Genomic DNA, 54,789 nt, shown 5'->3' with positions numbered 1-54,789 from the left:
AGAAGATGTAGAAAAGCGGGTTGTCCGGGAAAGTGCGCTCGAGATTCGACTCGAGCAGCTTCTTGCCGAGCATCGCGATCATGACGATCGTCGTCGCGCCTGCCAGATAGGCTGGCCAGCGGCGCTTCAGCGTCTCGATCGGCTCAAGCCCCGCGAGATCGGGAGTGAGGGGAACCGGGGCTTCGATGGTGCCGGCGTTTGTCGCCCCGGAGGGAAATTTGTCCACCTTGGGATATGTCCTAACCGCTCGATCCGGTCGAGCACGAGCCGCCGCTTAGCCCGATATCGTGCGCGCGGCAAACCGGATCAAGACGGCGCGCCACGGCGCGAACGCACGCTCAGGCAAAATGTTTCGGTGCGGTAACATCGTATCGGCGGCCTGAGAAACTTTTGCGACATTTGGGGCGTACTCACTGCCGCCATGCTCAGTCCCCGACCGCCTGCAGCACATATTCTCGCTTACGCACAGACACTTGACGGCGGCGGCGTGGAGCGCGCGCTGATGCGGCTGATGGCCGGGTGGAGCGATCTCGGTCGGCGCGTGACGCTCGTGCTGGGCGACAATAGAGGGCCGCTGGCGGGCGAATTGCCCGCGGGCGTCGATACCGTATTGCTGGGGAATGCGTCGATGCGCGGGCTGCTGGCGCTGCCGGCGCTGGTCGAGGAGATCGGACCCGATCTCGTTTTTTGCGCAGGCAATCACTATTCGGGCATCGCGGCGTGGACCAGGCTGCGGCTCGGGCGGCGCTGCCCGCCGATCGTCGCCAAGGTCTCGAACGCGCTGGAACGGCGCGATCAGGCGGCGGCGGTGGCGATGGTGTATCGCGCATGGTTGCGGCTGCATCCGCTGTTTCTCGATCGTCTCGTCGCGATGACGCCGGGCATGCGATCCGAAACGGTCCGCGCGATGGGCGTCGATGCCGATATCCTGAGCGTCATTCCCAACCCGCCGGTGCGCCTCACGCGCGGCGGTGACGGCGATTGTCCCGAGGGCCGCTATCTCCTCGGTGTCGGCCGGCTCGCGCCGCAGAAGCGTTGGGACCGGCTGATCCGCGCCTTCGCGCGCGTGCGCGATCCGGGCGTGACGCTCGTGATCCTGGGCGAGGGCGAGGAGCGGCCGGCGCTCGAGGCGCTGGTGGCGGATCTCGGCCTTTCGGGTCGCGTGCTGATGCCCGGCTATGCGGCGGATCCGCTGCCGATGATCGAGCGCGCGACTGCCTTGGCGCTGGTGTCGGAGTTCGAAGGCGTGCCGGGCGTGCTGCGTGAGGCGCTGGCGGTGGGAACGCCGGTGATCTCGACCGAATCGAGCGTCGCGGTGCGCGAGATCGTGGCCGGGCCGCGGCTCGGCACGGTCGTCGCGCAGGAGGATCACGAGGGGCTGGTGCGTGCGCTCCACCACTGGCTGGGCCCGCGCCGCCGCCGCCCGGCACCGGTCGCCCAGCCGGGGGAGGATGCCGCCGCCGCCTATCTCGACGTGTTCGACGAGGTTGTCCTCGACCGGCGTTTCAATGCGTCTCGGGCTCGTCCTCGATCTCGCGAATCGCACGCTCGGAATTTCGCTCCAGCGCGACCTTGATCATCGCCGTCATCGGGTCCGCGAGCGCCAGCCCGAGGATACCGAAGAGCGTCCCCGCGAGAATCTGCGTCGACAGCGTGAGCGCGGGCGGCAGGTCGACCGTCTTTCGCGCCACCATCGGGATGACGACATAGCCGTCGAAAGTTTGGATTACAAAATAGATGATGATCGCCCACACGCCGGTATGCACCCCCGCGCTGAAGCCGACCGCCACCATCATCAGCCCGCTGATGATGGCGCCGATATTGGGGATGAAGGCGAGCACGCCGACGACGATGCCCAGCACCAGCGCCATCGGCACCCCGGCGAAGGCGAGCGCGATGCCGGTCATCACGCCCTCCAGCGCCATGCCGAGCAGTCGCCCGGCGAGCAGGCTGCGCATCGTCTTGCCCATCCGCTCGATCGTGATCGCGAATTCGCGCCGTGAATCGGACGGGATCATCCATTGCAGCCCGGCCTCGTAAAGCCGCGGTTCCATCGCCACGAACAGGCCGATCACCATGATCATCACGAAGCTGGTGATCGCGCCGATCGCGGTGCCGACCCAGGAGGTGAGCTTGCCGAACGACCCCATCGCCTGTTCGGCGATGGTGTTGAAATCGACATGATCTGGCAGCAGGCCGAGGCCCGATGCCCAGCCGAGCAGACGCGTCGCCTGCACCATCAGCGTGACGCGCAATTGCTCGAACTGCGCGGCGACCTGGACGCCCATCAGATAGCCGGTGCCGACGATGAAGGCGATCGTCAGGATCACGACGATCACCAGCCGCCACGCGCGCGGGATCGGCAGCACCTTGCCGAGCAGGCGGACGCCGCCGTCGAGCATCGCCGCGAACACGAGCCCGGCGAAGATGATCAGCAGCGGCTGGATCAGCAGCACGACCAGCGCGATCGCGCCGCCCATGCCGAACCACACGCCCGCGCGCTTCATCTCCTTGCGCACGAACGGATCGCGCATCTCGTTGGGGCCCGGCTCCGTAGAGACGAGCGGCGCGGTCTGTTCCTCGCTCACTTAGCCGGCACCGGCTGCGGGTCGCGCGCCGGGTGAAGCGACGTGCCCGCACGGCCGCCGCGGAACGATTCGCCCCAGGTCAGCGGATTCCAGGTGCCGCCGCCGGTCTTGGAGAAAGTGATGATCTCGGCGCGGCCGCCGAGATATTCCCACGGCACCGGCCCGCCGAGCCCGAGCGCGGACAGCGGGAAGCGGCTGTCGGAGCTGCGATCGCGATTGTCGCCCATCAGGAAGACATGGTCCTTGGGAATCTTCACCGGCCCGTAATTGTCGCCCTCGCTGTCGCCGAGTTCGACCGTCTCGTAATGGCGGCCATTGGGCATCGTCTCGGTGACGAGCGGCAGCTTGCAAAGGAGCCTGCCGTCCGCGCCCGTGGTCAGCGCGCCGGGATAGGTCGTGCTGTCACAGCGCGTGTTGTTGTCGACCGGGATGAGGGCATCGTGGATCGGCCCGCGCTTCAATGGCACGCCGTCGATAAAGACAGTGCCCTGCCGCACCTCGATTGTCTCGCCCGGCAGGCCGACCACGCGCTTGATGTAATCGGTTTCGGTGCCCGGCGGCGTCACGATGACGACATCGCCGCGCTCGGGCATGCGGCCGAACAGGCGGCCGTGGATGAAGGGTAGTACATGGAAGGTCGGCGAGATGAACGACCAGCCATAGGGATATTTGCTCACCACGAGCTGATCGCCGACCTCGAGCCCCGGCAGCATCGATTCGGACGGAATGTAGAAGGGCTTGGCGATGAAGGTGTGGAAGCCCAGCACCGCGAGTACCAGCCAAAATATGCCGCGCAGTTCGCCCCACCAGTCGGTGCGCTTGGCCTTGGCCGGCGGTGCCTCGACGGTCACGGGATCGTCGGCGGGATGATCGTTCGGAGTCAGGGCGAGGTCCTCGCTCATTGCTTACTCTGTTCCCGGCGCGGGCAGCGCCTCGATAATGACAAAGGCCTGCGCCCAGGGGTGATCGTCCGTCAGCGTCAGATGCACCTTCGCGACGTGGCCTTCGGGGACTAACGCGTCAAGCCTTGCGGCGGCTCCGCCGGTCAGCGCGAGCGTCGGCGCGCCCGATGGCGCGTTGACCACGCCGATGTCCTTCATGAACACGCCGGCCTTGAATCCGGTGCCGACCGCCTTGGAGAATGCCTCCTTCGCGGCGAAACGCTTGGCGAGCGTCCCGGCCTTGGTGAGCGGTCGCCGCGCGGCCTTGCGCTGCTCCAGCTCGGTGAAGACGCGCTGCTCGAAACGGGTACCGAAGCGATCCAGCGACGCCTGGATGCGCTCGATGTTGCAAAGGTCGGAGCCGAGACCGATGATCATGCGGCACTCCCGCGTGGAAGAAGATCGATGCACGCGGAGGCGCGGAGGCGCGAAGAGGAAGAAGAGAGAAAAAGGCGCTCCGCGCGGTCTCCCGGCGCGAAGCGCCTCACATTCTTCTCTTCTCCGCGTCTCCGCGCCTCCGCGTGAACAAAATCTCTGCCGGCGCTATCCACGCGCCGCATCCATCGCCTCGCGCATGCGCTTCACGCTTTCGGCGAGCCCGAGGAAGATCGCCTCGCCGATCAGGAAATGGCCGATGTTGAGCTCGCGCACCTGCGAGATCGCGGCAATGGGCGCGACATTGTCGTAGGTGAGGCCGTGGCCGGCATGGACCTCGATGCCGTTCTTCGCGGCGAGCGCGGCAGCGTCGGCGATGCGGCGCAACTCCTCCGTCTGCGCTTCCCCCGACAGCTCGCAATAGCGGCCGGTGTGGAGTTCCACCACCGGCGCGCCGAGCCGCAGCGCGGCCTCGATCTGCGCCGCCGCCGGCTCGATGAACAGCGACACACGGATGCCCGCATCGCCAAGCGTACGCACCATCGGCGCGAGATGGTCGAACTGCCCCGCCGCGTCGAGCCCGCCCTCGGTGGTGCGCTCCTCGCGCTTTTCGGGGACGATGCAGGCTGCATGCGGGCGGTGCTTCAGCGCGATCGCCAGCATCTCGTCCGTTGCCGCCATCTCCAGGTTGAGCGGGATGGTGAGGCCGGTCGACAACCGCGCGATATCGTTGTCGGTGATGTGGCGCCGGTCCTCGCGCAGATGGGCGGTGATGCCGTCCGCCCCGGCCTCCGCCGCCAGCAGCGCCGCGCGCACCGGATCGGGATAGCCCGCGCCGCGCGCGTTCCGCACCGTCGCGACATGGTCGATATTGACCCCGAGGCGTAAGGGGTGCGTCACGCGACGGCGCGGCTTCCCGGCTTGATCGCGGGAATCACTTCCAACTCTGGCGGAAGCGCGTCGGCGGCGTAGGTCGGCACGTCGATACGGATCAGCGGATAGAAGGGCACGCCAAGATCGGCCGTGCCGTTGGAGCGATCGACCAGCGACGCCGCCGCCACCGTCTCGCCGCCCGCGCGCGCGATCGCGGCGATCGCCTCGCGGCTGGAGAGGCCGGTCGTGACGACATCCTCCATCATCAGCACTTTCGCGCCCGGCGTCAGGCGGAAGCCACGGCGCAGTTCGAACACGCCCTCGGGCCGTTCGAGGAACATCGCCTCGACCCCGAGCGCCCGCGCCATCTCGTGCCCGGCGATCACGCCGCCCATCGCGGGCGAGACGACGGCGGAGATCTGCGCGCGCAGATCTGCCGGGATCTTGGCGGCCAATGCCTCGGACAGGCGCGCGCCGCGCCGCGGGTCCATCAGCACCCGCGCACATTGCAGGTAACGCGGACTGCGCAGGCCCGAGGACAGGATGAAATGCCCCTCGAGCAGCGCATCGGCGGCGCGGAATTCGGCGAGGACGTCGTCGTCGGTCATCAGGTCGGCCTTATCGCGGGCTGGATGAACGCCTGATTAGGGACGCCGGCAGGGCTAGACAATGACGCAATTGGGCCACTCTTGCGAACCGTTCGCAGCTGCACCAAAAAAGCGCGGCTACATGCTTGAGGCCGGGGGGGTGCCCGCGTATAGGCCCGGAGTCAGAGGGGCGTATTGTCGCCCTGCGCCATTGATTTAGGCGCGTTCGCAGGGGTGATGATACGGATGCGTATGACGGGGTTGAAAGGGATCGTGCTGGCGGCCAGCCTGGCGATCACCGGCCTGGGGGCCGGTTCGGGTCTGGCGGCGACACCGGCGCCTGCCGCATCCCCCGCCGCTGCGGCGCCTGCCGCTGCCGCTGCCGCACCGATCGATCCGATGCTGGTCCGTGACGGCGCGCCCGAACTCGCGCCGACCGTCGGCATCGGCCAGCCCGGCCCGCACAACGAGATCACGATCCAGCCGCAGGTGACCGCGAACGGCCGCTATGCCGAGTGGTTCCACGACTGGATTCTGTTCCCGCTGATCGTCGCCATCTCGATCTTCGTGCTGATCCTGCTCGCCTGGGTGGTGATCCGCTATCGCAAGGCGGCGAACCCGGTTCCTTCCAAGACCTCGCACCACGTCGGCCTCGAAGTGGCCTGGACGCTCGTGCCGGTGCTGATCCTGGTGGCGATCGCGCTGCCGTCGATCGGCCTCCTGCAGGCGCAGTTCAAGCCGGCGCCGGCCAATGCCGTCACGCTGAAGGCGATCGGCAACCAATGGTATTGGTCGTATCAATATCCCGACAACGGCGGGTTCGAGATCACCTCGAACATGCTGAAGGACAAGAACGACCCCAATTTCGCCAAGGGTGACCGCGCCCGCGTCGACGCCGACGGGCCCCGCCTGCTGGCGACCGACAACCGCGTCGTCCTGCCGGTCGGTGTGCCGATCCGCCTCATCACCACCTCGAACGACGTGATCCACAGCTGGGCGATCCCGGCGTTCTGGATCAAGCTCGACGCAGTGCCCGGCCGTCTCAACGAGACGAGCTTCACGATCGAGAAGGAAGGCCTCTATTTCGGCGTCTGTTCGGAACTGTGCGGCGCGCGCCATGGCTATATGCCGATCACCGTCCAGGCGGTGAGCCCGGCGGTGTTCGCGCAGTGGGTGAAGGCGAAGGGCGGCACGATGCCCGCGCCCAAGTCCGCCAGCCAGCCCGCTCCGGCGCTCGTCGAGACCGGCGATCCGCAGGCCGTCGCCAACGCGATGGGCCCCGTCGACAATGCGGCCGAAGAAGCCGCTCCCACGACCAACCAGGGCGCCACGGCCAATCCCGGCGCCAGCATCACCGGAAAGTAAGCCATGACCGACACCGCCCTTTCCGGCCACGCTTTCGAAGCGCACGATCACGAGCATCACCACCATGATGCCGATCACAAGCCCGGCTTCTTCGCCCGCTGGTTCATGTCGACGAACCACAAGGACATCGGCACGCTCTACCTGATCTTCGCGATCTTCGCGGGCATCATCGGCGGCGCGATCTCCGGCGTGATGCGTGCCGAGCTCGCGCACCCCGGCATCCAGTATCTGACGGTGCTGGCCGAATACCTGCCGGGCGACAAGAATTTCGACCATGCGCTTCACCTGTGGAACGTGCTGATCACCGCGCACGGCCTGATCATGGTGTTCTTCATGGTGATGCCGGCGATGATCGGCGGCTTCGGCAACTGGTTCGTGCCGATCATGATCGGTGCGCCGGACATGGCCTTCCCGCGCATGAACAACATCTCGTTCTGGCTGCTGATCCCGTCGTTCACGCTGCTGCTGCTGTCGCCGTTCTTCGGGGGTGCTGGCACCGGCTGGACGGTCTATGCGCCGCTCTCGACGTACGGCGAGCCTGGGCCTTCGGTCGATATGGCGATCCTGTCGCTGCACCTTGCCGGTGCGTCGTCGATCCTCGGTGCGATCAACTTCATCACGACGATCTTCAACATGCGCGCTCCGGGCATGACGCTGCACAAGATGCCGCTTTTCGTGTGGTCGGTGCTGGTCACCGCGTTCCTGCTGCTGCTGTCGCTGCCGGTGCTGGCGGCCGCCATCACCATGCTGCTGACCGATCGTAACTTCGGCACGACCTTCTTCGATCCGGCCGGCGGCGGCGATCCGATCCTGTACCAGCATCTGTTCTGGTTCTTCGGCCACCCCGAAGTCTACATCATGATCCTGCCGGGCTTCGGCATCGTCAGCCAGATCCTGTCGACCTTCTCGAAGAAGCCGATCTTCGGCTATCTCGGCATGGCCTATGCGATGGTCGCGATCGGTGTGGTCGGCTTCGTCGTGTGGGCACACCACATGTTCACGACCGGCCTGTCGGTGAACACCAAGATGTACTTCACCGCCGCGACGATGGTGATCGCGGTGCCGACCGGCATCAAGATCTTCTCGTGGATCGCGACGATGTGGGGCGGCTCGCTCTCGTTCAAGACGCCGATGGTCTGGGCGATCGGCTTCATCTTCATGTTCACCGTCGGCGGCGTGACCGGCGTCGTGCTCGCCAACGGCGGCATCGACGACTACATGCAGGACAGCTACTACGTGGTGGCGCACTTCCACTACGTGCTGTCGCTCGGCGCGGTGTTCTCGCTGTTCGCGGGCTTCACATACTGGTTCCCGAAGATGTCGGGCCGGATGCTCAGCGAACTGCTCGGCCAGATCCATTTCTGGATCTTCTTCGCCGGCGTGAACATGCTGTTCTTCCCGATGCACTTCCTGGGCCTGCAGAACATGCAGCGCCGCGTGCCGGACTATGCCGACAACCTCGAATACTGGAACCACTTCGCCACGATCGGCTACATGATCATGGCGGGTTCGATGATCGTGTTCTTCGTGAACGTGATCTACTCGCTGTTCGCCGGCAAGAAGGCGGGCGACAATCCGTGGGGCGAAGGCGCGACGACGCTCGAATGGACGCTGTCGAGCCCGCCGCCGTACCACCAGTTCGAGACGCTTCCGGTCATCGACGGCGGCGATCACCACTGATCCTTGCTCCAACAGGCAGGAAACGAAGCGCCCCGGCGAGAGCCGGGGCGTTTTCGTTGATCCTCTTTCGCCCGCGACTTCAGGAGCCTATAGGCCGCACATAATGTCCACCACGACTCTCCCGATGCCCGCCGACTGGCGCGACTTTCTGGCGCTGACCAAGCCGCGCGTGATGACGTTGGTGGTGTTCACCGGCCTGTGCGGGATGCTCGCGGCACCGACGCATATCGACCCCGTGCTGGGCTTCACCGCGATCCTGTGCATCGCGCTCGGCGCGGGGGCGGCGGGGGCGCTCAACCAATGGTACGAGGCCGATCTCGACGCGAAGATGCGCCGCACCGAGCGCCGCCCGCTCCCCGCCGGCCGCATGGACCGCGAGACCGCGTTGCAATTCGGCGTGGGGCTCAGCGCCTTTTCGGTGATCCTGATGGGGCTGGCGGTGAACCTCGCCGCCGCCGCGATCCTGACCGCGTCGATCCTGTTCTATGTTCTCATCTACACCGTCTGGCTGAAGCGCCGCACGCCGCAGAACATCGTCATCGGCGGCGCAGCCGGTGCCTTCCCGCCGCTGATCGGCTGGGCGGCGGCGACCGGCGATGTCGCGCTGCTGCCCGTCCTGCTGTTCGCGCTCGTCTTCCTGTGGACGCCGCCGCACTTCTGGGCGCTCGCGCTGTTTGTGAAGACCGATTACGCGGCGGCCGGCGTGCCGATGCTGCCGGTGGTGGCGGGCGAGCGCACGACGCGCAACCAGATCGGCCTCTACACGATCCCGATGGGCGTGGTCGCGCTGCTGCCGTGGGTGCTGCACCTGACCGGCGCGATCTACGGCGTCGTCACGCTCGTCTCGACGCTCGTCTTCGCGGTCCTCGCGCTGCAGGTCGCGACGCGTACCACCGGGTCGGACGACACGATGAAGCCCGAAAAGCGGTTGTTCGCATGGTCGATCCTGTATCTTTTCATCGTCTTCGGCGCGCTCGTCGCCGACAAGTGGATTGCCTGATGGCCCAGCATGACGACGAAATCCGCAAGCGCCAGCGCGCGCGCGCGACGGTGCTGGGGCTCATCCTCGGCGCGTTCGTGATCCTCGTGTTCGCGATCACCATCGCCAAGATCAAGGCGGGGATGGCGCATTGAGCCGCAAGCTGCGCACCGCGATGCTCGCCGTGCTCGGCGTCTGCTTCATGACCGGGCTCGCGGCGGCAAGCGTCCCGCTCTACCGCATGTTCTGCCAGGCGACCGGCCTCAACGGCACGACGCAGCGCGGGTCGGCCGCGCCGGGCGCGACCGATCGCCAGATCCGCATCGATTTCGACACCAACGTCGCGCCGCACATGCCGTGGAAGTTCGCGCCCGAGAATCGCACCGACACGGTCGCGGTCGGTGCGCGCGACATGGCGTTCTTCACCGCCACCAACACCTCGGACAAACCCGTCACCGGCACCGCGACCTACAACGTGACGCCGGCGCAGGCGGGCAAGTATTTCACCAAGATCCAGTGCTTCTGCTTCACCCAGCAGACGCTCAAGCCCGGCGAGACGGCGCGGATGCCGGTGATCTTCTTCGTCGACCCGAAGATCCTCTCCGATCCCGATGCGGCCGACGTGCAGACGATAACGCTGAGCTATACATTTTACCCGGTGGATTCCGCGAAAGCGAAAAGCTAGAGCGGGATAAAGACCGAACGACGAAACGGGGAACGACGAGACCATGAGCGGCGCCAAGAACCACGCATACCATATCCTCCCGCCCGATATCGCGCCGATCATGGGCGCGCTGGCCGGCGGCGTGCTGGCGGCGGGCGGCATCATGTGGATGCACTCGGCGGCATATGGCGGCGCGGTGTTCTTCCTCGGCGTGGCACTCGTCCTCGCCACGATGTTCCTGTGGTGGGGCAAGGTGCTGACCGAGGCCAAGGCTGGCGATCACACGCCCGTCGTGCAGCTTCACCTGCGCTACGGCATGGTGCTCTTCATCGCCTCCGAAGTGATGTTCTTCGTCGGCTGGTTCTGGGCGTTCTTCGATTATTCGCTGTTCCCCCGCCCGCTGCTCTACGATGCGGCGACGCATACCGTCAGCCTCGTGACCGATGCCGGCGCAGCGGCAGCCTCGACCTGGCCGCCCAAGGGCATGGAAGTGATCGACGCCTTCCGCTTCCCGCTGCTCAACACCCTGATCCTGCTGCTCTCGGGCACGACCATCACCTGGTCGCACCATGCGCTGATCCACAACCAGCGCGGTGGCGCGCTGAAGGGCCTGTGGGGCCTGATCGGCGTCGGCGAGAATGACGGCGTGAAGAAGGGCCTGTGGCTGACGATCATCCTCGGCCTGATCTTCTCGTCGATCCAGGCGTATGAATATTCGGAAGCGCCGTTCCCGTTCAAGGGCATCAACTACACCTCGGCCTTCTTCATGGCGACCGGCTTCCACGGCTTCCACGTGATGATCGGTACGATCTTCCTGATCGTGAACCTGATGCGCGTGTACCGGGGGGACTTCACGCCGCGCCAGCATTTCGGCTTCGAAGCGGCGGCGTGGTACTGGCACTTCGTCGATGTGGTATGGATCTTCCTGTTCGCGACCGTCTACGTCTGGGGTGGCTGGGGCGCGCCGGTCCACGCGGGCTGATTTGGCGGACTGGCACCTCGCGCAGGTCAATATCGGGCGGCTGATTGCGCCGCCCAGAGACCCGCGCGTCCAGCCGTTCTTCGATGCGCTCGACCGTATCAACGCGCTGGCGGAAGCAAGTCCGGGCTTCGTCTGGCGGCTGAAGGGCGAGGGCAACAACGCCACCGACATTCAGGCGACGCCCGATCCGCTGCTGATTCCGAACATGTCGGTCTGGGCCGATGCCGAGGCGCTGTTCGATTTCGTCTACCGCAGTGCGCATACCCCGGTGATGGCGAGGCGTCGCGACTATTTCGAGCGGTTCGAGGGCGCGTATCAGGCGCTCTGGTGGATCCCGGCGGGCGAGACCCCGACCGTGTCAGACGCGCTCGCGCGGCTTTGGATGCTCGAACGCTTCGGCCCGAGCCCCCACGCCTTCACCTTCAAGACGCGCTTTCCCGCGCCCGGCCTCGGCGGAGCGCCGGTCGATCAAGCTTCTTCTCTTTGGCCCGATCCCTGGTGTGTCGGAAACGCCTGAACCCGCCCCCGAAGCAGGCAAGCCGGAACCCGCGATCGCAGACGTCGCGCTGAAGGGCCTGTGCCCGCGCTGCGGCGCGCCGACCCTGTTCAAGGACATCTTCGGCGCCTTCGCCCCGACATGCCGCGCCTGCGGCCTCGATCTGTCGAAGTTCAACGTCGGCGACGGACCGGCGGCGTTCCTGATCCTGATCCTCGGCGCGGTGATCGTCGCGGCGGCGATCGTCATCCAGCTCAAGTTCGCGCCACCGATCTGGCTGCAGATCGTGCTGTGGATCCCGGTGACGGCCGCCGCCGTGGTGTGGTCGTTGCGCATCGCCAAGGCGGCGCTGCTCGCATCCGAATATCGCAACAAGGCGCGCGAAGGGCGGATCGCGCCGTCCGACCGCCCATGAAACGTATCCCCGTCTTCGCCACGATCCTCGTCGCGCTGGCGGTGGCGGCGATGATCGCGCTCGGCGTGTGGCAGCTCCAGCGCCGGCACGAGAAGGAAGCGCTGATCGTGCGCCTCGCGCAGAACCGCGATCTGCCGGCCGTCGCCTTCCCGCGCCTGAAAACGGACGACACATTGCTGTTCCGCCGCGCCACCGCCTTCTGCCTGCAGCCTGTAAGCTGGAGCAACGAGGGCGGGCACGATGCGAAGGGCGGCCCCGGCTGGCGTCAGATCGCCCAGTGCCGCACCGGCGCGGAAGGTCCGGGCTTCGCGGTGCAGATCGGCATCGGCCACAGCCCGACCGCCAAGCCGGACTGGAAGGGCGGGGTGGTGCGCGGCTACCTCGCGTACGCGCCCGATCACCAGCCGATCATCGCGGCGGCGTTCGGGGGCGCGCCGAAAACGCTGATGCTCGTCGCCGATCCGCCGCTCGCGGGGCTGGGCGCGAATCCGCCCGCCGATCTGTCGTCGGTGCCGAACAATCACCTCGCCTATGCGGTGCAATGGTTCGTGTTCGCCGCCATCGCCGCGATCATCTACGCGGTGGCGTTGCGGCGGCGTCGAACACCCTAGACCCCGTTCGCCCTGAGCTTGTCGAAGGGCTGTCCTTCTTCGCACGAAGTAAGCGCAGGGCTTCGACAGGCTCAGCCCGAACGGGGAGCGCGGGTGTACGCTAGAAGCCGCACCATTGCGGAGCCGCACGCGCGCCGCTAACCGCCTGCCATGAAGTATGTCAGCACGCGCGGGAATGCGCCCGTCCTCGATTTCGAACAGGTCACGCTCGCGGGGCTCGCCAGCGACGGCGGGCTCTATCTGCCGGAAAGCTGGCCCAGCTTCACGACCGAGCAGATCGCGGCGCTGAAAGGTGCGTCCTACGTCGACACCGCCGTCGCGGTGATGACGCCCTTCGTCGGCGACAGCCTGACCGCCGAAGACCTGCGCGCGCTCTGCACCCAGGCCTACGGGCGGTTCGCGCACGGCGCGGTGACGCCGCTCGTCCAGCTCGATCACCAGCACTGGCTGCTCGAGCTGTTCCACGGCCCGACGCTCGCCTTCAAGGACGTCGCGCTGCAATTGCTCGGGCTGCTGTTCGAACGCTTCCTCAGCGGATCGGAGCGCCACATCATCGTCGTCGGCGCGACGTCGGGCGATACCGGCTCGGCGGCGATCGATGCGCTGGCGGGGCGCGCGGGCGTCGATATCTTCATGCTCCACCCCAAGGGCCGCGTGTCCGACGTGCAGCGGCGGCAGATGACGACGGTGCTCGCGCCCAACGTCCACAACATCGCGCTCGAGGATGCGAGCTTCGACGACGCGCAGGCGCTGGTGAAGGCGATGTTCAACGACCCCAGCTTTTCGTCGCGGTTCGCGCTGTCGGCGGTCAATTCGATCAACTGGGCGCGACTGATGGCGCAGGTGGTCTATTATTTCTACGCCGCCGTGCGCCTCGGCGCGCCGGAGCGGCCGGTCGCCTTCGCGGTGCCGACCGGTAATTTCGGCGACGTGTTCGCAGGCTATGTGGCCGCGAAGATGGGCCTGCCGGTCGCCAAGCTGATCGTCGCGACCAACGTCAACGACATCCTGCACCGCGCGCTTTCCGAAGGCGATTATTCGCAAGGGGTCGTGGTGCCGACGCCGAGCCCGTCGATGGACATTCAGGTGTCGAGCAATTTCGAACGCCTGCTGTTCGATCTCGGCGGGCGCGATGGGGCTGCGCTGTCGGGCCAGATGCTCGGCTTCGAGGCGACGCGGGCGATGCGGCTGACCAATGCGCAGCGCGACGGCGCGAGCGCGCTGTTCACGAGCGACCGGATCGACCTCGACGAGATGTCGCTGGCGATGCGCTGGGCATGCGAGCACGCAGGCGAGGTAATCGATCCGCACACCGCGATCGGCCTCGCCGCCGCGCGCCGCGCGTCGCTGCCGGCCGACGTGCCGGTGGTGACGCTGGCGACCGCGCACCCCGCCAAGTTCCGCGAGCCGGTCGAGCGCGCGACGGGCGTGCGGCCGACATTGCCCGCGCGTATCGGCGACCTGTTCGATCGCGAAGAGCGCTACGCGAGTCTGCCCGGCACCTTCGAGGCGGTGACGGCGTACATCGCCGAGCGGGCGGTGGCGAAATGATCACCCTCACCCTTCCCACCCGGCTGCGCCGGGCGGGCCCCTTCCCTCTCCCACTGGGAGAGGGAGGGAGGAGCGAAGCGACGGAAGGGTGAGGGTGATGAACCTGACGACTCTCATCGCCGAGCCCTGGGCCGATTACGGGTTGGTCGACAGCGGGCACGGCCGCAAGCTCGAGCGCTACGGCCGCTTCCGCTTCATCCGGCCGGAACCGCAGGCAATGTGGGCACCGGCTTCCGAAAGCTGGGAAGCGGACGGCGATTTCATCGGCGCGTCGGACGAGGAGGGCGGCGGCAAGTGGCACCTCTCGCGCGACGTGCCGCGCGGCGGCTGGCATGTGCGTTGGGAGGAATTGCTGTTCCTCGCGCAGAACACGCCGTTCCGTCACCTCGCCTTCTTCCCCGACATGGCGCCGCAATGGGCATGGATGCGCGAGCAGGTGGCGGAGGGCGATTCCGTGCTCAACCTGTTCGGCTATACCGGCGTCGGCACGCTGGCGCTGGCCGCCAGGGGCGCCGCAATGACGCATGTCGATGCGTCGAAGAAGTCGGTCGAGGCGGGCAAGGCTAACGCCTTCCTCTCCGATCTCGCCGATCGCCCGATACGCTGGATGGTGGACGATGCCGCCAAGTTCGCTGCGCGCGAGGTGCGGCGCGAGAAGCGCTACGACGGCATCTTCCTCGATCCGCCCAAGTTCGGGCGCGGTCCCGACGGTGAGGTCTGGCGGCTGGAGGAAGGGCTGCCCGGCCTGATCGCCGATTGCCGCAAGCTGCTCGACGCCGACAGCAAGTTCCTCGTCCTCACCGTCTATGCCGTGCGCATGTCGGCGCTGGCGATCGGCGAGGTGGTGCGGCAGGCGCTCGGCGATCTCGGCGGCACGGTCGAGGTCGGCGAGATGGCGGTGCGCGAGGAAGCGCGCGGGCTGCTGCTGCCGACCGCCATCTTCGCGCGCTGGAAGCGCTGAACCTTCCTCAAGTCGTTTCCATACTATCCCAAATAGCGGCATCAGATATTTCTATCCCGGGGAGCGCGTGTTAAGTCGCGCGCGTCCTTCGCGCGACGGATCAAGACATGCTGCAACTCACCACAGAAACGACCGACAAGTTCGCCGAAGTCGAAGATCGCCGCTTCATCGCGAAGATCAGCGATTTCCTGCGCCAGGCCGTTCCGGGCCTTGCCAAGGAACCGGAACCGGAGATGCACGCCACCATCCGCCAGTTGCGCGAGGAAGCGCGCGGCTATGGCATGACGAGCGAACAGGCGGTGGCGGCCTTCGCGTTGACGGCAGGGCATCTCGGCACCAATTTCGTCGAGCGCTATCGCGGCGCGCGCCAGATCCTGTTCGCGGACACGACACAGAAACAGAAGGCCGAGCTGCTCAAGCATTTCACGATCACGCTGTTGCGCGAACTCGGAAAGCGCTGAAATGGCCTGGGGGGACACGCTCAACGACGCCTGGAACGCCGCGACGGACACCGCGCAACGCGCCGCCAACCTGATCGCAGACACTGCGCAGGCCGCCTATGATGCTGCCGCCGCAGCGGGAATGAAGGTGCTCGATGCGGCCAACCGCTACATCGACAAGGCGCTCGAGGCGATCATCGGCGTGATCGAATGGGCGTGGGATCTCATCTCCAGCGTGTTCAGTCCGCATCCTGGCGGCGGTGTTGTGGTGCCGTGCCATACGCCGATCGATCCGCACGGTGGCGGCGATCCGCCGCACCCGACTCCCCCGCCGCCGGGGCCGACACCACCCCCGAAGCCCGCGCCCGTACCGCCGCCCAAGCCGCCGGTCGACGATTACAACATCGTCTCGGTCGATTGGCTCGACGGTGACGACGCGACGATCATCAGCGATCCGACGCAATATGTGAATCTGCCGCGCGACGCGAAATGGCTGCCCGACAGCGACATTCCCAATATCGACCGGCTCGGCATCCATCCGCGCTTCATCGTCAAGTTCGACAAGCCGGTGAACGTCGGGTTCCAGTGGCGCATCGTCCAGACGCCCGGCATGTCGCCGGCGTATACGACCGGCGCGAATCACGAGGAAACGCGCAATTCGCACTTCAAGGCGAGCAGCAAGACCTGGACGAGCGGATCGGTGCGCAACGGCGTCGGCATCATCACCGCGGCGCAACTCGTCGCGGGCGGCGGCTACCAGTTCCAGATCGAGGCGCGCGATGACAAGAAGCAGGTGGTGATGACCGGCATCATCACCACCAAGCGGCTGTTCTGGTACGTCGCCCTGCCGATGACCGGCCTTGCCAACGCGCTCAGCGATTTCAGCGCGGTCGAGGCCGAGTTCGCCAAGCATCACATGATCATGAAGAAGCTCCCCGACCTGCCGGTCGCGCATCAGGAGAATATCGGCAGCCGGGCGGAGCAGACCATATTGGAAAACAACGTCACGGCCGCGATCGCGGGCGATGCCAAGGCCTCGACCAAGGCACCGTACCTGCTGCGCCTGACCTTTACGGATTTCCTGGCGGTCAAGAATCCCAACAAGCCGCAGGTGATGACCAATGTCCCGGTCGGCCCCAGCGCGGGCTCCGCGTTCATGGAAACCACGGCGGTCGGCCTCTTGCCGGGCGACGGCCTCGATACGCGCTCGCTCTGGCAGAAGATCGTCACGGGCGAGAGCTGGTTCGTCTCGGCGAGCTACCAGGCGAACCGCCCGGCCCCCGGCCGTCCGCGCCCTGCCGCCATCCCGATTCCGCCAGACAAGGTCGCGCCGGGTACGGCCGCCGACGATGCGCAATCGCTCGAGATCGACGTGTCCGGCCTTCCCGCCGGCACCGGCACGATCACGGTTCACGTCAATCTGGTCGATCGCTGGCGCGCGGGGCTCGCGCTCGGGGGTGCTGCGAACATCTGCGTCTGCACGCGCGCGATCTGGCAGGATCAGACGCTGGCCGAGCAGGCCGGCACCGCGATCCACGAGATCGGCCACAAGGTCCACATGGTCGCAGCCGGCACCGGCATCCAGCCTGACAAGGTCGCGACGCAATATACCGGCCACGGTCATGCCGGGCCGCATTGTTTCAACGGTGCGCCTGCGGGCGAGGCCAATTACGCGACGACGCCCAACACCAACGCCTCGATCTGCGTGATGTTCGGAACCATCAACGGCCACAACGAATTCTGCGCCAATTGCGCGCCGGCGATGAAAAAGGTCGATCTCGGCCGCGGCTTCTGACGGTATAGGAAACGATCATGGACTTCATACCGCCGGATTTCGCCAAGGTGCCGTACGACAGCCAGACGGCGGGCGTCTGCTCGCCGCGTGTCGAGGACGAGGACTGGCGCGGCATCGCCATCAACATTCCGCAGCGCATCACGATCCGCCGCGCGGAGACGCTCAAGCTGCCGATCTGCGGTTACTATCATCTGCCGACGTTTCCGCTGCTCGACACGAAGATGGTCGTGCATGTGCGCGGGGCGGGCGAGACGAAGTTCGATCCCGTCGCGGGCCCGGTCGTGGTGATGGATGGGCCGAACGAGCCGGTCGTGACCAAGCCGAAGAAGCCGCGCGATCCGAAGATGTATCGCTATTCGGTGTCGGAGGAATATTTTGTCCTCGACGGCCAACGCTATTTCCCCGCGCAACTGCCGCCCGGCGATTACGAGGTGATGGTCACGTACGGCGATGCGCGCTCCAACGTCGCGCGGGTGACGATCGCGCGCAAATAGCGGCTATTCCATTCCCACGCGCATCGCCGCGCCCGCCACGAACGGCGCGCCTGCGACGAGCACGAGGCTGACCGCGCCGAGCAGTTTCAGCGCGCCCGCGCCGCCTTCCAGCGATCCGCTCCCGAAGATCAGCAGCGGCACGGCGAGCGGCAGCATCACCAGCCCCGCCACCGCCCCCGCGCCGCGCAGCCCCGCGACCAGCGCCGATGTGGCGACCGCGAGCGCGGCGAGGCCGGGGGTGCCGATCAGCAGCCCGATCTCGACCTTGAGCAGCGTTTCGCCGGACAGTCCCAGCAGCCCGGCGGCGATGACGGCGGCCAGCATCAGCGGCGGCGCGAAGCTCAGCCAGTGCGCGGCGAGCTTCGCGGCGGCGACCAGCGCCATGCTGTAGCCGCGCACCGCGAGTTGATCGAGCGTGCCGCCATACGCGTCCGGCCCGACCAGCCGCTCGACCGGCAGCAGCGCCGCCAGCAGGGCCGAGGCCCAGATCACCCCGCCGCCGACGCGCGCGAGCAGGGCGGTATCGGGGCCGATCGCGAACGGGAACAGGATCGCCGTCAGCAGGAAGAAGGCGACCGGATAGACCGCGCCGCCCTCGCCCCAGGCAACCCGCACGTCGCGCGCGACGAGGGTAAGCAGCGGGCTCAAGGTGCGAGCACGATCGTCTGCGCGCCGGGGAGCGCGACCGGCAGGTGCGTCGCGAGCAGCACCGCGCCACCGTCCGCGCGGTGCTGCGCCATCAGCGTTTCGAGCGCGATGACGCTGGCCATGTCGAGGCCGTTGGCGGGTTCGTCGAGTAGCCAGACGGACGCGCGGCTCGCGACGACGCGGGCGAGCGCGGCGCGGCGCCGCTGCCCGGTCGAGAGCAGCCGCACCGGCACGTCGGCGATGGGCGTGAGGCTGGTGGCGGCGAGCGCCTCCTCCACACGCGTAGACGCATCGGGCACGGCATCGAGCGCGGCCCAGAAAGCGAGCGCATCACCAAGGCTGCGCGCCTGGTCGAGCGCGGGGGCCTCCGCCATCAGCGCACGCGGGGCGCCCGTCTCGACCGATCCGGCGGCGGGTGCGAGCAGACCGGCGGCGATGCGGATCAGGCTCGACTTGCCGACGCCGTTGGGCCCCGTCACCAGCGCTGCCTCCCCGGCTCGAAGCGCGAAGCTGAGCCCCTCGAACAAGGTCCGTCCGCCGCGCGCGCCGGTCACGCCGTGGAAAGCGAGCAAGGTGCTCACCGCTCCGACACCGTGTCTTCCAGCGCGTGCATGTCGGCGTCGGAAAGGCCGAAATGATGGCCGATCTCGTGGATGGTGACGTGCGCGACGAGATCCTGCAGGCTCACGCCGGTATCAATCCATTCGTCCAGCAAGGCGCGGCGATAGAGGTGGATGCGGTCGGGCAGCGCGCCCGATTCCATCGACGATTTCTCGCCGATCGGACGACCGACATAAAGCCCGGTCAGGTCGAAGGGATCCTCGATGCCGAGTGCGTCGAGCGTCGCGTCATCGGCCAAGTCCTCGACGATCAGCACGACGTCGCCGAGATGCGCTGCGAACTCCGGCGGCAGCGCGGCGATGGTCGCGCGCGCGATCGCCTCGATGGCGTCGGCATCTGGCGCGGTGAGCGGTTGATCGGGCGCGGTCATCGTGCCAGCCTTAGTCACAATCTGAGGAGGATGCGATGGTCGAGCAGCTGAGCGAGGAGGAACGCGCCGATGCACTCGACGAGCTCGACGAATGGGATTTCGACGAGGCGCGCGACGCGATCACGCGTAGCTTCACCTTCGAGGATTTCTCCGAGGCCTTCGGCTTCATGGCGCGCGTCGCGCTGCTGGCGGAGAAGGCCGACCATCACCCGGAGTGGAGCAACGTCTGGAATCGGGTCGATATCCTGCTGACCACGCATGATGCGGCGGGCCTGTCGCACCGCGACGTCGAACTCGCCCGCGCGATCGACGCTTTGGTGGATTAGAACCCTTTGCGCATCCGCCGCCGCAACAGCCACGGCGCGAAACGCGCGGCGAAGGCGGCCTGGAAAGCGGTCTTGCCGACATAAGTGTGAACCGCCTTGCCATGCACCGCGCGCCACGCGGCCTCCGCGACCGCCTCGACCGGCGTGATCTCCAGCCCCGATGCGACGACGGTCTCGCGGATCGTCTTGTCATCGCGCCCCGCCGGGCCGCACAGCAAGGGCGTCTCGACGAAGGCGGGGACGATATCGCGCACTCGCACGCCGCTCCTCGCCCATTCGCCGTCGAGCGCTTCGGTCAGTCCGATCACCGCGCATTTGGTCGCCGAATAGGTCGCGAGCCCCGACGTGCCGTAAATGCCCGACGCTGACGCGGTGTTGAGCAGGCACCCGCCCGCCCGAGCGAGATAGGCAGAGCCGATCCGTGCGCCGTTCAGCACGCCCATCAGATTGACCGCCACCGTCTGGTCGATCGCATCGAAATCCGCCTCCGCCAGCGGTCCGCCGGTGCCGATCCCGGCGTTGTTGAACAACACGTCGAGCGCGCCGTCCTGCGGGGCGGTGAAGATGTCGAGCGCCGTTCGCCAGGCCGTCCGGTCGCGCACGTCGAGGCGGTGAATCTCGGACGATCCGGCAGGCAGAAGGCTCTTGGTCTCGGCAAGGCGCGGCAGATCGATATCGGCCAGTCCCACGCGCCATCCGCGCGCCGCAAACAGTTCGGCGGCAGCGCGGCCGATGCCCGATCCCGCGCCGGTGATGAAAATGGACTTTGGCGTCGTCGTCATGCGCTTCCAAACTGAACGGGTTTGTTGCGACCCCGTAATTCTTTCTGGCTAGATGGTTAATTGTGCATTGCAGCACAACTCAGGGAGACTACTTGGCGTTTGACGCTGCATGGCCACTCCCGCACAACCTCCAACGATGACTGCCGCGCCCGCTCCCGGACCTTCGGTCGTCTTCGACGCGATCGAGAAGCTTTACCCCGGCGGGGCGGTCGGTGTCGCGGGGGTTTCGCTCGAAATCGGAGGTGGCAGCTTCGTCGCGCTGGTCGGCGCGTCGGGATCGGGCAAGTCGACACTGCTCAAGATGGTCAACCGCCTGATCGCGCCGAGCGCCGGGCGCGTGCTGATTGGCGGCGCTGACGTGACGGACGAGCCGGCGCACGCCCTGCGGCGGCGGATAGGCTATGTCTTCCAGAACATCGGCCTGTTCCCGCACATGACGGTGGCGGAGAATATCGCCATCGGTCTGCGCATTTCCGCGCAACAGGCGGGCGGGCGTGTGGTGGAGCTGCTCGATCTCGTCGATCTGCCCCGCGATTTCGCGGGACGGATGCCCGATGCGCTGTCGGGCGGCCAGCGCCAGCGCGTCGGCGTGGCGCGCGCACTGGCCGGGGCACCTGGGCTGATGCTGATGGACGAGCCGTTCGGCGCGCTCGATCCGGTGACGCGCGATCAACTCGGCACCGCGATCCGCGCGCTGCATGACCGGCTTGGGCTCACGACGATCATGGTGACGCACGACATGGCCGAGGCGCTGATCCTCGCCGACCGCGTGCTGGTGATGGCGAAGGGTCGGATCGTCGCCGATGCCACCCCCGCCGCATTGCTGGCGGGCGAGGGCGGCGCGGAGGCCGATGCGCTGGTCGCGGTGCCGCGCGATCAGGCGCGGAAACTCGCGGCGTTGGAGAAAGGCGCGTGAGCCCGTTCCTTGACGCTTTGGGCCGCGCCCCGCCGCTGCTCGCGCAGCATCTGCTGCTAGCGTTCGCGGCGCTGCTGCTGGGGATCGCGGTCAGCCTGCCGCTGGCGGTGTGGTCGGCGCGGCGGCCCGGCGTCGCGCGCGTGACGCTCGGCTTCGCGAGCCTCGTCCAGACGATCCCGAGCCTCGCGCTGCTGGCGCTCTTCTATCCGCTGCTGCTGTCGCTGTCGGCGCTGGTCGGCGGGCGCATCCCCGCGCTCGGCTTCCTGCCGTCGCTGCTCGCGCTGACGCTCTACGCGCTGCTGCCGATCCTCAGGAACGCGGTGACGGGCCTGACCGGGCTCGACCCGGCGATCATCGAAGCGGCGGACGGCGTTGGCATGACGAGCGCGCAGAAGCTGCGGCTGGTCGAGGCCCCGCTCGTCGCGCCGGTGGTGATGGCGGGCATCCGCACCGCCGCCGTCTGGACGATCGGCGCGGCAACGCTTTCCACCACGGTCGGCCAGCCGAGCCTCGGCGACATGATCTTCGCTGGCCTCCAGACGCAGAACTGGGCACTGGTGCTGGCGGGCTGCTTCTGCGCGGCGGCGCTGGCGCTGGCGGTCGATGCTTTGCTCGGCCTGATCGAACACGGCATCGCCGCGCGCAAGAAACTGCGCGTCTGGGCGGCGACCGGGCTGCTGGCGCTCGGTGTCGTCGTGGCGCTCGCACCGCTCTGGGCGAGCGGCGGGAACCGCATCGTGATCGGCTCGAAGAGCTTTTCCGAGCAATATATCCTCTCGCGCGTCATCGGCCACCGGCTGGAAGCGGCGGGCTATGCGGTCGAATATCGCGAGGGGCTCGGTTCGGGCGTCGCGTTCGGCGCGGTCTCGTCGGGCGATGTCGATGTCTATGTCGACTATTCGGGCACGATCTGGACCAACGAGATGAAGCGCACCGACGTGCCGCCGCGCGCCGCCATCGTCGCGGGCGTGCGCGACTGGGCGGCAAAGGCGCGGGGCGTGACATTGCTCGGCACGCTCGGGTTCGAGAACGCCTATGCCTTCGCGATGCGCGGCGACGATGCGAAGCGGCGCGGCATCAGGACGATCGAGGATCTTGCCCCGCAAGCACCGAAGCTGCGCCTCGCCACCGATATCGAATTCCTCGAACGTCCCGAATGGGCGGCGGTGAAACGCGCCTACGGTCTCACGTTCGCCGAGGCGCATCCCTACCAGCCGACCTTCATGTACAAGGCGCTGACCAGTGGTGCGGCGGATGTGATCCCGGCCTTCTCCTCCGACGGGCGGATCGCGGCGGAGAAGCTCGCGGTGCTGGCCGATCCGCGCGGCGCGATCCCGGGCTACGACGCCATCCTGCTGCTCGCGCCGAAACACGCGAAAGACGCGCGCTTTCAGGCGGCACTGAAGCCGTTGCTCGGGCGCATCGACGTAGCGGCAATGCGCGAGGCGAACTATCTGGTCGATCGCGACGCCGGAAAGACATCGCCCGAAGACGCCGCTCGCTGGCTCGAGAAACGGATCGGGTTGGAGAGATAGGCGCTAGTCGCCGATGATCCCGCGCGCCACCGCCAGCAACTTGTCCGCATGGGCGCGCGCGGTCGCGGCGTTCCCGGCGATCGATCGGATCGTCAAAAGGTCGCTGTCGCGCAGTACCACCGCCGTCGCCCCCGCGTGATCGCCCATCGGATAGGCGGTGATCCAGCCGATCGCAGGTGCGACGTCCAAGGCGACGAGGCGGCAGGCGGGCTCACGCTCCCGGCAAAGCGCCTCCATCCGCGCGATTTTTGTCTCGCCGCTGCGGATGCGCTGCTCCGTGCCGTCGGTCTGGCGGCCGATCAGCACGTCGATGATCGGAGCGCCCGCGCAGCTCGGACAGGTCAGCGTCACTCGCGTCGGCTCGGCCCGCTCGACGAAGCCGTCGCCGAGCGCCTTTTGCAGATCGGTCGCGACGGTCGTCAGGTCGTGTACCGCGAAACCCTCCGCCTGCGCCGGCACCGGCAGAAGCAGCAGCGCGGCGGCGATCAGCGCGCGCACGTCAGGCCCGCATCGCCGTGACGAAATAGTCCATGCTCAGATCGTCCGACAGCACGAAGCCCCTGGCCAGCGAAAAGCCCAGACCGCGCGTGTCGATCACGGTCAGGCCGGCATCGGCCAGCAATTCGGTCAGCGCTTCGGGCTTGAGGAACTTGTGCCAGTCGTGCGTGCCCTTCGGGATCTGCCCCAGCCCCTCGCCGAGCGTGATCATCGCGAGGTGCGATTTCAGTGTGCGATTGGGGGTGGAGAGTATCATCAAACCGCCCGGCGCCAACGCGCCCGCGAGTCCGGCGGCGAACGCGCCCGGATCGGTGACGTGCTCGATCACCTCCATCGACGTGACGAGGTCGAACGCCTCGCCTCCCAGCGCATCGACGCTGCCCGCGCGGTAGTCGATCGCCAGCCCCGACAGCGCTGCATGTGCGCGCGCGGCGGCGATGTTCTCCGGGGCGGCATCCACCCCCGTCACCGCCGCGCCGAGCCGCGCGAGCGGTTCGCACAACAGCCCCGCGCCGCATCCGGCATCGAGCGCGCGCTTGCCGGCGAGCGGCGTGAAGCTCGCGGGATCATCGCCCCAATGCTCGTCGATCCGCTCGCGTAGATACGTCAACCGCACCGGGTTCAATCGGTGGAGCATCGCCGAGGAGCCCTTCGGGTTCCACCAGTCCTCCGCGAGACCGCCGAAATGCGCGGCTTCCTGCGGGTCTATCGTCGTGCTTGCCATCGCCATGCGGCGTTCCTATCAGGACGCCCCGTTTACCCCAAGGACTTCCGACAGCTCCCATGGCCCGCATCGTGATGAAATTCGGCGGCACCTCGATGGCCGGGATGGAGCGCATCCGCTCGGTGGCGGCGCGGGTGAAGCGCGAGGTCGAGGCGGGCAATCAGGTCGCGGTCGTCGTCTCGGCGATGGCGGGCGAGACCGACCGGTTGGTCGGCTTCTGCCGCGAGGCGTCGTCGCTCTACGATCCCAAGGAATATGACGTCGTCGTCTCGGCCGGCGAGCAGATCACCTCCGGTCTGCTCGCGATCGCGCTGCAGGCGGCGGGCGTGCCGGCGCGGAGCTGGCTGGGTTGGCAACTGCCGATCCACACGTCGGATGCGCACGCTTCCGCGCGGATCGGCGACATCGACACCGGCGCGCTCAACGAAAGTCTTGAGCGCGGCGAAGTGGCCGTGATCCCCGGCTTCCAGGGGCTCGCTCCCGGCAACCGCGTCACCACGCTCGGCCGTGGCGGTTCCGATACCTCGGCGGTCGCGGTGGCGGCGGCGATGAAGGCGGATCGCTGCGACATCTACACCGATGTCGATGGCGTCTACACGACCGACCCGCGCATCGTGCCGCGCGCGCGCAAATTGAAGCGCGTGACCTATGAGGAAATGCTCGAGCTCGCCAGCGTCGGCGCCAAGGTGCTGCAGACGCGCTCGGTGGGCCTCGCGATGAAGGAAAACGTCCGCGTCCAGGTACTCTCGTCCTTTACCGGCGAGGATGCACCCATGGCGGATACATTGCCCGGCACGATGATCGTGGGGGAAGAGGAGATCGAAGACGTGGAACGCCAGCTCATCACCGGCATCGCGCACGACAAGAACGAGGCCAAGATCACGCTGACGGCGGTGCCCGACACGCCCGGCGCGGTGGCGGCGATCTTCGAGCCGCTGGCGGGCGCCAGCATCAACGTCGACATGATCATCCAGAACATCGCCCACAACGCGGGCTCGACCGACGTGACCTTCACGGTGCCGGCCGCGGATCTGGCGCGCTCGATCGAGGCGCTCAATCAGGCGCGCGGCAAGATCGGCTTCGGCGAGCTGGTCCACGATACGCGCGTCGCCAAGATCTCGGTGGTGGGCGTGGGGATGCGCAGCCATGCTGGCGTCGCGAGCACGATGTTCACGACGCTCGGCGCGCGCGGCATCAACATCCAGGCGATCTCGACCAGCGAGATCAAGGTCAGCGTGCTGATCCACGAGGATGAGACCGAACTCGCGGTGCGCGTGCTGCACACCGCCTACGGGCTGGACGCGGAAGACGCGGCTTAACGGACAATCCTTCCCCTGGCGGGGGAGGATTTTCAGGATCAAATCGCCGACGAACCCTTCACGTCGGGCGCGGCCTGCGATGAGGTATAGACCGGCGCGGTCGCGTCCTGCCTGTTCACGAACTGCTCTGCGGCGAGGCGGGCGGCGGCGCGGGCGATCAGCTCGCTCGCGGTCAGCGCGGGCTTGTCGCCGACGCGCGCGGCGGCATCGGCCTGGATCGCGGCGGTCGCTTCGGGTTGGCTGGCGACGGCCGCCTGATAGAGCGCATACATCGACGGGCTCGTGTCGGCCCCGCTCGTCATCGCAGCGGCGGCGCGCGTCGCGCTTTCCGGCAGCTCGACGGGCGCAGGCGTGCTGCGGATCGCGGTGGCGATCCGTTGCGATGGGCTCGCGGTACTCGTCGCGGCAGCCGGAACCGGCGTGACCACAGGGACCACGCGCGAAACGATCGGCGAGCTGGCCGCGACGCTTTCTAGCGTCATGGACATGGTCTTCTCCGAAAACTCTTGAGACCGCTATCGCACGGCAAGTTTTGCCGGAGTGCCAACGAACAGGTTTAGCGCGCGCTTAAGCATGAAATCCTGCGGCGGCCGTCGCGGGGCGGGGAGGCAGGAGCGGCTCCTGTACCCGGCGTTGGTTTCCCATTGGTTACCGCGCTCGGTACGCCGGTACACAGGATGTATTTTCTATCCGCCAGAAACATTCTAGGGGCTGGCGATGGACGACAGATCACAGACCGGCGCAGGCCGCCTCGCCCGCCACATGCACCGCGGCGCATCCTTCCTCGGCAGCGAGGTCGCGATCCTCTGCGGCGCGATGTCATGGGTGTCGGAACGCAACCTCGTCGCCGCCATGTCGAACGCGGGCGGCTTCGGGCTGATCGCGTGCGGCGCGATGACGCCCGAGCTGCTCGATGCCGAGATCGCCGCAACCAAAAAGCTCACCGACAAGCCGTTCGGCGTCAACCTCATCACCATGCACCCGCTGCTGATGGATCTGATCGCGGTCTGCGCGAAGCACCAGGTCGGCCATGTCGTGCTGGCGGGCGGCCTCCCGCCGGCGGGCAGCCTCGATGCGATCAAGGGATCGGGCGCCAAACTGATCTGCTTTGCGCCCGCGCTCAGTCTCGCCAAGAAACTGATCCGCTCGGGCGTCGACGCGCTCGTCGTCGAGGGGATGGAGGCGGGCGGCCATATCGGCCCGGTTTCGACCAGCGTGCTCGCGCAGGAAATTCTGCCGGAAGTGGCGGAAGCAGTGCCGGTGTTCGTCGCCGGCGGCATCGGCCGCGGCGAGGCGATCGCGGCCTATCTGGAGATGGGCGCGGCCGGCGTGCAGCTCGGCACGCGTTTCGTCTGCGCGACCGAATCGATCGCGCACGCCAATTTCAAGAAGGCGTTCCTGCGCGCCTCGGCCCGTGATGCCGTCGCGAGCGTGCAGATCGACCCGCGCCTGCCCGTCATCCCGGTGCGCGCGCTGAAGAACGCCAGTTCCGAACTCTTCACCGCCAAGCAGCGCGAAGTCGCCGCCGCGCTGGACGAGGGCACGGTCGCGATGGGCGAGGCGCAGTTGCAGATCGAGCATTACTGGGCCGGCGCTCTGCGCCGTGCGGTGATCGACGGCGACGTCGAGCATGGCAGCCTGATGGCAGGCCAGTCGGTCGGCATGGTGACGAAGGAAGAACCCGTCGCGGAGATCATCGCGGTGCTGATGGCCGAAGCCGCGGCGGCGTTCGAGAAGCGCGTGGCCTGAGGCTCGTAACGGGTTACGTACTAACAGCGTGAACGCGCGATTCACCGTGTCACGTCACCGCGGCTTAGCCCCGCGACGGCGACTATCCCCCTGCCTTTTTAGGGGGTTAGTTCGATGTTGCGTATCCTCGCGCCGCTCCTCGCGGCCGCCTTTCTCTCGTCCGGCGCACAGGCGCAGTCCCGCTTCGAAGAGGATGCGCCGACCCTCCCCGAGGGTTTCTCCGAAAGCTTCGTCCCGCCCGCGCGCGACATGACCGGCGCGTATCTCACCCCCAACCGCGCGCTCACGCCCGAACAGGCGGCGTGGCACCTGCGCGTCGCGCTCAACGTGGCGGCGCTCGGCTGCCGGGGCGAGGAGCGTGAGGCGGTCGTCGCGGGCTACAACCGGATGCTCGAGGCCAAGCGCGCCCCGCTCGCCGCCGCCGCGAGCGCGGTCGAGGCGAAATACCGCGCGGTCGCGGGCGCGCGCTGGCAGGCGGCGAACGACGATGCGATGACGCGGCTCTACAATTTCTTCGCGCTGCCGCCCGCACAGCGCGCCTTCTGCGCCGCCGCACGCGATGTGATCGCCGAGGCTGAGAGTGTCGCACCCGAACGCTTCACTGACTATGCGGCGGCCGCGCTGCCCCGGATCGAAGCGCCGTTCCTCGTCAGCTTTGCGACATTCGATGCGTACCGCGACACCAGGCGCGTCTGGGCCACGCATCGCAGCACGACGCCCGCCGTCCCGCGCATCGAACTGGCGTCAATGATGAGCATCGCCCCCGGCGAGAAATGATGGCGTCAGCTTTGCCACCACGGGCACGCTCGGCTAGGGCGTCCCGATGGCCGCAGACGCGCTCGATTGCCCGACCGGGGGCCGGATCGCCGATGGCGAGCACCGCTTCCCCTTGCGCGTCTATTTCGAGGACACCGATTTCTCGGGTGCGGTCTATCACGCCAATTATCTGAACTTCATGGAACGTGCGCGCAGCGACATGCTCCGCGTCGCCGGCATCGACCAACGCGCGGCGTATGAGGCGGGCGAGGGCAGTTATGTCGTCTCCGCGCTCGCCATCCGCTACCTGCGCCCGGCGCGCTTCGACGATACGCTCGTCGTCCATTCGCGCCCCACGCAGGTGCGCGCCGCCGCCGTTCATATTCAGCAACGAGTCATGCGCGGGCGGGAAAGCCTTGCCGAGGCCGACGTGACCGTCGCCTTCGTCGCGCCGTCCGGCCGGCCGAAGCGCATGTCGGCGGCGTGGACCGAAATCTTCGGGCGCGTGTTCGCCATCCATGCCCAACAGGGAGAAAGCCCCGCGTGAACCTGTTCCTCAATACCGACGCCGCGACGATGTCGCCGATCGCCTTGTTCCTCCAGGCCGACTGGGTGGTGAAGATCGTGATGATCGGCCTGCTGCTCGCCAGCGTGTGGACCTGGGCGATCATCATCGGCTTCTTCGTCAGGCTCGGCGGGCTGCGGCGCAAGACGCTGCGCTTCGAAACCGCCTTCTGGAAGGCCGAGGATATCGACGCCTTCCACCGCATCGAGGGCGAGAGCGACCTGCCGATCGCGCGTGTGTTCGCAGCGGGCGTCAAGGAATGGCGGCGCTCCACTGTGGGGGGCTCGGTCGATCGCGGGGGAACCCGCGAGCGGCTGGCGACGGCGATGGGCGCTGCTGTCGCGAACGAGATCGACACGCTGGCGGATCGGCTCAACGTGCTGGCGACGGTCGGCTCGGTCGCGCCGTTCGTCGGGCTGTTCGGCACCGTCTGGGGCATCATGCGCAGCTTCACCGGCATTGCATCGGCACAGAACACGTCGCTGGCGGTGGTGGCACCGGGCATCGCCGAGGCCTTGTTCGCGACCGCGATCGGGCTGTTCGCGGCGATCCCCGCCGTCATCGCCTACAATCGCTTCAGCCACGGCATCAACCGTATCGAGGCGCGGCTCAACCGCTTCGCCGACGGTTTTCACGCGACGCTCTCGCGCCAGCTCGAGTCCGGGCGCTAGGCGGTGTCGATCAACCTTCCCTCGCAGCGCGGGCGTGGGCGGCGCGCGCCGATGGCGGAGATCAACGTCACGCCGCTGGTCGACGTGATGCTGGTGCTGCTCATCATCTTCATGGTGACGGCTCCGTTGCTGACGGCGGGCGTGCCCGTCGACCTGCCCGACAGCCGCGCCAAGCCGCTCGATCAGGATCAGCAGCCGGTGCAGATCTCGATCGAGCGCGACGGCAAGATGTACGTCGACAAGGACGAGGTCAGCGAGGAGACTTTGCCCGACGTGCTGGAGCAGCTCGCCAAGAAGACGGATCAGGGCAAGCCGCCGCAGATCTTCCTGCGCGCCGACAAGGGTCTCGATTACGGTCGGGTGATGAGCGTGATGGGCGAGCTCAACCGTGCCGGCCTCAACCGCGTCGCGCTGGTGACGGTCGGCAAGGACGAGAAGTGATCGGGCTGGTTTGATGCAGCGCGCGGAGAAGATCGGGATCGGCGTCGCGCTGGCGGCGCATGTCGGCTTGTTCTGGCTGCTGTCGCTCGGCCGCACGCCGCCGCCCGACCCCAAGCTCTACGCGCCCAAGCCGATCGAGGTATCGCTGGCGAAGGACGTCGCGCTCGAACAATCCGCGCCGAAGGCGCCCGAGCCGCCCTCGCAGTCCGCCGGTCCCGAACAGGGCCCGCCGGAGGAATCGCCGCCGCCCGCGCCGCAGCCCAAGCCCGAACCCGCGCCGGAACCCAAGCCCGAACCGAAACCCGCGCCGCCCAAGCCGGTCGCCAAGCCTGTGCCCAAGCCCGAGGCGGTCCCTCCGCCCAAACCAAAGCCTGCGCCCAAGAAGCCGGAGCCGCCCAAGAAACCTGCACCCGCGAAGCCGGCCGACGCCAAGCCGACCAAGGCCCCCGCCAAGCCGGCGCAGGCCAAGTCGTCCAACCTAGATTCGGTCATCAAGGGCATCGGCAGCAGCCCGGCCGCCAAGCCCGGCAAGAAACCCAACGCGCAGAACCTCGCCGACCTCGTCAGCGACGGCAAGAGCGCGAGCCCGTCAAAATCGAAGCCCAACGCCGCCGCCCCCGGCGCGACGATGACGGCCAGGGCGGCCGCCGATATCGGCTCCGCGATCAAACGGCAGGTGCAGCCCTGCGCTGACCGGCAGGTGAAGCCCGGCCCCGGTGCGGAGCGCATCCGCGTGACGATTCGCCTTCAGCTCAACCCCGATGGGTCGCTGAAGGCGCGGCCGGCCATCACCGGCCATACCGGCGTCGATGATGAGAACGATCGCTATGTCGATGCGGTCGATCGCGCGGCGATCGCGGCGTTTTCGGGTTGCGCACCGCTTCGCGACCTGCCGTCCGAGCTGTACAGCGTGCCGAATGGCTGGAGCACGTTCAGCCTGCGTTACAATTTGCCCGGCTGAGGTGAACCCGATGCGAAAGACCCTCCTTACGATCCTGCTCGCGCTTTCGGCGACCGCCGCGCACGCGCAGCAGCCGCCCGCGCCGACGTCGGCACCCGCGCCCGGCGCGCCCGCGCCGTCGGGCCAGCAATCGGGCGAGCTCGTCGTCGATGTCGAGGGCGGCCAGTCCGCTCCGCTCGGCATCGCCATCCCCGTCATGCCGACCAGTGCCGTCGTCAGCACGCCGGCGGGTCCGACCGACCAGCTCGGGGCACAGCTCACGCAGATCGTGACGAACGACCTCAAGAGCTCGGGCCTGTTCAACCCCTCCGCGCCGTCCGCGCTGAAGGCGGTGCCCTATCCCGAAGTCACCGCGCCGACCTTCGACTATTGGGCGGGTGCGGGCGCCTCGGCGCTGGTGCAGGGCTTCGTCAAGGCTAACGGCGACGGCACGCTGACGGTCGGCTGTTACCTCTACGATATCGCCGCGCGTACCGAACTGATCCGGCAGGGCTTCGTCGTGCCGCCCTCCGACTGGCGGCGCGCGGGCCACAAATGTGCCGACATGGTCTATACCAAGCTGACCGGCGAGGGCCCCTATTTCGACAGCCGCGTCGTCTATGTGTCGGAGACGGGCCCCAAGGGCCGCCGCATCAAGCGCCTCGCGATCATGGATCAGGACGGCGCGAACCACCGCTTCCTGACGAACGGCCAGTCGATCGTGTTGACCCCGCGCCTCACGCCCGACCAGCGCAGCATCGTCTACATGAGCTATGTCGCGGACCGTGCCGGCGGCCTCGATCGCCCCGCGATCTACGTCTACGATCTCGCTTCCAGCCGCCAGCGCCTGCTGGTCCCCGCAGCCAATCTAACCTTTGCGCCGCGCGTCTCGCCCGACGGCAAGTGGGTTTTGTTCTCGAAGGCGGTGGCGGGCGCGACCAACATCTACCGCGTGCCCTTCGCCGGCGGCGACGCGCAGAAGCTGACCGACACGCCCGGCATCGACACCGGCGGCAGCTATTCGCCCGACGGCACCCGCATCGTCTTCGAAAGCGACCGCTCCGGCGGGCAACAGCTCTACGTGATGAACGCTGATGGCACGCAGCAGAAGCGCATCAGCTTCGGCGGCGGGCGCTACGCCACGCCGGTGTGGAGCCCGCGCGGCAATCTCATCGCCTTCACCAAGATGGCGGGCAATTTCCGCATCGGCGTCGTCAGCCCGGCGGGCGGCAACGAGCAGCTCCTGACCAACGACTGGCAGGACGAGGGGCCGAGCTGGTCGCCCAACGGCCGCGTGCTGATGTTCTTCCGCTCGGGGCGCGGCGGCGGCGGCACCGCTGATCTGTGGTCGGTCGACCTCACCGGCGTCAACGAGCGCAAGCTCGCCACCCCGCTCGATGGATCCGATCCCGCCTGGGGACCGTTACGCCCCTGAACCGACTCGACCTATTCGAAAAGGAGACGCCAGATGGCCAGACTGACCACCACTCTCACCGTTGCCGTAGCGCTCATCGCGGTGGCCGGTTGCGCGAAGAAGCCGCCCGCCGATCTTCCGCCGCCCCCCGGCAACTCCGGCCCCGGCCCCGGTAGCGGTGACGGCAACATCGTCCCCGGCTCGCGCGCCGATTTCGAACGGTCGGTCACCAGCAACACGATCCACTTCGCGCTCGATCAGTATGACATCAACGCCGAATCGCGTGCCATCCTCGACAGCCAGGCGACGTGGCTCGCCCGCTACCCGAACGTCGCCGTCAGCCTGGAGGGCCATGCCGACGAACGCGGCACCCGCGAATACAATCTCGCGCTCGGCGATCGCCGCGCCAATTCCGCCAAGAACTATCTCGCGGCGCGGGGCGTGAACCCGGCGCGCATCTCGACGATCAGCTACGGCAAGGAACGCCCAATCGCGTTGGGCTCGGACGAGCAGGCCTGGGCGCAGAACCGCCGCGCGGTGACGATCGTCCTGAACTGACACCCCGCCCCTTGGGGTCGCGAAAGGCGCGGGAGGGCAACCTCCCGCGCCTTTTTCATGCCCGTCGCCCGGCCTCCGTTGGGGCGACGTATTCATTCCGCTTGCGCATCCATTCCAACCGATATAAATATGATATCATATTAACGGGAGAAACCAATGTCCGAGTCGGATACCAACATCGCCCTCACGCTGTCGCGTGAACGGCCGGCACGCACGTCGAGCGGGTACATCATGCTGCTGGTGATGCTGGGCGCGCTGCTCGCCGGCATCTACGGCGGGGCGATCCTGTCCGAGGATCCGGTGCTGGCGGGCACGCTCATCACGATCGCGGCGATCGTCTTTCTCTTCGTGACGTGCGGCTTCTACATGCTGCAGCCCAATCAGGCGGTCGCGATCACCCTGTTCGGCTCGTATCAGGGCACCGATCGCAACACCGGCCTGCGCTGGCTGCTGCCGTGGCTCGGCCACAAGAAGATCTCGGTGCGCGCCAACAACATGATTTCGGACCGGATCAAGGTCAACGATCTGCGCGGCAACCCGATCGAGATGGCTGCTCAGGTCGTGTGGCGCGTCACCGACACCGCGCAGGCGTTGTTCGACATCGACGATTACAAGGCCTTCGTCGTCGTCCAGATCGAGGCGGCGGTGCGCACGATCGGCGCGCGCTACCCCTATGACGATTACGAGCATCTCGAAGTGACGCTGCGCGGCAATCACGATCAGGTCAGTGCCGAGTTGCGCGCGGAACTCATCGCGCGGCTGAAGGTCGCGGGCATCACCGTCGACGAATGCGGCTTCACGCATCTCGCTTATGCGCCCGAGATCGCCGGCGCGATGCTGCGCCGTCAGCAGGCGCAGGCGGTGGTGGCCGCGCGGAAAACCCTGGTCGAGGGCGCGGTCGGCATGGTCGAGATGGCGCTGGAGCTGCTCAGCGAGAAGAATGTCGTCGAACTGGACGACGAGCGCCGCGCGGCGATGGTCTCCAACCTGATGGTCGTGCTCTGCGGGGAACGCGACACGCAGCCGGTCGTCAACACCGGATCGCTCTATCAGTAAGGACTCCGGCGTGGCCGCTCCCCCGCAAAAGAAGGCGTTCCCGCTGCGGATCGATCCGGCGCTCTACGCCGCGATCGAGCGCGCGGCGGCGGGCGACTTGCGGAGCGTCAATGCCGAGGTCGAATGTCTGCTGCGCGAGGCGCTCGCGCGGCGCGGGGTGAAGCTGGCGGATCCCGTCCGCGCGAAACGCGGGCGACCGCCCCAGAATCAGACGGCGCAGGAGGATGACGATGGCGAGTGAGGACGAGTGGTTCCAGCCGAAACGCTTCGGTTACGGCGCGGGCCTGCCGATCCGCTGGCAGGGCTGGGCGGTGCTGGCGGCCTATGCCGCCGTGCTGACGGGCGCGGGGCTGTGGCTGCTGCCCCGCCACCACATGCTGCCCTTCTACGGCATCACCGCCGCCGCCACCGCCGCGCTGCTCGTCACCTGCGCCCGCCACACCCGCGGCGGCTGGAAGTGGCGCTCGGGCGGCGAGGACTGACGGCGCGTGGGCGCACTACCCGATCCGGGCGTGGCACTGGCGATTTTCCAGAATTTCGATTAGCTTAGCCGCGCACCGCCGGCAGAGCGGCTGCGCCCTGAGTCGGATGATCGACTTGGTGGCCACGGGCCGCGGATGACTTTCTTGAACGAATTTGTGACGATCTCCCCACCGCGCGCGGTCAGCTCGCTCTCTTCGGTCGCGCTGGCGAGCGTGCTCGATCAGAGCGTCGATTGCGTGAAGCTGGTCGGCCTCGAAGGCGATGTTCAATATATGAACATCAACGGCCTCTGCGCGATGGAGATCGACGACTTCCACCTGATCGCCGGGAAACCCTGGGCCGATCTTTGGCCGGAAGAAGCACGCGCGCTGATCCTCGCGTCCTATCCGCGCGCGAGCGGCGGGGAGACGGTTCGCTTCCGCGCCTTCTGCCCGACCGCGAAGGGTTCGCCGCGCTGGTGGGACGTCACCGTGTCCGCGGTCACCAACGACGACGGCGAACATGCCGGATACCTTTCGGTCTCGCGCGATGCGACGGAAAGCGAGGAAGGCCGGCAAGCCTCGGCGATCGCCACCGCAGAGCTGCGCCACCGGCTGAAGAACACCTACACGATGATCGGCAGCCTGCTGTCCGGCTTCGCGCGCGGCAACGCCCAGCACGAACAATTCGCCAGCGAGATGACCGACCGGCTCGTCGCCCTGAGCCGTGCGCAGGCGCTGTTCGCCAACACCGATGCGCCCTGTCGCATCGATCAGCTTGTCGCCGCGCTGGTGGAGCCGTTCGACAGCGAGCAATGCCCGGTCTCGTTCGATGGCCTGCTGCCGATCGAGGTCGATCAGGGCCGCGCCGATGCCATCGCGCTGGTGATCGGCGAGCTCGCGGTAAATTCCGCGAAGCACGGCGCCTTCCATCACGGCGGCGCGGTGCGGGTGAGTGCGGTCGGCGACGATCGCTCGGTGTCGATCGTCTGGGACGAACGCTGCGATTGCACGATCGAAAGCCACGGCCGCGAAGGCGGGCAGGGCCTGCGCCTGATCGAGCGCATCATGCGCGCGCGTCGCGGGACGATCGCAACCGCATGGCGCGACGACGGTCTGGTCGTGACGCTGACCTTCTTGCTCAGCTGAGGGCGGGCGTCAGCCCAAAGCCTCGTCCAGCAGCCGCGCCAGCCTCAGCCCGCCGCGCTCGACCTCGAGTTTGGCCGCAGGCACCAGCTTCGCGATCGTCGCATTGTCGAGTTCGACATGCGGCGGCGTCGGCACGCAGGGGTCGCCGCCGAGCGCCGCCGTGTAGGCCACGTCGTGCGCCACCTGCCAGCTCTCGCGGCTCCAGTCGGTCACGCTGCCCGCGGCCACCTTGGCGCGCACCGCCGCCGGATAGCGCCGCACCAGCGATGGCCCGGTCGTGATCGCGCGCTCCGCCAGCAGCCCGTCCCAGATCGAATGGAGGTTGAGCCGCGGCGGCGCGTAATCGCCGTACCCCGCCTTCACGTCGTTGCCGCCCTTGTCGGTCTTGTCGCCGGCATGGAGCGGCTGGTGCAGATCGCCGACGAAATGGATGAGGAAAGCGAGCGCCATGACGCGCTCCTTCGCCGGCGTGGCGCGGTCGCGTAGCAGCTTCACGTCGCGCTCGATCTGCGTGGACACGCAATTGCCGTCCTTGCAGGCGGGCGTCAGGTCGAAATCGTGGCAGATGTCGACGTTCTGGTAATGCCAGGAAAAGGCATAGCCGAAGCGCGACTGGCCGTTCGCATCCTTCAGCGGCTTGATGCAATCGGCCCAGACGCTTGCCGATTCGATCGTGTCGGCCTTGCACTCAGGCGTACCCAGCAGCCGCGACTGCGCGAGCAGCCGCCGCACCCCGGCGCGCGCCTTGGGCGTGATGTTGGCATAGGCGATTTTCGCGACGGTCTCGTGGCCGAACTCCCAATAGGCGGCGGCGGGGGAAGCGGTGGCGGCGAGCGCGACTGCGGCGGCGGGGAGGAGGGCGCGAATCATGCGACCCTCATATCGCCCTCAAACCCGTTCGTCCTGAGCGAAGTCGAAGGACGTGCCACAGGCGCTGCGTCTCGGTCATGTCCTTCGACTTCGCTCAGGACGAACGGTGGCCTATTCGTCGTCGTAGATCGCGATCTCGCGCGCGCCGTCCGCCGCAAGGCGCGCGCGGTACATGCCCCGCGTCGTGAACGACCACAGCAGCTCGCCCGCCGGTGTCGCGACGATCACCCCGCCCGATCCGCCGAGCCCCTTGATCTCCGCCATCACCCCGTCCGCCGCCGGGCGCGCGGCCTCGCCGCCCAGCCGCATCCGCGCGGCAATCTCGTGCGCGCAGGCGCTGCGGATGAAGAACTCGCCCGATCCGGTGGCGGAGACGGCGCAGGCGCGGTCGTCGGCATAGGTGCCCGCGCCGATCAGCGGCGAATCGCCGATCCGGCCCCAGCGTTTGCCGGTGACGCCGCCGGTCGAGGTCGCCGCCGCGACATGGCCCGCCGCATCGCAGGCTACCGCGCCGACCGTGCCGAACTTCATCTCGATATCGAACGCGCCGTCCTTGCGGTTGCGCATTTCCTCGAGTTGCGCTGCGCGCTCGGGCAGGATCAGCCAGTCCTGCGTCGTCTGTTCGATATCGTGCGCGCGGGCGAAGGCATCCGCGCCGCTCCCGCCGAGCAGGACGTGCGGGCTCCGTTCCATCACCGCGCGGGCGAGGCTGACAGGGTGCCGCGTCGCGGTGACGCCGGCCACCGCGCCGGCCTTGCGTTCCGCGCCCTCCATGATCGCGGCGTCGAGTTCCGCCACGCCCTCGAAGCTCAGCGCCGCCCCGCGCCCGGCGTTGAAATGCGGATCGTCCTCCAGCACGCGCACCGCCGCCTCGACCGCGTCGAGCGCCGCGCCACCGCCCGCCAGCACCGCCGCCCCGGCATCGAGCGCGCGGCCGAGCGCCGCACGCGCGCCCGCGTCGGCGTCGGGCAAAATCCGCTCGCGAGTCATGCCGCCCGCGCCACCGTGGATCGCCAAAGCCCAGCTCATGCCGTCACCTTCCGTGGTTTCGCGCGCAGCCCGATCAGCGGCCGCAGCCAGCCGATCTCGCGCCCGATCAGATAGAAGCCCCAGCACCCCGCCACCGTCGCGGGCACCAGTACGAGAAACTCGACCAGCGGCCCGGCGCGCAACGGCAGCAGCCAGAACTCGACCAGCACGATCACCGTCTGATGGATGATGTAGAAGGGGAACACCGCCTCGGTCAGTACCGGCCGCCAGCGGTTGTCGTAATTCCAGTACCGATCCGCGATCCCAATCAAGGCGATCACCGAGCACCAGCCATGCAGCACGCGCGCCACGGCGAAGGTCGTGCCCCACGGCCAGCCCGGCATCGCGCTGCCCGGCCACGTCCATTCGATCCCCGCGACGACGACGTACGCGATCAACGCCACGCCGAGCGCCGCCTTCCACCACCGCGCGATCGCCGCCATCGCGCGCTCCGATCCCGCCAGCCCGAAGCCGAACAGGAAAGCCGGCAGGTAATGCAGGTGCGCGATCGTATCGTGCAGCGGATCGTGCGTCTCGCTCGCGCCGGGCAGCAGCATGTCGGTCGAGATCAGCCAGGCGATCGGCAGCAGCACCACGAGACCCGTCCCGAACAGTGCGTCGAACACGCGCTGCAGCCGCGCCCAGCCCAGCAGCGCGATCAGCACTGTCAGCACCAACGTGTAGAACCACAGGTAGCCGACGAACCACAGATGCTGCCAGGTCGGCAGCGCGATCCCCTTCAGCCGGTGAAAGCCGAAGAAGTCGTGCAGCCAGAACCAGCCGAAGCCGTGCGGGTAATGATATTTGACGACCAGCTCGATCCACGGCTGCACCGGCACCACCACGATGATGCCGAACAGCAGGGGGATCAGCAGCCGCTTGCTGCGCGATCCGATAAACCCCGCCAGCCCGGTCCCCTTGGAAAACAACGCCCGGCTGGCATAGCCCGAGATCACGAACAGCAGCATCAGCCGCCAGCTGTTCGCCGCCATCATCGGGATCGCGACCCAGCTCATCGGGTGCGCGGTCTTCACATGGAAATCCCACGGCACGAACACCATGCCGATATGGTAGAAGATCAACAGGCCGAACGCGCCGATCCGCAGCCAGTCCATGCCGAAATGCCGTTTCATCCTCGCGCTCTAAAGCCGGATGCTGCGTCGCGCCACCTTTTCAGAATCGGTTCAGGCACGCCGACAGACATGATAGAGGCGCGCACGAAAGGGGTGAGCATGCGGTTGCGGTGGATCGGTCTGGGATTGGCGGTGGCTGCGCTCGGTGCGGCGCCGGCGCTGCCGCAGTCCGGCGCGTCCACGCTCTCGCGCTGGGTTCACGCCGGTTTCGCCGCGTTCCAGTCCACCGGGCCGACCGGCAATTACGAGCCGCCCGCGACGCCGTTCGATCCGGCGCGCAGCCCGCCGCCGCCCAATTACGCCAGCCGCACCGAATGGGTCGCGCTGCCCGACAGCCGCGATCCCGCCGACGATACGCCGCCGGGCGTCCTGCCGGTCAATCAGGCACGCGCGAAGGTCGGCGTGTTCTTTCTCTACCCCACGGTGTTCACCAGCGATCAGGAATGGAACGCCGACACGCGCGATGCCGATCTCAACGCGCGCATCGCCGGCACGACGATCCGCAATCAGGCGAGCGTGTTCAACGGGTGCTGCGCGATCTACGCCCCGCGCTACCGCCAGATGACGCTCGGCGGCTATGTCAAATGGTCGGAGAACAGCGTGCGTGCGACCGAGCTCGCCTATTCGGACGTTTCGCGCGCCTTCCGCCAGTTCCTCGTGTGGAACAAGGGGCGGCCCTTCATCCTCGCCGGGCACAGTCAGGGATCACGGCAGGGCAAGCTCCTCATCGAGCGCGAGATCGACGGCAAGCCGCTCGCCCGGCGGATGGTCGCGGCCTATCTGCTCGGCAACTGGCTGGAGAGCGACTGGTTCGCGAAGCTGCGCGACGTCCACCCCTGCACCCGCGCCGGCGATACCGGCTGCGTCGTCGGCTGGTCGACCTACGGTGAGGGCCGCAACGCCGCCTTGCAGCGCGTATTCGTCGGCCGCCAGTCGGGCTTCGCACCCGAACCACCGGGGCGGCGCTTCCACTGCATCAATCCGCTGAGCTGGTCGACGGGGCCCGAGATCGCCGTCAGGACGCTCGACAAGGGCGCATGGCTGCATGGGGGCGGCACGACGCCGCGCCCGATCGAACCGGCGATGGTCTCCGCGCGCTGCGACGACGGCGCGCTCTACATCTCGCAACCGGCAAAAGCGTTCGCGGACCTCGTCATCCCGATCGGCAACTACCATAATGTCGACTACAACATCGCGTACATGAACCTGCGCGAAAACGCCTCGGTCCGTGCAACCGCTTTCCTTCGGGCGAACGGTTCACGCGGAGGCGGCAAAGCGTTATAGGCCGCACGAAGTGTAAGGAATCCCCAGAATGTCACTACGTCCGTGGCGCGACATCACCCGCCGCAAGAGCCGCCAGATCATGGTCGGCAACGTCCCCGTCGGCGGCGACGCTCCGGTCACCGTGCAGACGATGACCAACACGCCCACCAGCGACCCGAAGGCGACGATCGACCAGATCCGCCGCTGCGAGGATGCCGGCGTCGACATCATCCGCGTGTCCTGCCCGGACGTCGAATCGACCGCCGCGCTGAAGCAGATCGTCCGCGCCAGCCGCGTGCCGATCGTCGCCGACATCCATTTCCACTACAAGCGCGCGCTCGAAGCCGCCGATGCGGGCGCGGCCTGCCTGCGCATCAACCCCGGCAACATCGGCTCGTCGGAGCGCGTGAAGGAAGTCGTCAACGCCGCCAAGGCCAACGGCTGTGCGATCCGCATCGGCGTGAACGCCGGTTCTCTCGAAAAGGATCTGCTCGAGAAATACGGCGAGCCATGCCCCGATGCACTGGTGGAAAGCGCGCTCGATCATATCAAGCTGCTGCAGGATCACGATTTCCACGAATATAAGGTCGCGGTGAAGGCCAGCGACCTGTTCCTCGCGGTCGCCGCCTATCAGCAGCTCGCCGAAGCGGTCGATTGTCCGCTGCACCTCGGCATCACGGAAGCCGGCGGCTTCGTCGGCGGCACGGTCAAGTCGGCGATCGGCATCGGCAGCCTGCTCTGGTACGGCATCGGCGACACTTTGCGTGTCTCGCTCTCGGCCGAACCGGAAGAAGAAGTGCGCGTCGGCTTCGAGATCCTGAAGGCGCTCGGCATCCGCAATCGCGGCGTGCGCGTGGTGTCGTGCCCGTCCTGCGCGCGGCAGGGCTTCGACGTGATTCGCACCGTCGAGGCGCTCGAATCGCGCCTCCAGCACATCCGCACGCCGCTGTCGCTCTCGGTGCTCGGCTGCGTCGTCAACGGTCCCGGCGAAGCGCGCGAAACCGATATCGGCCTCACCGGCGGCGGCAACGGCAAGCACATGGTCTATCTGTCGGGCGTGACCGACCACACCGTCGAGAGCGCCGACATGCTCGATCATATCGTCAAGCTGGTCGAGGCCAAGGCCGCCGAGATCGAGGCGGCGAGCGAGGCCCAGGCGGTCGCCGCCGAATAAGACGGCTCCGGTCGCCGCCGAATAAACCGTTTCGGGCGCTTAACGACGCATTAGGCACGGGCATTAGCCGTGACCTAAGGGGTTTCCCCTAGAGCGATGGCCCATGAAGATCGCCATCGCTCTCGTCTGCGTCGCCGGTGTCGCCATCGGCTTCGCGCTTCCCACCAAGAAGCATGCCCCCGCGCCGGCCGTGGCGGCGGCGGCCCCCGGCACGCCCGCGCCGCCGGTCGAGACGGTGCTCGATCGCGCCTCCAACGGCCATTTCCTCGCCGTCGCCAACGTCAATGACGAGCCGATCCGCTTCGTCGTCGATACCGGCGCCGACATCGTCGCACTCACCGAGGAGGACGCGCGCCGCGCGCACGTGCGCTTCGATCCTTCGCAATATGAGGTCGTCGGGCGTGGTGCGGCCGGGCTGGTGCGCGGGCAGGAAATCCGCATCGCCGAGATCGAGCTCGACGGAAAACGCGCGAGCGACGTCCAGGCGGTCATCCTCGCCGACGGCGAAATGTCGCTGCTCGGCCAGACCTTCCTGCGCAAGCTGAAGGAAGTGCGCATCACCGGCGATCAGATGCGCATCAGCTAAAGGTCGGCCGACATCCGGCCCATTCGGGACTGCAAAGCGCGATTCTCTGCGCTTCGGTGCTCACGTGCCGAAGGCACGCTGCGCTCCGATGCTCGACAATCACCCTTTTCGGCTCCGCCTGAACCGAATGTCGACCGACCCTAACGCCTCTCATACTCCCGTCACCCCGGCCTTGTGCCGGGGTCCAAGGCTCCGCAAGCGCTGCGGCAAGAGACTTTGACGGTATCGCTCGTCGCACGTTGGACCCCGGCACAAGGCCGGGGTGACGCCTGCGAAATGCTGCGCCCCAGTGCCCTAGGCCACACCACGCACCTCCGCTATGCGCGCAGGCGTGAAGCCCGCGACGCCTCCCTCCACCGCCTTCGCCGTCGCGACGCTCGGCATCGCCGTCTTTTCGTCGATGGACGCGGTGATGAAGGGGCTCGCCCTCGCGATCGGCGCATATAACGCGCTGTTGTGGCGCAGCCTCGCGGGCACGCTCATCACCGGCGCATTGTTCCTCGCCACGCGCGCCCGTTGGCCCACGCGCGCGGTGCTGCGCGTGCATCTCGTGCGCGGGGGCGTGTCGGCGGTGATGGCGATGCTGTTCTTCTGGGGCCTCGCGCGCGTGCCGATGGCGCAGGCGATCGCGCTCGCCTTCGTTGCGCCGCTGATCGCGCTGTTGCTCGCCGCGCTCGTGCTGAAGGAGCGGATCGGGCGCGGCGCCGTCCTTGCTTCGGTCGTCGCGCTCGCGGGCGTGGCCGTGATCTTTCTGGGTCAGGCACGCGCCGCTCTCGGGCCGGAGGCGACGATCGGATCGCTCGCGGTGCTGGCCTCGGCGGTCTGCTACGCCTGGAACATCATCCTCATGCGCCAGCAGGCGATGGTCGCCCGCCCGGTCGAGATCGCCTTCTTCCAGAGCGCGATCGTCTCTATTCTCTTCCTGCTCGCAGCACCTGTGTTCGGCGCCGTGCCGGATGCCGGCCACGCACCGATGCTGATACTGGCGGCGGCCCTCGCGACCGCCTCGCTGATGCTGCTGTCCTGGGCCTATGCGCGCGGGCGGGCGAGCGATCTCGCGCCGAGCGAATATACCGGCTTCGTCTGGGCCTCGCTGTTCGGCTGGATCGTGTTTTCGGAAAATCTGTCGTTCTATACGCTGGCCGGCGCGATGCTCATCATCCTCGCCTGCATCCTCAGCGCCCGCGCCGCGCCACCTCTGGAGACCAACCTGTGACCGTGACGATCCGCCCCGCCAGCCCCGCCGACGTCCCCGCCATCATGGGCTTCGTCCACGAACTCGCGACCTTCGAGAAGGAGCCCGAATCGGTCGTCTCCACGCCCGTGCTGATGCACGAGGCGTTGTTCGGCGTGCATCCGGCGGCGGAGGCGCTGATCGCCGAGCTCGACGGCGCGGTCGTCGGCATGGCGGTGTTCTATCACAATTTCTCGACCTGGACCGGCGTGCGCGGAATCTGGCTCGACGATCTCTACGTCACGCCGGCGGCACGCGGGCACGGCGCAGGTACGGCGCTGCTCAAGCACCTCGCCGCGATCGCCGTGGACCGCGGCTGCGCACGCTTCGAATGGTGGGTGCTCGACTGGAACGAGCGCGCGATCCAGGTCTACAAGAAGGCGGGTGCCGAGGCGATGGACGAATGGACCGTGCAGCGCGTTTCGGGCGATGCGCTGGTGAAGCTCGCGGGGCGCTGATGGCCTATGACGCGGGCCTCGCCGACTGGGTGAGCGAGGCGTGCGAGCCGCTCGGTACGATCACGCGCAAGCGGCTGTTCGGCGGGGCGACGGTCTATGCCGACGGTGTGGCCTTCGCGATCCTCGCCTTCGACGCGCTCTGGCTCAAGGCCGATGCGCAAAGCGACGCGGCCTGGGACGCGATCGCGGCGCCCCGCTTCACCGTCGAGCGTGACGGCGGAAAGGTCCAGTCGATCAACTACCGCCGCGCGCCCGACGAAGTCTATGACGACGCCGACGCGCTGCGCGAATGGGCCACACTGGCGATCGCCGCCGGGCGCAGGGCCCCGGTGAAGAAGGTGAAGCCGAAGAAACCCTGATACCGTTCGCCCTGAGCTTGTCGAAGGGCTGCCCTTCTTGGCACGAAGAAAGAGCGGTGTTTCGATAAGCTCAGCACGAACGGATGTTGATCAGACCGCCGCCGGCTCCTTGCCGCCCGCCACCTTGTACCGCTCGATCGCTTCGATCACGATGCGGCGGGCATCCTCGGCACCGAGCCACTTGCCAACGCGCACCCACTTCTTCGCCTCGAGATCCTTGTAGTGCGTGAAGAAGTGCTCGATCTGCTGCATCACGATCTCGGGCAGGTCGCTGCCCTCGCCGATCTTGCTGTAATAGGGGAAGGTCGCATCGACCGGCACCGTCAGCAGCTTCTCGTCGCCGCCGGCTTCGTCCTCGAGGTTGAGGACCGCGATCGGGCGCACGCGCACGACGCAGCCCGGGATGAAGGGCGAGCGCGCGACGACGAGCGCGTCGAGCGGATCGCCGTCGGGCGACAGCGTGTGCGGGATGAAGCCGTAGTTGGCGGGGTAACGCATCGGCGTGTGCAGGATGCGATCGACGAACAAGGCGCCGCTCGCCTTGTCGAATTCGTATTTGACCGGCTCGCCGCCGACCGGGACTTCGATGATGACGTTGAGGTCTTCCGGCGGGTTCTTCCCCGTAGGAATCATGTCGATGCGCATGAAATTGCTATCCTGTCCGTGATTGTCCCGTGCTGCCCCGCTCAGCGGGGTTGCAGCAGCCTGTCCAGGCCACCCTCTCCGGTGCCGGCCTTTTCGAGGCGCGGATAGCGCAGCCCGCCGTGATAGTCGATGGCGACCTTGCCGGAAAATGCCTCGTGGCGGATCGTCAGCGTGATTTGTGCCGCCGGGTTGGTCTTGGCGGCGGTGATCGCGGCGCAGAGCGCGGCTTCGCTGAAGGCCGAAGTCCCGACATTGGTGATGGTATCGCCGATCGCGAGGCCCGCAGCGAAGGCCGGGCTGCCCCATGTCACGTCGGTGATGCGCGCCTCGCGGTCGACGACGATACCGATCGACGCGCTCAAGAGGGCGGCCGCGCGCATTTTCTGGAATTGCGCAAAGGCCTTGGTCGGTTCCTCCGCATAGCGCAGCACATACCCGTTGGCGGCGACGCCATCGAGCGGCGCATCGGGCGCATGACCCTCGAGCAGCTGCGTGAGCAGGCCGCGCCAGTCATAGGGCTGCAGGTCGTCCAGCGTGTCGATCACGTCGTCGCGGTCATAGGTGAGCTCGCCGAAATCGCCGTCGCGGCCGCGGAAGAAGGCGCGCGCGAAATCGTCGATCGACAGCCGCCCGCCCGATTGTTCGCGCAGGATCGAATCGATCCGCATCCACACCAGCAGTCCCTCGACATAATAATCCTCGTTGCGCTGCCAGCTCAGCCAGGCACGGGGGCGGCGCTGCGACATCACGGGGTCGTTGGTGGTGTCGATCAGCGACCGCCAGACGCGGCCGGGGCGCGTCTCCAGCGCCGACAGGATGATCGCGAACTGATCGAGCGTATCCTGTTTGGTGACGAGGCCGGCGCGGACCTGCAGTACATAGCCGAGAAGGTGCGTCAGCCCTTCGTAGACCCACAAGGATTCGTCGCGCGTCGGCGTGTTGTAGTCGGGCGTCCACAGCCCGCGCCCGCGGCGGAACTTGCCGTTCCAGCTATGCGCGAATTCATGCGGCAACAGGTTACGCGATGCCGGGCCGTCCTTCCAGTTCTGGAAATAGCCCGGCGACACGCCGTCCTCCGAACTGCGATGATGTTCGAGGCCGAGGCCGGTCAACTGGTCGGAGATCGACAGCAGGAACCGATAGTGGTCGTAATGCTGCTGCGGGCCGAACATCTTGAGCGTCTGGGCGATCAGCTCCTCGTGCGCGGCGATCTGTTCCTTGCTCGCGACCAGTTCGGCGGGGTCGTCGGCGAAGGCGTCGAGATCGACGCGCGGCGACAGCGCCCAGCGGCGGTGGAACCGTCCGGCAAGCACGGGCGAATCGACCAGCACCTCGTAGTTGGTCGGCTCGTAGCTGCAGACGCTGCCCGCGCAGCGCGACTCGAGCGCGGTCGCCGTCTCGAAGTCGGCCGGATAGGTCACGCGCGCGGAAACAGGGATGTTGCGCACGAAATAGCCCGCCGGATACAGGCTCACCGCGTTCCATTGCAGCCGCAGCATGTTGGCCGACATCACGATCGGGCCGGTGTCCTTGCTGGTCGAGGACAGGAACTGGAAGGCGATGTCGATCCGCTCCGCGCCGCGCGGCACGTCGATATGAAAGGCGAATACCTCCACCGGGTCGCGCCGCCACGCAACGCGCTGGCCGTCCGCGGTGATGGTCAGCCCGGTAAGCTTGTCGATCTGCCCGGTCGGCGAATGATTGCCGGGGAGCCATTTCGGGAAGAGCAGCACCATATGGCCGGCGGGCGCGCCGGTGATCGTCTGCTTTACGGCAAAGATGCCGCGCCGCGTGTCGGTGGCGTCGATATCCAGCGCCATCTCGCCGGGAAACGCCACGTCGCGCGCACGCGGTATGCGGTCTTCGAAGGCGATCGGCTGCGGCCTGGAATTTTCGATCCGCGCGGCGGGCGCGGGGGCAGGTGCCGCGATGACCGGCGTGTCGGCGCGCGCGGAATCTGGCAGCACCGTCGCGAACAGGATGACGGCCAGCGCGACGCTGCGGATCAGATGCGGCAATCCCTCCCCCTTTTCAGTCTTTTGTTCAGACGAACCCTATCGTCTACGCCCAGTTACTTCCCGCCGCCCAGCGTGTTGATGGTGAACGCCAATACACCCAGATTGAACACGAACGCAGCCAAACACTGGCCCAGCACCACCCTCCGCATCCGCCGCGACGTTATGTCCACGTCGGACGTCTGGAACGTCATGCCGAGCGTGAAGCTGAAATACAGGAAGTCCCAGTAGTCGGGCTCCTTGCACTCCGGGATCTCGATGCCCCCCTTGTCCGTGCCGGTCTTGTCGCATTCGATGTAGAACAGGTGCGCGTAATGCAATGCGTAGATCGTGTTCGAGAACAGCCACGACAGCACGAGCGTCGCCAGCACCAGCGCGATCACCAGCGAGTCCTTGTCGTGCATCTCCTTGAACACCGCGGCCAGGATCGCGACCATCGTCACGCCGGTGATGACGAGCAGGCCGGCGCGGTTGGCGTCGTTGGCGATGCTCGCCTTGCGCATCTGCGCGGCCTCGCCGTGTTCGAGCAGGCGCGAGACGAGGATCAGGAACACCAGCGCCGCCACGTCGAACGCCGCCATGATCCCCCGGCTCCAGCCGAGCGTCGGGATCGCCGCGGCAAGACCCGCGATCAGGACGACACCGAAGGCGACGAAGCGTGGCGGCGCGATGCTGCGGCCGAGCGAGGCGATGGTCATCCCGCCACGCTACATCGCGCGATCTCACATCGCCAGAGCGCGCCGCACCATGATGTAGGAGATGAACAGCAGGTACACGCCGAACACCCGCTTCAGCGGCTCGGGCGGCAATGCGTGCGCGGCGGCGACGCCGAGCGGCGCCGTCAGGATCGACATCGAGGTGATGACGACCGCGCCGAGCAGATTGACATAGCCGAGCGACCCCGCCGGCAGCCCCGGCTTGCCGAGCCCGATGATGATCCAGCCGATCGTGCCTGGAATCGCGATGATGAAGCCGAAGCCCGATGCCGTCGCGATCGCCTTGTGGATCGACCGGCCGCACCACGTCATCACGATCACCGCCACCGTGCCGCCGCCGATGCCGAGCAGCGAGGAGAAGATGCCGAGGCTCCCCGCGATCCCGGCGCGCACCACGCCGGTCGGCATCGTGTCGCTGAGCTGCCGCCGCGCGAGCTTGGGCACGAGGAAATTGATCGACAGGATCGCGATCCCGCTCGCGAAGATCAGCGTCAGCGTCTGGCCGTTCATCTTCTGCGCGAGATAGACGCCGATGCCGACGCCGATGACGATCCACGGTGCCCAGCTCTTGAGGATGTCGAAATCCACCGCCCCCCTTTTGGCATGGGCCAGCGTGGAGCGCAGCGCGGTGATGACGATCGTCGCGAACGACGTGCCGATCGCGACATGCGTATATTCGCTGTGATCGCCGCCGAGCAGCGGCATCAGCGCGATCATCGCGGGCACCACGACGAAGCCGCCGCCGATCCCGAACAGCCCCGCCGCGAACCCCGCGAACAGGCCGGCGGCGAGCATGGCGAGGATCACCGGCCCCCATGTCATGACGAAACTCATCGCAGCATCACGCGATGCGAAGCACTGGGGAGGGCGCGCAAATGGAACTCCTTTCGAACCGGAATCGGTCGGGATTTCCTGCGGCGACGATATGGGGCTTCAAGCCTCCGTTGGCGCATTGCTGCGGTGCGGAAGGAAGACTGTCAAGCGGCGTGCTGCATCCGCTTTCCTTCGTCCCCGCGCTCGCCTAGTAAGCGCGGCTTTATGGCCCGTATCGAAACCCCGCGCCGCATCCGCGGCACCCAGGACATCTTCGGCGAGGAGCAGCGCCGCTTCGCGCGCGTGGTCGATGCGTTCGAGCATGTGCGCCGCCTTTATTGCTTCCAGCGGCTCGAAATCCCGGTGTTCGAAAGCACGGCGGTGTTCGCGCGCTCGCTCGGCGAGACCACCGACGTCGTCTCCAAGGAGATGTACACGTTCGAGGATCGCGGCGGCGATTCGCTGACGCTGCGTCCCGAATTCACCGCCGGCATCGCGCGCGCCTATCTGACCGAGGGGTGGCAGCAGTACGCGCCGCTCAAGCTGGCGACGCACGGCCCGGTGTTCCGCTACGAACGCCCGCAGAAGGGCCGCTTCCGCCAGTTCCACCAGATCGACGCCGAGGTGATCGGCGCGGCCGAACCCGCCGCCGATGTCGAGCTGCTCGCGCTCGCCGATCAGTTGCTGCACGAACTCGGCATTGCCGAGGGCGTGACGCTGCAGCTCAACACGCTCGGCGACGGCGAGACGCGCGATGCGTGGCGCGCCGCTTTGGTGGCCCATTTCGAGCAGCATCGCGGCGAGCTGAGCGAGGACAGTCTCGCGCGGCTCGACAAGAATCCCTTACGCATCCTCGATTCGAAGGATCCGCGCGACCGCCCGATCGCCGATGCCGCGCCGGGCATCGACGCGTACCTGACGAGCGAAGCGGGGGCGTTCTTCGAGAGCGTTACCAAGGGCCTCGACGCGGCTGGCGTGAAATGGACGCGCAACAGCACGCTCGTGCGCGGCCTCGATTACTACCGCCACACCGCCTTCGAGTTCGTCACCGACCGGCTCGGCGCGCAGGGCACCGTGCTGGCGGGCGGCCGCTACGACGGGCTGATCGAGAGCCTTGGTGGTCAGGCGACGCCGGGTGTCGGCTGGGCGGCGGGCATCGAGCGGCTGGCGATGCTGCTGGAGGAGCCGGAAACTGATCACCCCCTTGTCGCAGTCATTCCCGAAAACGGGGCTAGCGAGCGCGACGCGATCGCCATCGTCACCATCTTACGAAGCGCCGGGTTCGTCACAAGTATGGCTTTTCGCGGGAACGCGAAAAGGCGGTTCGAACTGGCAGGCAAAGAGCAAGCTGAATTCAAGCTCGTCGTCGACTCCCAATCGGGTGGGCCGATAACGGTTAAGTTCCCATATCGAGATGCTTGGATGCATTTGGACCGCTACAACCGGTTGGTTGATGCTCTGCGAACCCGCTTCACGCTGGAAGAGCGTGACGCGATGAGGTTCGGGTACGATTTCGAGCTTTCGCGGCCAGCATGACCTCCATCTCCCCCGAACGGATCGCGCAGATCGTGGTTCTGTTGATCCCCAGCGAAGGCTGGGGCCCAGTTTCGGGCCGCGTATTGGCTGGCGCCGCGTCCCGTACTCTTCGCTTTCGCAACTGGGCCCCAGCCTTCGCTGGGGATCGGGGAGTCGAGGCAGGCGCATGACCTCGATTTCGCCGGAGAGGATCGCGCAGATCGAGGCGCGGCGGGACGAGCTGCAGGCGCAGATGGCGCGCGGCGACCTGCCGTCCGATCGCTTCGTCGCCGTTTCCAAGGAATATGCCGAGCTCGAACCCGTCGCGGCGGCGGCGGGCGAGGTGCGGCGGCTGCGCGCCGAGCTCGACGTGCTGTCGCTGATGGAAGGCGAGGACGATCCCGAGATCAAGACGATGGCGCGCGAGGAGATCGCGGTCATCCGCGACACGCTCCCCGCTGCCGAACGCGCGCTCGCGCTCGCGCTGCTGCCGCGCGACGCCGCCGACGAGCGCGCGGCGATGCTCGAGATCCGCGCGGGCACCGGCGGCGACGAGGCGGCGCTGTTCGCGGGCGACCTGTTCCGCATGTACCAGCGCTATGCGGAGGCGCAGGGCTGGCGCGTCGAACTGATCTCCGCGTCATCGTCGGAGAGCGGCGGCTTCAAGGAAGCCATCGCCTCGGTCGAGGGCAAGGGCGTGTTCGCCAAGCTGAAGTTCGAAAGCGGCGTCCACCGCGTGCAGCGCGTGCCCGTCACCGAGGCCGGCGGGCGCATCCACACCTCCGCGGCGACGGTCGCGGTGCTGCCCGAGGCCGAGGATGTCGACGTCCATATCGACGAGGCGAAGGATCTGCGCATCGACGTCTATCGCTCGTCGGGGCCGGGCGGCCAGTCGGTCAACACCACCGACAGCGCGGTGCGCATCACGCATCTGCCGACCGGGCTGGTGGTGATCCAGCAGGACGAGAAATCGCAGCACAAGAACAAGGCCAAGGCGCTGAAGGTGCTGCGCACGCGGCTCTACGAGGCCGAGCGCGAGCGGCTCCATTCGGAACGCGCGGGCGCGCGCAAGTCGATGGTCGGCTCGGGCGACCGGTCGGAGCGTATCCGCACCTACAATTTCCCGCAGGGGCGCGTGACCGATCACCGCATCAACCTGACGCTGCACCGCCTGCCCGAGATTTTGCAGGGCGAAATGGACGACCTCGTCGGCGCGCTGATCGCCGAGGACGAGGCGGAACGGCTGGCGACTCTCGACGCGTAGTCCCCCTCCCGCTTGCGGGAGGGGTTAGGGGAGGGCATGTCCTCAAACGCGCCGCTCGATCGTGACGGGCCCTCCTCCGGCCCCTCTCCGCTTGCGGGAGGGGAGTTTTCGCGCGATTTCGCCGCGGCGGGCCTGTCCTACAGCCAGACCTTTGCGCTAAGCATCCGCAATGTCCGCTTCGCGTCTTTGCAAAGCCAACCGCCGATTGCCGTCTGCACGCCAAACTGCGCACTCGGTTCGTCGCATTTTCGACCCCGATTTGCGGGAACTTCGTTACCTTCGGCGGCTGAAATGACGGCGCGCATGGCTCTCGCCGATTCGACGCGGGCGTTGGCCGACGTCTCGCGCACCGCGCGGCTCGATGCCGAACTGCTGATGGCGCATGCGCTCGGCGTGTCGCGGGAGGTGCTGCTGATGCGCCATCTCGACGATCCCGCGCCTGAAACCTTCGCCACGCTGCTCGACCGTCGTCTCGCGCATGAACCCGTCGCGTACATTACCGGCACGCGCGCCTTCTGGACGATCGAGCTCGCGGTCGGCCCCGGCGTCCTCATCCCGCGCGCCGACAGCGAGACCTTGATCGAGGCGGCGGTCGCGCATTTCGGCGAGCGCCAGCCGGGCACGATCCTGGATCTCGGCACCGGGCCGGGCACGCTGCTGCTGGCGGCGCTCGATCAATGGCCGCAGGCGCAGGGGCTCGGTGTCGATGCATCCGATACGGCGCTCGATTACGCGCGGCGCAATGCGCTCAATCTGGGTATGGGCTCCCGCGTCCAGTTTCGGCACGGCGATTGGGCGCTGGGCGTGGACGGCAGGTTCGATCTGATCCTCGCCAACCCGCCCTACATCGGCACGCACGAAACCCTGCCGGGCGAAGTGCGCGACCATGAACCCGCCGCCGCGCTGTTCGCCGGGGATGACGGGCTCGACGATTATCGCCAGCTAATCCCGCAGCTTAGGCCGCTGCTCGCACCCGGCGGCGCAGCCGTCCTCGAAATCGGCGCGACGCAGGCCGGCGCGGTGTCGGCGCTGCTCGCCGCCGAAGGCTTCACCGTCGCGCTTCGCCGCGACCTTGCGGGACTGCCCCGCGCCCTGATCGGGACTTGATCCGTAAGAATACCGACACAATATTCCGCTTGGAGATTGGCGCGCCAGAAGCTATTGAACGGCGCAGGGGCACGCGATTATCGCCATAACTGGTTGAAATCGGGCTGTTGCCCATCTCCTTCGTCATATCGCTGTCGTCCGGCGATTTTGGCAGGCAGTAGGCGGCGCGTGTCGGCGCTGGCTGCCGGGGAGCACGCATCCACATTGCGCGGAGCAGATGCCGGTTTTGGTTTCGAAGAGCAGGACACACAGACTTTGATCAACAATCGTCAGGCCGGCCGCCGTCGCGGCCGTGGCGGGCAGCAACAGCGCTCGCAAGGTGGAAATCCGGGCCGCGGCCAGGATAACGGCAACCGGATCGACAATCGCGCGCGCGGCAACGCGGCGCAGCTGCTCGAGAAATACAAGACGCTGGCGCGCGACGCGCAGATGCAGGGTGACCGGGTCAACACCGAATATTATCTGCAATTCGCGGATCACTATTTTCGCGTCCTCGCCGAGACCCGCTCGCGCTTCGAGGAAAACCGGCCGCAGCCGCGCGGCGCCAACACCTTCGAGGATGACGAGCAGGAGTTCGACGACGACGGTGAGCCCGTCGCCCGCGCCGATCAGCAGCCGCGCCAGCAGGGCAATGGTCAAAACGGGGGCCAGCAAGACGGCCAACAGCGGAACGGCCAGAACGGCAATGGCAATTACGCCAACGGCAATGGCGGCGGTAACGGCCAGTATGACGACGAGCGTCCCCGCAATCGTCAGGACGGCAATCGCCAGGACGGTAACGGCGGCGGCAATGAGAACGGTCGCAACCGGGACCGGGGCGATCGCAACGATCGCTATGCCGAGGATCGCGGCAATCGCGGCAACCGTCAGGATCGCTACGAACAGGAAGACCGCGCTCCCGAAGGTCGGGAAGAAGCGCCGGCACCCGCTCCGGTCGTCGAGGCCGCTGCCGAAGCGCCCGCCGAGCCGCGCCGCCGTGGCCGTCCGCGCCGCAGCGAGCAGCCCGTCGAGACCAACGATGCCCCGACTTTCGACGCCGGCCTGCTGCCGCCCTCGCTGACGCTGTCCGCGACGCAGAGCGACGCGGGCGAGGGCGACGAGGTCAAGCCGAAGCCGCGCCGCCGTCGCGCCGCGCCGGAAACCACCCCGGCCTGAACCGGCGCGATTGTCATCCTCCCGTCTTCTGCCTAGCCTAGCGCAAGAGCAGAACGACGGGAGAAGGCGATGTTCGGGATTGGGCGCGGGCGTCTGGCGATAACGGCACTGGTGCTTTGCACCGCCCCGGCTCTCGCGCAGGACGCTGCCCCGCCACCGCCCAATGCCCAGGGCGACCTTGCGGTCACGATCTACAACAACGATCTCGGCCTCATCCAGGACAAGCGCGAGCTGACCCTGCCGCGCGGCCGCACCCGCCAGGAATTCGCCGACGTCTCCGCCGCGATCCGCCCCGAAACGGTGACGCTGACCGCCGCCAACGCGAGCGTCGTCGAACAGAATTTCGACTATGATCTGCTCGCCCCCGAAAAGCTGATGGACAAGGCGGTCGGCCAGACGGTCACCGTCATACGCACCAATCCCGCGACCGGCGCGGAAACGCGCGAGACGGCGCGCGTGCTCGCCAACAACGGCGGCACGATCGTACAGATCGGCGACCGCATCGAGGTGCTCGGCAGCGGCCAGCGCGTCGTCTTCCCCTCGCTCCCGGCGGGGCTGCGTGCGCGCCCGACGCTCTCGATCACGCTCGACAGCGACAGCGCGGGCAGCCGTCCGGTCACGCTCAACTATCTGTCGCGCGGGCTTGGCTGGAAAGCGGACTATGTCGCCCTGTTCGATTCGAACGCGGGCAAGCTCGACGTGCAGGGCTGGATCACGCTGACCAACACCAGCGGCACCACCTTCAACCGCGCCAGCACCCTGCTCGTCGCGGGCGCGGTCGGCACCGAGGACAACAATAACGGCTATCGCCCCAACTACGGCAACCAGCCCGGCGTGCGCCCGCGCGGCAATCGCCCTGGCACCGAAACGGCGGGGCGCGAGCAGCTCGGCGACTTCTACGTCTATCCGCTCGCCGAACGCACCACGATCGCCAATGCGCAGACCAAGCAGGTCAGCTTCCTCGACGTGAGCGCGGTGCCCGCCGCCAAGGGCTATTTCTATCGCAACCCCTGGCTGGAAAAGAAGGACGAGGCGGTCAGCGTCGATTCGGTACTGAAATTCTCGTCCTCGAAAAGCGGCGGCCTCGGTGACGCGCTGCCCGCCGGCACGGTGCGCGTCTATATGCGCGACGCGCGGGGGAGCCCCCAGTTCATTGGCGAAAGCGCGATCCCGCACACGCCGATGGGCTCCGCCCTCGCGCTTAAAACGGGTGAGGCGTTCGACGTGAAGATCCTGCCGACGGTCGAGAAGCGCGAGCGGATCGAGGGTTCGCCGGTACGTTGGCGCACGACGATGAGCTACCGTTTGACGAACGCGCGCGGCGAGCTGGTGACTGTCGAGCTCGCGCAGGCCGGGCTCGACTGGATCTGGAGCGACACGCGCGTGCTGTCCGAGAGCCAGAAGAGTGAGCGCGCCGGCTCCGACGAAGTGGTGTGGAAGGTCGCGGTGCCCGCAAATGGCGCGACCACCGTGACCGCGACGTTCGACACGCGCTACTGATCGCTCGCGGTGCTGCGCGCGCTTCTCTTCCTGTTCGGTCTGGTGGCGGTGCCTGCCGCCGCGCAGGTCGCCTCGCCCGCGCCCGAGAAGGTCGCCGTCACGATCTATCATGATCCAGACCGCAACGGCACTAGTGAATTGAACCGCGCGTGGCTGCGCGGTTACGCGCTGATCACCGAGCAACGCACCGTAGCGATCCCGGCCGGGCAGACGACGATCCGCTTCGAGGGCGTAGCGGCGGGCATCCTCCCCGAAAGCGCGATCGTCACCGGCCTGCCGCAGGGCGTGCGCGAGAAGAACCTCGATGCCGACCTGCTCTCGCCCGCGACGCTCTACGCGCACGGTTTCGGGCGACCCGCGATCCTGCGGCGCGAGGTCGCGAAGAAGATCGTGGAGGAACAGGCGATCATCCGCTCCGGCCCCGATGGTGCCGCGATCGTCCAGACGCGCGAGGGCTTCACCGCGGTCGATTGCAATGCGGGGCAGGGCGCTTTGGTCTATCCGAGCGTCCCGCCCGGTCTGTCGGCCAAGCCGACGCTGTCGGTCGCGATCGATTCTCCGAGCGCGATCAAGGCGACGGTGACGCTGTCCTATCTCGCCTGGGGCTTCGACTGGCAGGCCGATTATGTCGCGACGATGCGGCCCGACGGCGCCTCC

At 67.4% G+C, this 54,789-nt stretch carries 62 protein-coding genes and 1 pseudogene (2 of these 63 only partly in view); 43 read left to right on the top strand and 20 right to left on the bottom strand.

The features are described from left to right. On the bottom strand, positions 1–226 hold the 5' end (the start) of the coding sequence (locus Q5H94_RS16785) for a hypothetical protein (protein WP_304562439.1). Its footprint begins 722 nt before the window's first position; only the first 226 of its 948 coding nucleotides appear in the window; its start codon is at positions 224–226; the stop codon falls past the left edge of the window. A gap of 261 nt (positions 227–487) precedes the next feature. Between Q5H94_RS16785 and Q5H94_RS16780 the strand changes: the two genes are divergently transcribed. Beyond that, the gene (locus Q5H94_RS16780) at positions 488–1,576 is read left to right on the top strand and encodes a glycosyltransferase (RefSeq protein ID WP_304562438.1); all 1,089 of its coding nucleotides are present in this window, start codon (positions 488–490) and stop codon (positions 1,574–1,576) included. Here the strand turns inward: Q5H94_RS16780 and Q5H94_RS16775 are convergent. From Q5H94_RS16775 to pyrE, 5 genes are all read right to left on the bottom strand, one after another. Further along, a complete protein-coding gene (locus Q5H94_RS16775; protein WP_304562437.1) occupies positions 1,506–2,588 on the bottom strand; it encodes an AI-2E family transporter in 1,083 nt (360 codons plus the stop codon). The two genes, Q5H94_RS16780 and Q5H94_RS16775, sit on opposite strands and share 71 nt — an antisense overlap. Next, positions 2,585–3,490: a signal peptidase I gene (gene lepB, locus Q5H94_RS16770; RefSeq protein WP_304562436.1), complete on the bottom strand. Its 906-nt coding sequence runs from the start codon at positions 3,488–3,490 to the stop codon at positions 2,585–2,587. Before lepB ends, Q5H94_RS16775 begins: the two co-directional genes overlap by 4 nt. A 3-nt stretch (positions 3,491–3,493) precedes the next feature. Further along, positions 3,494–3,907: a holo-ACP synthase gene (acpS, locus tag Q5H94_RS16765; RefSeq protein WP_304562435.1), complete on the bottom strand. Its 414-nt coding sequence runs from the start codon at positions 3,905–3,907 to the stop codon at positions 3,494–3,496. 165 nt (positions 3,908–4,072) lie between these two features. Then, a complete protein-coding gene (locus Q5H94_RS16760; RefSeq protein ID WP_304562434.1) occupies positions 4,073–4,804 on the bottom strand; it encodes a pyridoxine 5'-phosphate synthase in 732 nt (243 codons plus the stop codon). Further along, complete coding sequence (pyrE, locus tag Q5H94_RS16755; protein ID WP_304562433.1) at positions 4,801–5,385, bottom strand: orotate phosphoribosyltransferase; 585 nt, start codon at positions 5,383–5,385, stop codon at positions 4,801–4,803. The genes Q5H94_RS16760 and pyrE overlap by 4 nt, the downstream gene beginning before the upstream one ends. Positions 5,386–5,616: 231 nt before the next feature. Between pyrE and coxB the strand changes: the two genes are divergently transcribed. The 14 genes from coxB to Q5H94_RS16685 all read left to right on the top strand — a co-directional run bounded on the left by coxB (position 5,617) and on the right by Q5H94_RS16685 (position 17,797). Then, on the top strand, positions 5,617–6,729 hold the full coding sequence (gene coxB, locus Q5H94_RS16750; protein ID WP_304562432.1) for a cytochrome c oxidase subunit II: 1,113 nt from the start codon (positions 5,617–5,619) through the stop codon (positions 6,727–6,729). 3 nt (positions 6,730–6,732) lie between these two features. Continuing rightward, on the top strand, positions 6,733–8,409 hold the full coding sequence (gene ctaD / locus Q5H94_RS16745; RefSeq protein WP_304562431.1) for a cytochrome c oxidase subunit I: 1,677 nt from the start codon (positions 6,733–6,735) through the stop codon (positions 8,407–8,409). 103 nt (positions 8,410–8,512) lie between these two features. Beyond that, positions 8,513–9,409, top strand: coding sequence for a heme o synthase (locus Q5H94_RS16740; RefSeq protein WP_304562430.1), 897 nt, complete (start codon positions 8,513–8,515; stop codon positions 9,407–9,409). Then, positions 9,409–9,543: a hypothetical protein gene (locus Q5H94_RS16735; RefSeq protein WP_304562429.1), complete on the top strand. Its 135-nt coding sequence runs from the start codon at positions 9,409–9,411 to the stop codon at positions 9,541–9,543. Before Q5H94_RS16740 ends, Q5H94_RS16735 begins: the two co-directional genes overlap by 1 nt. Then, positions 9,540–10,073 (top strand): cytochrome c oxidase assembly protein, encoded by a 534-nt coding sequence (locus Q5H94_RS16730; protein WP_304562428.1) that lies wholly within the window; start codon positions 9,540–9,542, stop codon positions 10,071–10,073. Before Q5H94_RS16735 ends, Q5H94_RS16730 begins: the two co-directional genes overlap by 4 nt. 43 nt (positions 10,074–10,116) lie before the next feature. Continuing rightward, a complete protein-coding gene (locus Q5H94_RS16725; RefSeq protein WP_304562427.1) occupies positions 10,117–11,034 on the top strand; it encodes a cytochrome c oxidase subunit 3 in 918 nt (305 codons plus the stop codon). A gap of 1 nt (position 11,035) precedes the next feature. Continuing rightward, complete coding sequence (locus Q5H94_RS16720) at positions 11,036–11,551, top strand: DUF3291 domain-containing protein (RefSeq protein WP_304562426.1); 516 nt, start codon at positions 11,036–11,038, stop codon at positions 11,549–11,551. Further along, complete coding sequence (locus Q5H94_RS16715) at positions 11,535–11,945, top strand: DUF983 domain-containing protein (protein WP_304562425.1); 411 nt, start codon at positions 11,535–11,537, stop codon at positions 11,943–11,945. The genes Q5H94_RS16720 and Q5H94_RS16715 overlap by 17 nt, the downstream gene beginning before the upstream one ends. After that, positions 11,942–12,556 carry an SURF1 family protein gene (locus Q5H94_RS16710; RefSeq protein ID WP_304562424.1) on the top strand — a complete coding sequence of 205 codons (615 nt, stop codon included), beginning with the start codon at positions 11,942–11,944 and terminating at the stop codon, positions 12,554–12,556. Before Q5H94_RS16715 ends, Q5H94_RS16710 begins: the two co-directional genes overlap by 4 nt. A gap of 150 nt (positions 12,557–12,706) precedes the next feature. Then, positions 12,707–14,107: a threonine synthase gene (gene thrC / locus Q5H94_RS16705; protein WP_304562423.1), complete on the top strand. Its 1,401-nt coding sequence runs from the start codon at positions 12,707–12,709 to the stop codon at positions 14,105–14,107. Positions 14,108–14,204: 97 nt separating this feature from the next. After that, positions 14,205–15,068 (top strand): class I SAM-dependent methyltransferase, encoded by an 864-nt coding sequence (locus Q5H94_RS16700; RefSeq protein ID WP_304562422.1) that lies wholly within the window; start codon positions 14,205–14,207, stop codon positions 15,066–15,068. Positions 15,069–15,175: 107 nt separating this feature from the next. Further along, positions 15,176–15,529 (top strand): hypothetical protein, encoded by a 354-nt coding sequence (locus Q5H94_RS16695; RefSeq protein ID WP_304562421.1) that lies wholly within the window; start codon positions 15,176–15,178, stop codon positions 15,527–15,529. Position 15,530: 1 nt separating this feature from the next. Beyond that, the gene (locus Q5H94_RS16690; RefSeq protein WP_304562420.1) at positions 15,531–17,303 is read left to right on the top strand and encodes a hypothetical protein; all 1,773 of its coding nucleotides are present in this window, start codon (positions 15,531–15,533) and stop codon (positions 17,301–17,303) included. A gap of 17 nt (positions 17,304–17,320) precedes the next feature. Then, positions 17,321–17,797: a hypothetical protein gene (locus tag Q5H94_RS16685; protein WP_304562419.1), complete on the top strand. Its 477-nt coding sequence runs from the start codon at positions 17,321–17,323 to the stop codon at positions 17,795–17,797. Between the two features lie 3 nt (positions 17,798–17,800). Here Q5H94_RS16685 and Q5H94_RS16680 read toward each other — a convergent pair whose 3' ends face one another. The 3 genes from Q5H94_RS16680 to Q5H94_RS16670 are packed head-to-tail and all read right to left on the bottom strand — an operon-like array spanning position 17,801 to position 19,436. Then, complete coding sequence (locus Q5H94_RS16680) at positions 17,801–18,436, bottom strand: heme exporter protein CcmB (RefSeq protein ID WP_304562468.1); 636 nt, start codon at positions 18,434–18,436, stop codon at positions 17,801–17,803. 5 nt (positions 18,437–18,441) lie between these two features. Further along, entirely contained in the window at positions 18,442–19,026 is a 585-nt protein-coding gene (ccmA, locus tag Q5H94_RS16675; RefSeq protein ID WP_304562418.1) for a heme ABC exporter ATP-binding protein CcmA, read from the bottom strand. Continuing rightward, positions 19,023–19,436, bottom strand: a complete 414-nt coding sequence (locus Q5H94_RS16670) for a metallopeptidase family protein (protein WP_304562417.1) — start codon at positions 19,434–19,436, stop codon at positions 19,023–19,025. The genes ccmA and Q5H94_RS16670 overlap by 4 nt, the downstream gene beginning before the upstream one ends. A gap of 32 nt (positions 19,437–19,468) precedes the next feature. Here Q5H94_RS16670 and Q5H94_RS16665 point away from each other — a divergent pair. Continuing rightward, positions 19,469–19,762: pseudogene (locus Q5H94_RS16665) on the top strand (4a-hydroxytetrahydrobiopterin dehydratase); the annotation flags it as partial. On the opposite strand, the gene Q5H94_RS16660 reads toward Q5H94_RS16665, so the two are convergent. After that, complete coding sequence (locus Q5H94_RS16660) at positions 19,759–20,544, bottom strand: SDR family oxidoreductase (protein ID WP_304562416.1); 786 nt, start codon at positions 20,542–20,544, stop codon at positions 19,759–19,761. The pseudogene Q5H94_RS16665 and the gene Q5H94_RS16660 sit on opposite strands and share 4 nt — an antisense overlap. 136 nt (positions 20,545–20,680) lie before the next feature. On the opposite strand from Q5H94_RS16660, the gene Q5H94_RS16655 reads away from it, so the two are divergent. Both Q5H94_RS16655 and Q5H94_RS16650 read left to right on the top strand, forming a co-directional pair. Then, positions 20,681–21,460, top strand: coding sequence for an ATP-binding cassette domain-containing protein (locus tag Q5H94_RS16655; RefSeq protein ID WP_304562415.1), 780 nt, complete (start codon positions 20,681–20,683; stop codon positions 21,458–21,460). Next, the gene (locus tag Q5H94_RS16650; RefSeq protein ID WP_304562414.1) at positions 21,457–22,995 is read left to right on the top strand and encodes an ABC transporter permease/substrate-binding protein; all 1,539 of its coding nucleotides are present in this window, start codon (positions 21,457–21,459) and stop codon (positions 22,993–22,995) included. Before Q5H94_RS16655 ends, Q5H94_RS16650 begins: the two co-directional genes overlap by 4 nt. Before the next feature lie 3 nt (positions 22,996–22,998). Here the strand turns inward: Q5H94_RS16650 and Q5H94_RS16645 are convergent, their stop codons facing one another. Both Q5H94_RS16645 and ubiG read right to left on the bottom strand, forming a co-directional pair. Further along, positions 22,999–23,493: a hypothetical protein gene (locus Q5H94_RS16645; protein ID WP_304562413.1), complete on the bottom strand. Its 495-nt coding sequence runs from the start codon at positions 23,491–23,493 to the stop codon at positions 22,999–23,001. A 1-nt stretch (position 23,494) separates the two neighbouring features. Beyond that, entirely contained in the window at positions 23,495–24,217 is a 723-nt protein-coding gene (gene ubiG, locus Q5H94_RS16640) for a bifunctional 2-polyprenyl-6-hydroxyphenol methylase/3-demethylubiquinol 3-O-methyltransferase UbiG (RefSeq protein ID WP_431312184.1), read from the bottom strand. A 59-nt stretch (positions 24,218–24,276) separates the two neighbouring features. On the opposite strand from ubiG, the gene Q5H94_RS16635 reads away from it, so the two are divergent. Next, on the top strand, positions 24,277–25,536 hold the full coding sequence (locus tag Q5H94_RS16635) for an aspartate kinase (protein ID WP_304562411.1): 1,260 nt from the start codon (positions 24,277–24,279) through the stop codon (positions 25,534–25,536). A gap of 38 nt (positions 25,537–25,574) precedes the next feature. On the opposite strand, the gene Q5H94_RS16630 is transcribed toward Q5H94_RS16635, so the two are convergent. Further along, positions 25,575–26,024: a hypothetical protein gene (locus Q5H94_RS16630; RefSeq protein ID WP_304562410.1), complete on the bottom strand. Its 450-nt coding sequence runs from the start codon at positions 26,022–26,024 to the stop codon at positions 25,575–25,577. Positions 26,025–26,298: 274 nt separating this feature from the next. Here Q5H94_RS16630 and Q5H94_RS16625 point away from each other — a divergent pair, with 274 nt between their 5' ends. The 12 genes from Q5H94_RS16625 to Q5H94_RS16570 all read left to right on the top strand — a co-directional run bounded on the left by Q5H94_RS16625 (position 26,299) and on the right by Q5H94_RS16570 (position 35,296). Beyond that, complete coding sequence (locus tag Q5H94_RS16625) at positions 26,299–27,285, top strand: NAD(P)H-dependent flavin oxidoreductase (RefSeq protein WP_304562467.1); 987 nt, start codon at positions 26,299–26,301, stop codon at positions 27,283–27,285. A gap of 114 nt (positions 27,286–27,399) precedes the next feature. Next, positions 27,400–28,062, top strand: a complete 663-nt coding sequence (locus Q5H94_RS16620) for a hypothetical protein (protein WP_304562409.1) — start codon at positions 27,400–27,402, stop codon at positions 28,060–28,062. 46 nt (positions 28,063–28,108) lie between these two features. Further along, the gene (locus Q5H94_RS16615; RefSeq protein ID WP_304562408.1) at positions 28,109–28,588 is read left to right on the top strand and encodes a YbgC/FadM family acyl-CoA thioesterase; all 480 of its coding nucleotides are present in this window, start codon (positions 28,109–28,111) and stop codon (positions 28,586–28,588) included. Between the two features lie 29 nt (positions 28,589–28,617). Next, positions 28,618–29,277 carry a protein TolQ gene (gene tolQ / locus Q5H94_RS16610; RefSeq protein ID WP_304562466.1) on the top strand — a complete coding sequence of 220 codons (660 nt, stop codon included), beginning with the start codon at positions 28,618–28,620 and terminating at the stop codon, positions 29,275–29,277. Positions 29,278–29,280: 3 nt separating this feature from the next. Continuing rightward, the gene (gene tolR, locus Q5H94_RS16605) at positions 29,281–29,718 is read left to right on the top strand and encodes a protein TolR (protein ID WP_304562407.1); all 438 of its coding nucleotides are present in this window, start codon (positions 29,281–29,283) and stop codon (positions 29,716–29,718) included. Positions 29,719–29,731: 13 nt separating this feature from the next. Further along, entirely contained in the window at positions 29,732–30,679 is a 948-nt protein-coding gene (locus Q5H94_RS16600; protein ID WP_304562406.1) for a cell envelope biogenesis protein TolA, read from the top strand. Between the two features lie 10 nt (positions 30,680–30,689). After that, complete coding sequence (gene tolB, locus Q5H94_RS16595; RefSeq protein WP_304562405.1) at positions 30,690–32,093, top strand: Tol-Pal system beta propeller repeat protein TolB; 1,404 nt, start codon at positions 30,690–30,692, stop codon at positions 32,091–32,093. Between the two features lie 33 nt (positions 32,094–32,126). Then, a complete protein-coding gene (pal, locus tag Q5H94_RS16590; RefSeq protein ID WP_304562404.1) occupies positions 32,127–32,630 on the top strand; it encodes a peptidoglycan-associated lipoprotein Pal in 504 nt (167 codons plus the stop codon). Positions 32,631–32,786: 156 nt separating this feature from the next. Beyond that, on the top strand, positions 32,787–33,686 hold the full coding sequence (locus Q5H94_RS16585; RefSeq protein ID WP_304562403.1) for an SPFH domain-containing protein: 900 nt from the start codon (positions 32,787–32,789) through the stop codon (positions 33,684–33,686). A gap of 10 nt (positions 33,687–33,696) precedes the next feature. Beyond that, positions 33,697–33,927: a type II toxin-antitoxin system antitoxin gene (locus Q5H94_RS16580; protein WP_304562402.1), complete on the top strand. Its 231-nt coding sequence runs from the start codon at positions 33,697–33,699 to the stop codon at positions 33,925–33,927. Next, complete coding sequence (locus Q5H94_RS16575) at positions 33,917–34,168, top strand: hypothetical protein (protein WP_304562401.1); 252 nt, start codon at positions 33,917–33,919, stop codon at positions 34,166–34,168. The genes Q5H94_RS16580 and Q5H94_RS16575 overlap by 11 nt, the downstream gene beginning before the upstream one ends. Before the next feature lie 144 nt (positions 34,169–34,312). After that, on the top strand, positions 34,313–35,296 hold the full coding sequence (locus tag Q5H94_RS16570; protein WP_304562400.1) for a PAS domain-containing protein: 984 nt from the start codon (positions 34,313–34,315) through the stop codon (positions 35,294–35,296). 9 nt (positions 35,297–35,305) lie between these two features. Here Q5H94_RS16570 and Q5H94_RS16565 read toward each other — a convergent pair whose 3' ends face one another. The 3 genes from Q5H94_RS16565 to Q5H94_RS16555 all read right to left on the bottom strand — a co-directional run bounded on the left by Q5H94_RS16565 (position 35,306) and on the right by Q5H94_RS16555 (position 38,328). Beyond that, positions 35,306–36,166 (bottom strand): S1/P1 nuclease, encoded by an 861-nt coding sequence (locus Q5H94_RS16565; RefSeq protein ID WP_304562399.1) that lies wholly within the window; start codon positions 36,164–36,166, stop codon positions 35,306–35,308. Between the two features lie 111 nt (positions 36,167–36,277). Beyond that, positions 36,278–37,195, bottom strand: coding sequence for an isoaspartyl peptidase/L-asparaginase family protein (locus tag Q5H94_RS16560; protein ID WP_304562398.1), 918 nt, complete (start codon positions 37,193–37,195; stop codon positions 36,278–36,280). Then, a complete protein-coding gene (locus tag Q5H94_RS16555; RefSeq protein ID WP_304562397.1) occupies positions 37,192–38,328 on the bottom strand; it encodes an acyltransferase family protein in 1,137 nt (378 codons plus the stop codon). The genes Q5H94_RS16560 and Q5H94_RS16555 overlap by 4 nt, the downstream gene beginning before the upstream one ends. 99 nt (positions 38,329–38,427) lie before the next feature. On the opposite strand from Q5H94_RS16555, the gene Q5H94_RS16550 reads away from it, so the two are divergent. The 6 genes from Q5H94_RS16550 to Q5H94_RS16525 all read left to right on the top strand — a co-directional run bounded on the left by Q5H94_RS16550 (position 38,428) and on the right by Q5H94_RS16525 (position 43,402). Continuing rightward, entirely contained in the window at positions 38,428–39,612 is a 1,185-nt protein-coding gene (locus tag Q5H94_RS16550; protein WP_304562396.1) for a DUF3089 domain-containing protein, read from the top strand. Positions 39,613–39,640: 28 nt separating this feature from the next. Beyond that, positions 39,641–40,765, top strand: a complete 1,125-nt coding sequence (gene ispG, locus Q5H94_RS16545) for a flavodoxin-dependent (E)-4-hydroxy-3-methylbut-2-enyl-diphosphate synthase (protein ID WP_304562395.1) — start codon at positions 39,641–39,643, stop codon at positions 40,763–40,765. 103 nt (positions 40,766–40,868) lie between these two features. Continuing rightward, complete coding sequence (locus tag Q5H94_RS16540; RefSeq protein ID WP_304562394.1) at positions 40,869–41,351, top strand: retropepsin-like aspartic protease family protein; 483 nt, start codon at positions 40,869–40,871, stop codon at positions 41,349–41,351. Positions 41,352–41,670: 319 nt separating this feature from the next. Continuing rightward, positions 41,671–42,567 (top strand): DMT family transporter, encoded by an 897-nt coding sequence (locus tag Q5H94_RS16535; protein WP_431312181.1) that lies wholly within the window; start codon positions 41,671–41,673, stop codon positions 42,565–42,567. Positions 42,568–42,611: 44 nt separating this feature from the next. Continuing rightward, positions 42,612–43,043 carry a GNAT family N-acetyltransferase gene (locus Q5H94_RS16530; RefSeq protein WP_304562465.1) on the top strand — a complete coding sequence of 144 codons (432 nt, stop codon included), beginning with the start codon at positions 42,612–42,614 and terminating at the stop codon, positions 43,041–43,043. Next, a complete protein-coding gene (locus tag Q5H94_RS16525) occupies positions 43,043–43,402 on the top strand; it encodes a TfoX/Sxy family protein (RefSeq protein ID WP_304562392.1) in 360 nt (119 codons plus the stop codon). The genes Q5H94_RS16530 and Q5H94_RS16525 overlap by 1 nt, the downstream gene beginning before the upstream one ends. 90 nt (positions 43,403–43,492) lie before the next feature. Here Q5H94_RS16525 and ppa read toward each other — a convergent pair whose 3' ends face one another. The 4 genes from ppa to Q5H94_RS16505 all read right to left on the bottom strand — a co-directional run bounded on the left by ppa (position 43,493) and on the right by Q5H94_RS16505 (position 47,612). Continuing rightward, positions 43,493–44,047: an inorganic diphosphatase gene (gene ppa, locus Q5H94_RS16520; protein WP_304562391.1), complete on the bottom strand. Its 555-nt coding sequence runs from the start codon at positions 44,045–44,047 to the stop codon at positions 43,493–43,495. Positions 44,048–44,088: 41 nt separating this feature from the next. After that, the gene (locus Q5H94_RS16515; RefSeq protein ID WP_304562464.1) at positions 44,089–46,056 is read right to left on the bottom strand and encodes a M61 family metallopeptidase; all 1,968 of its coding nucleotides are present in this window, start codon (positions 46,054–46,056) and stop codon (positions 44,089–44,091) included. 62 nt (positions 46,057–46,118) lie between these two features. Continuing rightward, entirely contained in the window at positions 46,119–46,760 is a 642-nt protein-coding gene (locus tag Q5H94_RS16510; RefSeq protein ID WP_304562390.1) for a DUF1345 domain-containing protein, read from the bottom strand. Positions 46,761–46,784: 24 nt separating this feature from the next. Then, positions 46,785–47,612 carry a sulfite exporter TauE/SafE family protein gene (locus Q5H94_RS16505; RefSeq protein WP_304562389.1) on the bottom strand — a complete coding sequence of 276 codons (828 nt, stop codon included), beginning with the start codon at positions 47,610–47,612 and terminating at the stop codon, positions 46,785–46,787. A gap of 204 nt (positions 47,613–47,816) precedes the next feature. On the opposite strand from Q5H94_RS16505, the gene hisS reads away from it, so the two are divergent. The 6 genes from hisS to Q5H94_RS16475 all read left to right on the top strand — a co-directional run. Continuing rightward, complete coding sequence (gene hisS, locus Q5H94_RS16500) at positions 47,817–49,127, top strand: histidine--tRNA ligase (protein WP_304562388.1); 1,311 nt, start codon at positions 47,817–47,819, stop codon at positions 49,125–49,127. A 166-nt stretch (positions 49,128–49,293) separates the two neighbouring features. Next, a complete protein-coding gene (gene prfA / locus Q5H94_RS16495) occupies positions 49,294–50,370 on the top strand; it encodes a peptide chain release factor 1 (RefSeq protein WP_304562387.1) in 1,077 nt (358 codons plus the stop codon). A 291-nt stretch (positions 50,371–50,661) separates the two neighbouring features. Next, complete coding sequence (prmC, locus tag Q5H94_RS16490) at positions 50,662–51,477, top strand: peptide chain release factor N(5)-glutamine methyltransferase (protein ID WP_304562386.1); 816 nt, start codon at positions 50,662–50,664, stop codon at positions 51,475–51,477. A 36-nt stretch (positions 51,478–51,513) separates the two neighbouring features. Then, positions 51,514–52,632 (top strand): DUF4167 domain-containing protein, encoded by a 1,119-nt coding sequence (locus tag Q5H94_RS16485; protein WP_341850117.1) that lies wholly within the window; start codon positions 51,514–51,516, stop codon positions 52,630–52,632. Between the two features lie 69 nt (positions 52,633–52,701). Continuing rightward, positions 52,702–54,132 carry a DUF4139 domain-containing protein gene (locus tag Q5H94_RS16480; RefSeq protein WP_304562385.1) on the top strand — a complete coding sequence of 477 codons (1,431 nt, stop codon included), beginning with the start codon at positions 52,702–52,704 and terminating at the stop codon, positions 54,130–54,132. Positions 54,133–54,141: 9 nt separating this feature from the next. Continuing rightward, positions 54,142–54,789, top strand: partial view of a DUF4139 domain-containing protein gene (locus tag Q5H94_RS16475; protein ID WP_304562384.1) — the 5' portion only. Its footprint extends 846 nt past the window's final position; the window shows 648 of its 1,494 coding nt (coding positions 1–648); it begins with the start codon at positions 54,142–54,144; its stop codon lies beyond the right edge, outside the window.

The organism is Sphingomonas immobilis, from assembly GCF_030580995.1.
In the GTDB taxonomy this organism is placed as follows: domain Bacteria; phylum Pseudomonadota; class Alphaproteobacteria; order Sphingomonadales; family Sphingomonadaceae; genus Sphingomonas; species Sphingomonas immobilis.
The sequence above is the reverse complement of the archived record's forward strand: the minus strand, read 5'-3'. Positions and strand labels throughout refer to the sequence as shown.

What these genes read in the sequence shown, in the direction of transcription:
- Q5H94_RS16525 (WP_304562392.1), top strand. Translation starts at nt 43,043, where the DNA reads ATGGCCTATGACGCGGGCCTCGCCGACTGGGTGAGCGAGGCGTGCGAG.
- Q5H94_RS16555 (WP_304562397.1), bottom strand. Translation starts at nt 38,328, where the DNA reads ATGAAACGGCATTTCGGCATGGACTGGCTGCGGATCGGCGCGTTCGGC.
- Q5H94_RS16550 (WP_304562396.1), top strand. Translation starts at nt 38,428, where the DNA reads ATGCGGTTGCGGTGGATCGGTCTGGGATTGGCGGTGGCTGCGCTCGGT.
- Q5H94_RS16560 (WP_304562398.1), bottom strand. Translation starts at nt 37,195, where the DNA reads ATGAGCTGGGCTTTGGCGATCCACGGTGGCGCGGGCGGCATGACTCGC.
- Q5H94_RS16685 (WP_304562419.1), top strand. Translation starts at nt 17,321, where the DNA reads ATGGACTTCATACCGCCGGATTTCGCCAAGGTGCCGTACGACAGCCAG.
- Q5H94_RS16530 (WP_304562465.1), top strand. Translation starts at nt 42,612, where the DNA reads ATGGGCTTCGTCCACGAACTCGCGACCTTCGAGAAGGAGCCCGAATCG.
- prmC (WP_304562386.1), top strand. Translation starts at nt 50,662, where the DNA reads ATGACGGCGCGCATGGCTCTCGCCGATTCGACGCGGGCGTTGGCCGAC.
- ubiG (WP_431312184.1), bottom strand. Translation starts at nt 24,217, where the DNA reads ATGGCAAGCACGACGATAGACCCGCAGGAAGCCGCGCATTTCGGCGGT.
- pal (WP_304562404.1), top strand. Translation starts at nt 32,127, where the DNA reads ATGGCCAGACTGACCACCACTCTCACCGTTGCCGTAGCGCTCATCGCG.
- ppa (WP_304562391.1), bottom strand. Translation starts at nt 44,047, where the DNA reads ATGCGCATCGACATGATTCCTACGGGGAAGAACCCGCCGGAAGACCTC.
- Q5H94_RS16740 (WP_304562430.1), top strand. Translation starts at nt 8,513, where the DNA reads ATGTCCACCACGACTCTCCCGATGCCCGCCGACTGGCGCGACTTTCTG.
- prfA (WP_304562387.1), top strand. Translation starts at nt 49,294, where the DNA reads ATGACCTCGATTTCGCCGGAGAGGATCGCGCAGATCGAGGCGCGGCGG.
- Q5H94_RS16480 (WP_304562385.1), top strand. Translation starts at nt 52,702, where the DNA reads ATGTTCGGGATTGGGCGCGGGCGTCTGGCGATAACGGCACTGGTGCTT.
- ctaD (WP_304562431.1), top strand. Translation starts at nt 6,733, where the DNA reads ATGACCGACACCGCCCTTTCCGGCCACGCTTTCGAAGCGCACGATCAC.
- tolQ (WP_304562466.1), top strand. Translation starts at nt 28,618, where the DNA reads ATGTCGCCGATCGCCTTGTTCCTCCAGGCCGACTGGGTGGTGAAGATC.
- tolB (WP_304562405.1), top strand. Translation starts at nt 30,690, where the DNA reads ATGCGAAAGACCCTCCTTACGATCCTGCTCGCGCTTTCGGCGACCGCC.
- Q5H94_RS16510 (WP_304562390.1), bottom strand. Translation starts at nt 46,760, where the DNA reads ATGACCATCGCCTCGCTCGGCCGCAGCATCGCGCCGCCACGCTTCGTC.
- Q5H94_RS16600 (WP_304562406.1), top strand. Translation starts at nt 29,732, where the DNA reads ATGCAGCGCGCGGAGAAGATCGGGATCGGCGTCGCGCTGGCGGCGCAT.
- Q5H94_RS16540 (WP_304562394.1), top strand. Translation starts at nt 40,869, where the DNA reads ATGAAGATCGCCATCGCTCTCGTCTGCGTCGCCGGTGTCGCCATCGGC.
- Q5H94_RS16535 (WP_431312181.1), top strand. Translation starts at nt 41,671, where the DNA reads ATGCGCGCAGGCGTGAAGCCCGCGACGCCTCCCTCCACCGCCTTCGCC.
- lepB (WP_304562436.1), bottom strand. Translation starts at nt 3,490, where the DNA reads ATGAGCGAGGACCTCGCCCTGACTCCGAACGATCATCCCGCCGACGAT.
- Q5H94_RS16565 (WP_304562399.1), bottom strand. Translation starts at nt 36,166, where the DNA reads ATGATTCGCGCCCTCCTCCCCGCCGCCGCAGTCGCGCTCGCCGCCACC.
- Q5H94_RS16655 (WP_304562415.1), top strand. Translation starts at nt 20,681, where the DNA reads ATGACTGCCGCGCCCGCTCCCGGACCTTCGGTCGTCTTCGACGCGATC.
- Q5H94_RS16625 (WP_304562467.1), top strand. Translation starts at nt 26,299, where the DNA reads ATGCACCGCGGCGCATCCTTCCTCGGCAGCGAGGTCGCGATCCTCTGC.
- Q5H94_RS16620 (WP_304562409.1), top strand. Translation starts at nt 27,400, where the DNA reads ATGTTGCGTATCCTCGCGCCGCTCCTCGCGGCCGCCTTTCTCTCGTCC.
- Q5H94_RS16725 (WP_304562427.1), top strand. Translation starts at nt 10,117, where the DNA reads ATGAGCGGCGCCAAGAACCACGCATACCATATCCTCCCGCCCGATATC.
- Q5H94_RS16575 (WP_304562401.1), top strand. Translation starts at nt 33,917, where the DNA reads ATGGCGAGTGAGGACGAGTGGTTCCAGCCGAAACGCTTCGGTTACGGC.
- Q5H94_RS16505 (WP_304562389.1), bottom strand. Translation starts at nt 47,612, where the DNA reads ATGAGTTTCGTCATGACATGGGGGCCGGTGATCCTCGCCATGCTCGCC.
- Q5H94_RS16630 (WP_304562410.1), bottom strand. Translation starts at nt 26,024, where the DNA reads ATGTCCATGACGCTAGAAAGCGTCGCGGCCAGCTCGCCGATCGTTTCG.
- Q5H94_RS16670 (WP_304562417.1), bottom strand. Translation starts at nt 19,436, where the DNA reads ATGACCGCGCCCGATCAACCGCTCACCGCGCCAGATGCCGACGCCATC.
- coxB (WP_304562432.1), top strand. Translation starts at nt 5,617, where the DNA reads ATGACGGGGTTGAAAGGGATCGTGCTGGCGGCCAGCCTGGCGATCACC.
- hisS (WP_304562388.1), top strand. Translation starts at nt 47,817, where the DNA reads ATGGCCCGTATCGAAACCCCGCGCCGCATCCGCGGCACCCAGGACATC.
- Q5H94_RS16660 (WP_304562416.1), bottom strand. Translation starts at nt 20,544, where the DNA reads ATGACGACGACGCCAAAGTCCATTTTCATCACCGGCGCGGGATCGGGC.
- Q5H94_RS16735 (WP_304562429.1), top strand. Translation starts at nt 9,409, where the DNA reads ATGGCCCAGCATGACGACGAAATCCGCAAGCGCCAGCGCGCGCGCGCG.
- ispG (WP_304562395.1), top strand. Translation starts at nt 39,641, where the DNA reads ATGTCACTACGTCCGTGGCGCGACATCACCCGCCGCAAGAGCCGCCAG.
- Q5H94_RS16695 (WP_304562421.1), top strand. Translation starts at nt 15,176, where the DNA reads ATGCTGCAACTCACCACAGAAACGACCGACAAGTTCGCCGAAGTCGAA.
- pyrE (WP_304562433.1), bottom strand. Translation starts at nt 5,385, where the DNA reads ATGACCGACGACGACGTCCTCGCCGAATTCCGCGCCGCCGATGCGCTG.
- Q5H94_RS16710 (WP_304562424.1), top strand. Translation starts at nt 11,942, where the DNA reads ATGAAACGTATCCCCGTCTTCGCCACGATCCTCGTCGCGCTGGCGGTG.
- Q5H94_RS16690 (WP_304562420.1), top strand. Translation starts at nt 15,531, where the DNA reads ATGGCCTGGGGGGACACGCTCAACGACGCCTGGAACGCCGCGACGGAC.
- Q5H94_RS16635 (WP_304562411.1), top strand. Translation starts at nt 24,277, where the DNA reads ATGGCCCGCATCGTGATGAAATTCGGCGGCACCTCGATGGCCGGGATG.
- Q5H94_RS16585 (WP_304562403.1), top strand. Translation starts at nt 32,787, where the DNA reads ATGTCCGAGTCGGATACCAACATCGCCCTCACGCTGTCGCGTGAACGG.
- Q5H94_RS16700 (WP_304562422.1), top strand. Translation starts at nt 14,205, where the DNA reads ATGAACCTGACGACTCTCATCGCCGAGCCCTGGGCCGATTACGGGTTG.
- acpS (WP_304562435.1), bottom strand. Translation starts at nt 3,907, where the DNA reads ATGATCATCGGTCTCGGCTCCGACCTTTGCAACATCGAGCGCATCCAG.
- Q5H94_RS16615 (WP_304562408.1), top strand. Translation starts at nt 28,109, where the DNA reads ATGGCCGCAGACGCGCTCGATTGCCCGACCGGGGGCCGGATCGCCGAT.
- thrC (WP_304562423.1), top strand. Translation starts at nt 12,707, where the DNA reads ATGAAGTATGTCAGCACGCGCGGGAATGCGCCCGTCCTCGATTTCGAA.